Consider the following 57671-nt stretch of genomic DNA (forward strand, 5'->3'; position numbering starts at 1 on the left):
GGACGGGTGGATGGCCGCCTACTCGACCGTCCGTCTAAAGGCCTTCCGGGAGGGCGGCAGGACCGTCTACGATACGATAGACAACCGCAGGAGGCGGTTGGGGCTGGCGGCGTAGGCCGCTGTCCAAGTAACTGTCCGCACCCCCTATGAGCACGTTGGTCCAAGAGCTAAGAAAGGGGATATGCAATATTTCATAAGAGAATAAATGAAATAGTATATATCAAATTTCCAATGATCTGAATGTGGCCTTAGCGTGCAGGAACAGAGACACTTCCGATGCTAACAAACGCAATTTTTGCCAAATTATCGGTAGAGAAATCGTCTGGCGAATGGCATGGGGAGGGCTCCACCATGGAGCCCTCCTTGTTCTGATGCAATTATGGAATGCGGCAGACCGTCCGCCGTTCGGTCGCTTACGCCGCGGCAGCAGCTTCGGCGAGCAGGCGCTGGCTCTCGGCGATGAGGCGCCCGGCCAGAAGTTCCTTGCCCATGGACTCATCCTGGGACGCGTCCAGCAGCATCTGAAGCGTGATGCTGTCGAAGTAGGCGTCGTAGCCGGTGAGAATCAGATCGTACGCTTGCTTGATGCCTTGCACCATGGACGCATCGGCGCGATCCTTGCGACGGGTGCGCGTCGTGTCCTTGGCGTCGTCGTCCAGCGCGTTCACCACTTGCAGTAGGGTGATCTTCGAGGGGTCGTTGGCCAACGATAGCCGCCGTGCTTGCCGGGCCTCGCCTCGATGATGCCGGCATTGCGCAAAAGCTGCGCGAGCTGAATGAGGTAGTCGCGGGGGATCGACATGTCCTGGGCGATATTCTTCGACGAGCAGGTGTGCCCCTGCGCGGCCAGGTACAAGACGGCGCGCAGTCCATAATCTGTTGATGCTTTGAATTGCACTGCAGCCTCCTAACGTGTAAACGCCTACGGGTCTGCAGCTTGCGCTCCATCGACGCGAACGAACGGCCCGTGCCGACGTTGCGTCACCCGCAGGTGTGTCGGGAGCGGTCCTTTTTTGTTCCCGGCACTTAGCAGTATGCGAGCCGCAAAACGCAAATACAAGGGATGTACCAAACGATGAGCGCACCGATTCGCTTACGTAAACACCCTGTTGAATTCAGTAATCGATGAGCGTTTAAGTGGGGAAGGGGAGCGCAAGGAAGCCGGCAAGAGAGGCGCGGCGGGCGGATGGAGCGGACGGAGCGGACGGCTATGCGAGCCCCAGCACCTGCATCACGAGCAGCGCCACGGTGAGCGCCGCCACCACACCGACGGTGGCCCACAGAAGCACCTTCGACACGCGTCCGCTTCGGTAGTCGCCCATGATGTACTTGTCCGCCGAGATGATGGCCATGAGCGCCAGCAGAATGGGCAAAATGACGCCGTTGACGAACTGGGCCGTCAGCATCATGCCCAACAGGTTCACATCGGGAATGAGCACCACGATGGCCGAGAACGCGATCACGAAGGTGAAGATGGATTTGAACGTGGGGGCCTCGCGCCACTTGAAGGAGACGCCCGCCTCCCAGCCGAAGGCCTCGCAGATGACAAACGCGGTCGTCAGCGGCAGCACGCAGGCAGCTAAAAACGACGCCGCGATGAGCCCCACGGCGAAGAGCGCCTCGGCATAGGGGCCGGCGAAGGGGGCGAGAGCCGCGGCGGCATCGGCCGCCGAGTCAATGGTGATGCCGGCGGGGAAGAGCACCGCACCTGTGGTCACGATGATGAACCAGGCCACCACGCAGGCGGCGATGGTGCCGGAGACGGCGTCGGCTTTCTGCGAGAAGAGGTCTTTAGGGGTGAGGCCCTTCTCTACCACGTTGCTCTGTGAGAAGAACATCATCCAAGGCGCGATGGTGGTGCCGATCATGGCGATGACGAGCGAGATGAAGCTCACGTCGCCGACAAAGGTGGGCACCACGGTGTCATGCAGCGCCTCGCCCCAGTTCGGTTGCGCGAGGAACGCCGCCACCACATAGGTGAGAAACACCAGCGACAGCCCGAGGAACACCCGCTGCACGCGCTTGTAGGAGCCGCCCACCACGAGCAGCCACACGCCCAAGGCCGCCACGGGTACCGAGATGTACTTCGACACGCCGAACATCTCCATGCCCGAGGCGATGCCGGCGAATTCGGAGAACGTCGTGGCCACGTTGCCCACCAGAAGCGCCAGCATGGCGAAGGCGGCGATGCGGATGCCGAAGCGCTCGCGGATGAGCGCGGCGAAGCCCTTGCCCGTGACGGCGCCCATGCGGCCGGCCGTGGTCTCCACGACGGCGAGCAGCACGCACATGATGGGGATGACCCACAGGGTGCCGAAGCCGAAGTTCGCGCCGGCCGTGGAATAGGTGGAGATGCCGCCGGCGTCGTTGCCGGCCATGGCGGTCACGACGCCGGGGCCCATGGCCGCCAGCACCAGCAGTAGCTTCGACGGCTTTTTCGTCGCGGCGGGGCCGATCTGCTCGCCGGCGGGAATGCCCGTATCGGCGATCTCCTCGGCTGCCTGGTGCCGCGCGCTCTCTTCGGCGCCCAGGCGCCCGGCGGCCGTTGTGCGCATGTCCTTCGCGTTCATGGCAGCCTCCTAGTAGTGCAGGCCGCCGAGATGCAGCGAGCCCGCCAGTTGCAGCAAAATCAGCGAGTAAAGGAACAGGCCCATGAGAGACGCGACGGTAATGCCGGCAATCGACAGCACATTCATCTTCGTCTTGTCGCCCGCCACATCGTCCTCGATGGCGTCCCAGGCGTCGTCGGTGGTGACGATGCCGAGCAGGGTGCCGTGCTCGTCCACCACGGGCATGGCCGGGATGTCGTACTTGAAGATGTCGGCGGCCACGTCCTCCTCTTCCTCGGAGGGAAGGCAGCTGATGATGTCGTCGTACATGATGTCGCCCATGAGGCGGTCGGCGTTGTACAGAACGAGCGTGCGCAGGGAGTTCACGCCGAGCAGCTTGCCGTACTCGTCGGTGATGTACACGTAGTGCACCGTCGGATGATCCTCGGGCAGCGCGCGCAGCACTTCGATGGTGTCAGCCACGGTGGCCGTCTTCGGCACGGAGACGAACTGGGTGGTCATCATGCCGCCGGCGGTGCCGTCCTTGTAACCGAGCAGGCGGCGGATTTCCGCGGCGTCTTCCACGCCCATGAGGCGCAAAAGGGTCTCGGCCTTCTCGTAGGGAAGGTCGCGCACGATGTCGGCGGCGTCGTCCGGATCCATGTTGCCGATGAGCTCGGCGGCCCGCGCGTCGGGCAAGTCGTCGATGAACTCGGCCTGGTACTCGTCTTCCATCTCGGAGATGGCCTCGGTGGCGCGGCTGTCGTCCAAATGGGCGAACACACTGGCGCGCTGCTGGGGGTCCAGCTGCTCCAGGATGTCGGCTACGTCGGCGGGGTGCAGCTCGTCCAAGCGGCGGTGGGTCACCGACAGCTGCACTTCGGACAGGTCGCGGTCGAGCAGATCCATGTAGTTCCAGGCGATGAGCTGCTCGTCCACCTTCTTGTGGAAGAGCTTCGCCACGTTCACGACGGCCTTTTCCAGCAGCGGATGCAGCCCGCGCAGGATGCCACGCACGCCCACCTCGGCACCGAGCAGGCGCAACTGCGTGCCGGATTGCGAGAGCTTAAGGTCGTTCACGCGCACGACCTTAAGGCCCTGGGTGTCGACGATCTGGCGGTCCATAAGGTCGCGGGCCAGCAGCACCTCGTCTGGCTGCAGGTAGCTGAAGCGGATGTCGTGGGCGTCCACCGACAGCGTGATGCCGTCGTCGTCGAAGGTGTCGACGTACTTGCGCCACGAGATCATGAACGGCACGCGCCCGGGCCCCTGGAAGGCCAGGCTCGTGATGCGCGGAAAGACCTCGCCCGTGGAAATGGCCAGGTCGGATATGGTGCCGAGTCGCTCGCCTTGGGCGTCGACCACGGGCTCGCCGATCATTTGAGAAAGATAGAGCATGTGCGTTCCTCCGTGCGGTGGGCATCAGTGCATCGGGGCGGGGCAGCGTGCGCGGGTCGCTGACGGTGCGAACGTAAGCGCAGTGGCGCCCAAGGCGATGGTTGATGCTCGGCAGTCGTCCCTTCCGACGACCGCGCGGAGGCGAGAAGCCGGAAGTCTACATACTGTGAGGTTTCGATTTTCGAACCTTCAAGTACGTTCCTTTCCTTGGCCTGACAAAAAAAGAACCGCTCGAGGCGGCTTCTATTCTGTTCTGAACGATCTAAAATGGTGCGCCGTGAGGGATTCGAACCCCCGACGTACTGATTCGTAGTCAGTCCCTCTATCCAGCTGAGGTAACGGCGCACTTCCGAACAGCAACGACTATTTAACCATGGCCCCAAAGCCTTGTCAACGAGAATTTTCAACTTTTTTGAAAATGCGCCGTTCGCCGCGCGGGGCGGCGGCGGAGCGTACCCCCGCCTGTAGGGGGCGCGGCAGGCGTTAGAATAGTCCGATACCCGTGTAGCGACCATTTTCCGGGAGGGTGCCCCATGGCCATGGAAATAGATGAAGCCATCATCCGCGTGGACAACCATGCCGAAATCGACGAGGTCGAGCCCATCGAGATCAGCGACGACGAGGCTCGCCGCGTGCGCCTGTACGAGAACTTCTACCAGGTGAACGCCATCGATCCGGCGTTGTATGCCGCCCACGATGTGAAGCGCGGCCTGCGCAACGCCGACGGCACGGGCGTGCTCGCGGGCATGACCAACATCTCCAACGTTCACGGCTATGTGATGTCCGACGGCGAGAAGATGCCGGCCGAGGGCTCCCTGCGCCTGCGCGGCTACGACCTGTACGACCTTCTGGGCGATTTGGATCCGACGCGCCGCTTCGCTTTCGAAGAGGTGGCCTATCTGCTGCTCATGGGAGAGCTGCCGACGCAGGAGCGTCTCAACCGGTTCGTGGAAGTGATCGATTCCCAGCGCGAGCTGCCCGACGGATTCACGGCCAGCACGCTTATGGTGGATACCTCGCCCGATCTCATGAACATGATGGCTCGTTCCATCCTGCGCCTGTACGCGGCCGACGAGTCCGCCGAGGACCGCTCTCCCGAGCACGAGATTCACACGGCGCTCTCGCTCATCAGCCGCCTGCCGCGCATCATGGTGCTGGCCTACTACGCCAAGCAGGCCGCCTTCAACCACGAATCCATGATCATGCACCGCTTCGTGCCCGGACAGTCCACGGCCGAGACCATCCTTTCCATGCTGCGCCCCGACCGCTCGTTCACACCGGAAGAGGCCCGCATGCTCGACATCATGCTGTGCCTGCACGCCGAGCACGGCGGCGGCAACAACTCGTCGTTCACGACCCATGTGCTGTCCTCGGCGGACACTGACCCCTATTCCACCTACGCGGCGGCTTTCGGTTCGCTGAAGGGACATCGCCACGGCGGCGCGAACCATCAGGTGCGCGCCATGCAGGCGGAAATCAAGGAGAACGTGAAGAATTGGGAAGATGACGACGAGGTGGCCGCCTACCTGGCGAAGATCGTGAACAAGCAGGCCTATGACGGCACGGGGCTCGTCTACGGCATGGGACACGCGGTGTACACTTTGAGTGACCCGCGCGCCGTCATCGGCAAGCGCTTCGCCGAGCAGCTGGCCGCCGGCACGGAATACGAGGCTGAGCTGAACCTGCTGAAATCCATCGAGCGTTTGACGCCCGAGGTCTTCGCCCGCGAGAAGGGCTCCACCAAGGAGCTGTGCGCGAACGTGGACATGTACTCGGGCTTCATCTACTCCATGATGGGCATCCCCGAGGATCTGTTCACGCCGCTGTTCGCCTGCGCTCGCATGGCCGGCTGGGCAGCGCACCGCTTCGAGGAAATCGCCGCCGGCAAGCGCATCATCCGCCCCGCCTACAAAAACACCATCCGCGGCACCAAGCCCTACGTCCCGATCGAGCGGCGGTAGGGATCGGAGCCGGCAAGGCTGGTATGCCCGGTGACAGAACGCCCGGTTTTGCGCCGGTCGAGCGGTGATGGGGGTCGGACACGGCAGCACTGCTAGCCTGGTGACAAAACATCCCTGTTTCGTGCGCGTTTTTGGATTTATATAGGCATCGGTCTTCCGTTTCGTAGCGCGCGCCAACTCGTCACGCAAAGCATGATGGGTCTGACCAGGCAAAATGCAAATGTGGCATTCCCGCATCTCCTGACTAGGATCTTAGCAGGCTTTCTGAATGTCTATATAAGTCCATAAATGTGCACAGGAGGGTCTTGTTTTGTCACCGACAAGGGTCGAGATTTGAAAAAGGCCCGAGCGAGTCGGGCCTTGGAGGTTCTGGCGGAGGCGGTAGGATTTGAACCCACGGTACCTTTCGGCACGACAGTTTTCAAGACTGCTTCCTTAAGCCACTCGGACACGCCTCCGCATCATCGGGCTGTCGCCGCTGTGCGGCGAACGCGACGCACAGGATACCACATTCCGCTGCGATTATGGGGAATCGCCTGCTTTGCCGCGTTGCGCGGCGGTTGTTTGCGCGGCACCGCTTATAATTCCCTCCATGAACGAACATCGCACACCCGAAGAGCAACAGGCGCTGGACGCGCAGTATATGGCGCTGGCCTTGGAAGAGGCGCGGGCTGCGGGCGCGGCGGGGGAGGTGCCCATCGGGGCTGTCGTGGTGTACGAGCCCATCGACCGCGGCACGCGACGACCGTTGGCCGAACCGCGCGTCATCGCTCGGGGCCGCAATCGCCGCGAGGCCGACCGCGACCCGGCGGGGCATGCGGAGTTCCTCGCCATGAAGGAGGCGGCCCGCGTGCTGGACGCCTGGCGTCTAACCGATTGCACCGTCTACGTCACGCTGGAACCCTGCATCATGTGCGCCGGTCTCATGCACCAGGCGCGCATTGCCCGCTGCGTGTACGGTGCGCCCGACCAGAAGGCGGGTGCGGTGGGCACGCTGTACGACATTCACGCCGATGGGCGCCTGAACCACCAGTTCGAAGTGACCGGTGGCGTGCGGGAGGAAGAGTGCGTGGCCCTGCTGCGCGGCTTCTTCCGCGCCCGGCGCAAGAAGCCGATGTCAAATCTTGGATGAGGTGTGGCCGGTCTTTCTCGCCTACGAGTCAACCCATTTATCTCTCCGTCGCAAATGTATCTAAAATTTGAGCGCAAATCTCTCCAACAGAATATCGCAAATCAGTGTAAAATACGATGTAGATAATGAAATCGGATAAGCTCTGAGAAGGGAGTAAGCGACAGTGCAGTATCGCAATCGCATTGCCGATCGAGAGCTTGAGTTTCGTCTGGAATCTTTCGGTGCAACGCTTATTGTGGGCCCTAAGGGCTGCGGTAAAACTACCACAGCGAAGCAGAAAGCCGCCAGTGTCGTGGAGCTGCAAGATGAGGATAAGCGCGACAATTACCTTGCTGTAGCGGCAACGCAGCCTTCGCGGCTGCTGGAGGGCCCGAAGCCGAGGCTCTTCGACGAGTGGCAAGATGCGCCGAAACTATGGGGCGCTGTTCGCAAGTCGGTGGATGATGAGCAAAAGAACGGGCTCTATATTCTTACTGGATCGACGTCGCAAGAGGTGGACACCCCGCATACGGGTACTTTACGCATCTCAACGTTGAAGATGCAGCCGATGAGCCTTTTCGAGAGCGGCGAGTCAGAGGGCTCCGTATCTCTTAAAGCGCTCTTTGATGATTCGACGAGTTATGACGGCTGCACCTCGAAGCTTTCCATCGATGAGTTGATCGTGGCGATATGCCGAGGAGGATGGCCGCACGCCATCAACAACACCTCCTTGCGTTCGCAGCTAGCAGTGGCCAAGGATCTCTTTCGCCAAACATGCTTTGTTGATATGTCTGACATAGATGGACAAAAGAGAAATCCGCGCTGGGCTGAAGCGATTCTGCGCTCCTACGCACGCAATCTATGCACTTTAGCAGAGACGAAGACGATCTACCGCGACGTGCGAGCAACGACGGAGCTGTCTGAGTCGACGTTCTACGATTATCTTGAAGCGCTCGAAAAACTCTACATTGTTGAGGACGTTCTTGCCTGGTGCCCGGCCATTAGATCCAAAACGGCAATACGGGCTTCGAGAAAGCGAAACATGGTAGACCCGTCAGTTGCCGTCGCCGCGCTTGGACTGAGTCCAGCGTATTTCAACGAGGATTTCAAAACGTTAGGCTTCCTCTTTGAGTCGCTCTGCATGAGGGATCTGAAGGCATATTCCTCGGCGCTCGGGGGCGAGTTGTCGTACTATCGCGACCGGTACGGATTGGAGGCCGATGCGGTGCTCCATCTTGACGATGGGCGGTATGCGCTTGTTGAATTCAAGCTGGGCGAAAGTGAAATTGATGAAGGCGCAAAGCATCTTCTTGAAATTGAGCGGCTTGTTTCCGAGCGCAACAAAAAGGAGGAGCAAGTTCCATTACGTCTTCCCGACGTGAAGCTCGTTATCACCGCCACCGAGTACGGCTATCGTCGTGAAGATGGTGTCTGCGTGGTGCCCATTGGATGCTTGAGACCATAGGTTTCCAGTTTTGGTCAACTGGATTTCTGACCTGTCTCTATTCCTGGCGGAGATTTGAAAGAGCGCTGGTGACTCTCTCAGGCGTCGCTTTCCCATTCGCTATAATTTTTCCCACGAACGAATGACGAACGCCTAGGGAGCGGCAAGCGGCCGACTACGGAAAGGAACGCGAATGACCGAGAACGCCCAGCGCAATCGCGAGGCGGAAGTGAACCTGCTGGCGGCGGCCCGGGAGGCCCAGTGGTCGGCGGCTGCTTTCATGGGGCCGAACACGATGAAGCTGGTGTCGCCGGCGAAGGTGAATCTGCTTTTGGCCATTGGGGCGCGCCGCGAGGACGGCTACCACGATGCCGACACCATCATGCACGCGCTCGCGCTGCATGATACGTTGTACCTGTGCGCAGAAGATATCTCGGCCGATGAGCTGGCGAAGCGCACCGCCGAAGGGGCGTCCCGCGAGGACGTTGCCGTGGGCGGCCCGGCGGACAACCTTGTCATGACCATCGACTTGGCCGACCGCACGGGCCAAGACCTCGCTGTGCCGGCGGCCGACAACCTCGCCTTCAAAGCTGCTGATCGCCTGTCCCGGGCGGTGGGCCGCGATCTTCCCGAGGCCATCCAGCTGCGCATCGAAAAGCACATCCCGGCCCAGGGCGGCTTGGGCGGCGGCTCGTCGAACGCGGCGGCGGTGCTCGTGGGCCTCGCGAAGGCGTGGGGCCTTGCGGCCGATGACGAGCGCGTGGCCGACGTTGCCCGGTCGCTTGGGGCTGACGTGGCGTTTTTCCTCCACGGGGGTTGTGCCTTGCTCGGCGGTGTGGGCGAGGTTTTGCAACGCCGTCTGGAAACGTCGCGGCGCTCCGTGGTGCTGGTGAAACCAGCAGAGGGCGTCTGCACCGCCGAGGCCTATAAGCGCTTTGACGCTGCGCCGCGCCCCGTGCCCCAAGACGTGCTCGTTTGCGACCTCGCCGCTACTCGCGCCGACGACGTGGTTCTCGCCAACAACCTCGCGCCGGCGGCCGAGGCCCTGTTGCCCGAGCTGCCCTCCATTCGCGAATGGCTCGCGGAACAGGCGGGCAGCGAAAGCGTGCTCCTCTCGGGCAGCGGTTCGGCCACTTTCGCGCTGGTGGACACGTTTGCCGGGGCCAGCCGCATCGCCACGGCTGCCACGGCTCACGGCTGGTGGGCGCGCCCGACGAGCCTCTCCGGCTTGCGCGCCGCCGTCGTTCCAGGGCGGTAATCATGGGTTTTCTCGCTCGCCTGTCCCGCGTCGTCCCTTTGCTCATCGTCATGGCGGTGGCGGCGGGGCTCATCTACGTGGTGGTCACGTACCGCCATTCTCCGGCTCGCGCCAAAGAGGTGCTCATCAAAATCTTCACCTGGTTCAACGGCGTCGTCGTCGGCTTTTTCGCCCTGGTGTCGGTGTACGCCTTTTTCGACGATGCTCCGGCGGTGCTCGACCTCTCGCTCAGCTTCATGATCGTGGGTCTTGTCGGCCTCCTCATCACCCGCATCGCCAACTGGCGCTTTCTCAAGCACAACCCCAACTACCGCAAAAAGCGCCTCGCCGCCACCACCCGCCGTCGCTGGCCATGGGGGAAATAAAAAACTCCCTGTAGGGAGTTCGAGAAAAGGCAAAGTGGCGGAGGAGTAGGGATTCGAACCCTAGATGCCCTTGTGGGGCATACTCACTTAGCAGGCGAGCACCTTCGGCCTCTCGGTCACTCCTCCGCGTAACAATGCATCTTACCCGAGCGCTCCGGTTTCTGCAATGAAAATATTCCTCGTTGCTCAAAGAATCCTGCTGATTTGCGCAGGTTCGCGCAGGTTTGCGCACATTGGCGCGTCCTTTTGCGGCTTTTCGAAAGGGCCTCAAAAGAGTCGATGCTGTGAAAGCGCTCAAGGCTCATCGAGCTTACTCTGTGTTGTTGCCAGTATAATGGGGCGAGACGTTTCCGCTGAAGGCGGTCTGGTCAGCCAAAATGCCGACTATGCGCCAGTATCTGCAGTGTCGAACCGTGGAAAGAGTATCGTGCACGGCAAAGAGGGAGCAAATGAGGGATCGCATCAAAACGTACGTGGGGGTTCTTCGAGATAACACTGCCATTGTCGCCTCGGTCGCACTGTTCTTTCTCTGGCTGGGGATTACCTTTCAGGTGCCTGACTTCGCTGTCGACGGGACTTTTGAACCCGGCCTCGTGGCCCCTTGGATCGTTGTCGCTTTCTGCTACGCCCTGGGGTACCTCGTTGCCGTTCTGTGGTACCGCAAAATCGCGTCTCTTTTTCTGCGGAGAAGATTCCTCGTTCTTGTGTGCCTTGTTATGGCAGCAGGTGTAACGATAGATATCGCATCTTCGTGGAACACCGATTTCTTTGGATCTGTTTCCAGGGTCGCCTACGTCGGGTCGATTCTGATGTGTCTCGGCACAACCCTGATTGTGGTCATGACGGCTTCGATTGTCGCTCAAATCGGTGCGCGAAACACTTTGCTTGTTTCTGTTGCCGGAATGCTTGTCGCGGCAACGCTTATGGTTGCCTTGGGCTTTATGGGAGTATGGGGCAAAGACATTGCTCGCCTTTTTGTTCCGCTGGCGATGATCCCCGTTAACTTGCTGGTTTTCAAAGGGATGCCTCTGAGGCAGGTCTTTATGCGCGGGCTTAATAAAAATACCGCATGGCCGCACAAGCTTTTAGCAACATCAGCGCTGCATGGGGCTGTTTTCGGGTTTTATATCGTTGCTTATTCGGCGCTTGGCGTCGAAGGCTCGCACATTGCCTTTAACGGGGTGTGCTACGGAATAGCGGCGGTCGTCCTAGGCGTCATGATGGTGGCTGCGCAAACGGACTTCAACCACCTCATTTACCACCGGGCATTTCCTGCCATGGCTTTCGGGATGCTTCTCATTTGCGTTTGCGCCGAAGCGTCCGTTTTGGGCGTAGGTATTGTTGCGGCTGGCTATGCGTTCCTCCATCTTATTATGTGCGGAGTCTGCTCGTATCTCTCGAAGCAGTTCGATTTGCCGGCGCCGTGGGTCATTTCGCTGACGACGTTGTTTTTCGTAGGGGGCCAGGTGATAGGTGCTGGGGCAACGACGCTATCCCTTTGGCTGGAGGCGCCGATCGGCGATGTTGCCGCCTGTGCCATCTTTGTGCTTCTCATTGGATCTCTCGGTCTTTCGGGGATCAGAAACGTACGGTTTGGCTGGGGCGTCGTTCGTCCCAGCACCGATACGAGTACGGCCACGCCCCAGGAATTTGCCGTGCAATATCTGGCATTGGACGCGGGCCTCACATCGCGGGAGATGGAGATAGCGCTTTGCCTTGCTGAAGGCAAAAAGCGGAAGCAAATCGCTGACGAGCTTTGCGTATCCGACCAAACGGTGAAAACTCATGTGAGTCACATCTATACGAAGCTCGGTATTCACTCAAAGGAAGAGCTGATCGAACTCGTTCGCGAAAGGGCCTCTTCTTTCGAAGAGTAAAGGCCCGCGACCAGGCCGTGGGAGGGAAGGGCTCGGTCGCGGGCGAGAGGGGAGGGCGATTTGCCGTCGGGTGCTTATCGGGCGGCTAGCTGTTGATGTACTTGGCCGCTTGCTGCGCCGCAACGCGTCCGGAGTTCACTTGATGGCCGAAGGCGGTACCCGGAATGTTGATGGTGTACACGCTCGCGTAGTGGTTGTTGCCCTCGTTGCCAATAGCGTACAGGCCGGGGATGGGCTGCTTGTCGATGTCCCAAACGCGCTGGAACTTATCCACTTTCAAACCGCCCGTGGCGAAGTAGAACACATAACTCATGCGGCCGATGTAGAACGGGGGCTGCTCTACGGGAATCAGGAGGGAGGGATCTTTGAGGAAGTCCTTATCGGCTCCCGCCTTGCAGCTTTCGTTATAGCGGGCCACGGCGTTTTTGAAGTTCTCCGGATCCATGTCGAAATGCTGGGCGAGGTCGGCCAGATCGTTGGAAGAGTAGAGGCTGTATCCGTTGTCGGATGTTATGGACTCTTCGAACATGGCCTGCGCCTCGGGCGTCGTGCCGAAGAACGTGTCGTAAATGTTCTGGTCGAAGACGCAGTAGGTCGCCGCATTGCGCTTTGTGGCGATACTGGCCGAGGAGGGAGCCATTACCGAAGTGGTGTCCTCACGCACGAATCGATCACCGGTCTCGTTGACCCACATAATGGGGCCGCCCGTTGCGATACCGCCCAACCCGTTGATAGGGTTGTACGGATCGGCCTTGTAATCAGTGACGGGGAAGGCGGGGATAGTGGGGCAAATACTCTGCGAAGCGTTGGCAAGGTCGTCGATTGCCCCAACCGCAGTAGCCATATTGAATCCATCGCCCGTTCCATTCAGGCCCAGGCAAACCATGTCGTCGGTGTTCCACCCTTGGCGCTTGATGATGTCGGGGTTGCCGCAAAAACCACCCGTAGCCAAGATGACGGCTTTCGCATTGATGAGAATTTCACCATCTTGACCAATGGCGTACAAGCCGCAAACCGCGCCGCTATCATCTAGTATGAGTTCATTCGCTGTCGTATTGTAGCGAACCTCTACCCCCAGTTCCTCGGCCCGCTTAGTCATCTGGGGCACGTAGCCCTTGGAGCAGCTGCCTTCCTTGAACCAATGGAAGGTATGCAGAAGGCCCGTGTAATAGTTATCCACCGTTCCGTTGTACTCCACCCCCTGCTCCAGGCACCAGTCGATGTTGGCCGCCGAGCTTTCGCAGAATTCGACCCACTCGGCGCCGTTGGGCCGGTACTGCAGCATCTCCATCTGAGCGGCAATGACTTCAGCGGGAGTGATCTCTTCGATCCCTGCGGCTTTCTGCATGGAAGAATTGATGGCGAACATGCCCTCGACGCCCAGGGCGTTTCCGCCTGATTCGGCGTTCTTCTCGATGACCAGGCAGTTGGTGTCGTCGAGTGCCGCTTGAACAGCGCAAGCAAGCCCCGAGCCGCCGAGGCCGACGATGAGGAGGTCGGTGTCGATGGTCTCGACGACTTCCTTCGGCGCAGTTCCTGTTTCGGCGACCTCCTTTGCGGGTTCTGCCTGGGGCGCGCATCCGCTCAGGGCCATGACCCCCAGCGCGCTTGCTGCGGCAGCTCCCGAGAGAAACGATCGGCGAGAAAGATTGATGGAACGCATGCTGAACCCTCCTAAAGTTAGCGTGGTAGGCAGCCGTTGTCGTGCGCTGCCTCGAACGATGCAAGATGGTAGGAGGCGCCACGGCCTCGCGAATCGCCCACCGAGATTGAATTCCCCGAAATTTGGCGACTCACCCACAACTCACCCACGGATTAACTGGGGATGTCGGGGGTTCGCGCGGGCGGTTTTTGGTAATCTACGCAATAAGGAAAACGCGCAGGCCGCTGGGGCGTCCGCGCACATTGCCAGGGAAAGGAAACGCGCATGATCGGTCGCTATACTCGTCCGGAAATGGGTCGCATCTGGGAACTCGAGAACAAGTTCGCCATTTGGAAGGAGATCGAGGTTCTGGCCTGCGAGGCCCAGGCAGAGCTCGGCCAGGCGGGCATCACGCGCGAGGAGGCCCAGTGGATCCGCGACCACGCCGACTTCACCGTTGAGGAGATCGACGAGATCGAGAAAGTGACGAACCACGACGTCATCGCGTTCACCACCTGTATGGCGGGCTACATCGACGCCGACATCCCCGAGGGCGAAGACAAGCCTTCCCGCTGGGTGCACTACGGCATGACCTCCTCCGACCTGGGCGACACGGCCCTGTCCTACCAGGTCACCCAGGCTTGCGACATCATCATCGACGACATCAAGCGCCTCGGTGAAACCTGCAAGCGCCGCGCCTTCGAGTTCCAGAACACGCTGTGCGTCGGCCGCACCCATGGCATTCACGCCGAGCCCATGACCTTCGGCATGAAGTTCGGCAGCTGGGCCTGGGCCTTGAAGCGCGCCCTCACGCGCATGGAGGAGGCCCGCGCCGTGGCCGCCACCGGCGCTATTTCCGGCGCGGTGGGCACCTACTCTTCCATCGATCCCTTTGTGGAAACCTACGTCTGCGAGAAGCTGGGCCTTACTCCCGATCCGCTGTCCACCCAGGTGCTTGCTCGCGACCGCCACGCCCAGGTGATGGCCGCGCTGGCCGTGACCGCCTCCACGCTTGAGTCCATCGCCATGCAGGTGCGCCTGCTGCAACAGTCCGACGTCATCGAGGCGGAAGAGCCGTTCACCAAGGGGCAGAAGGGCTCCTCGGCCATGCCCCACAAGCGCAACCCCATCACGGCCGAGCGCGTTTGCGGCCTCGCCCGCGTGGTGAAGGCGAACGCCCAGGTGGCCTTCGACAATGTGGCCTTGTGGTTCGAGCGCGACATCTCGCACTCCGGCGCCGAGCGCGTGGTGCTGGCCGACAGTTTCACGGCGCTCGATTACATGTTCGGGAAGATGCAGTGGATGCTCGACGGCCTGCAGACCTACCCGGCCAAGATGGAGCACAACCTGTGGCGCACGAAGGGCCTCATCTTCTCCAGCAAGGTGCTGCTGGCGCTCGTGGACGCGGGCATCTCCCGCGAGGACGCCTACGTTATCGTGCAGCGCAACGCCATGAAGGTGTGGGAGGACATCCAGAACGCCGTGGACGGCCCCACCTACCGCGAGCGCTTGGAAGCTGACGACGAGGCCATGGCCCTGCTTAGCCAGGAGAAGCTGGACGAGATCTTCGACCCCTGGGACTTCCTCACCCGCAAAGACGTGGTGTTCGACCGCCTGCAGGAGCTGGAGTTCTAGTCGGGTATCGGCATACCTATATGGAAGGCCCCTGGCGCTGATTGTGCTAGGGGCCTTCTTTGTACGAACAAATGCTGAAAGAGGCGTCTACTGCGCAGCGGGGGCAGCGGTGTTGCCGGTGAGCATGTCGATGCCCTGGGCGATTACTGAGGCATCCATGGCGCCCATGTAGGCGCCGATGATGTTGCCCTCGGCGTTGATCAGGTAGGTCTGCGGGATAGAGCTCACTCCGAAGGCCGTGGCCGCCGAGTTGTTGGCGTCGAAGTAGCACGGGAACGTGTAGTTGTTCTCGGCGAGGAAGGCCTTGGCGGACTGCTCGGTCTCGCCGTTCATGTCGGTCATGTTCACGATGACGAACTCGACGTCGTTGCCGTGTTCTTCCCAGGCAGACTGGATGTCGGGCATCTCGCTGGCGCAGGGGCCGCACCAGCTAACCCAGAAGTTCAGCAGCACCGGCTTGCCCTTGAAGTCGGCCAGGGTGAGGGTCGCTCCATCCGCGTCGGTCATGGTGAAGTCCGGGGCCGGGGTGGTGGCTGCGTTGGCGCCGTTGCCGTCACCGGTATCGTCGGAAACGTCGGCGTCGGCGGTGGCATCTACCTCGGTTTCTTGGACGGCATCGGTGCCGGTAACTTCTATCTGCTTGTCATCGACCGTCGGCGCCAGGACGCTGTAGGCCACGCCCGCGCCGATGAGCAGCACGGCAAAGACGACGGCGGCCACAATGACGCCGACGTGTTTCTTGCGGTCGGCCTTCTCTCCTTCGGGGGTGGCAGCGTTGGCTTTCTCCTCTGCTTCCAAAGCCGCCAAGCGCTCGCCGATGACCTCGCCTCGCTGCTCGGCTGCCGAAGATTCAGTTGCCGCGGGGGTCGCGCTTGCCGTTGCCGGAGCGCCCTTCGTCGTTGCTTGTCCGCCAGCATCGGGAGTCTGCTCGTCGGCCGCGATCTCCGTCTCAACCGGAGTTCCGGCGTCGGTCGGCGTCTTCTCGTTCTCGCTCATGTTCGAACCTTTCTCCTTCGGGCCCGGTTCCACCGGCTAGCTCAGCAGGCGCAAGAAGCCGCCGAGCAGCCCCGTCGCCATGAGCACGCCCACGGCGACCAGAAACCAGCCGCATACCTTGTTAATGATATCGTAATGTTGCTTGATGACGGCAAAAGCGCCCTTCAGCTTGTCGATGAGCACGGCAGCCGCCACGAACGGAATACCGAGGCCGGCCGAGTAGCACAGAAGCAGGATAACGCCCTGCGCCACCGATGCCTGCTGCGAGGCCAGCATGAGCGCCGAGCCGAGGAACGCCCCCACGCACGGCGTCCATCCGATGGAGAAGATGACGCCGAACAGCACCGAGGAGAAGAATCCCAGCTGTCGTCCCGCCAGCGGGTTCTTCGCGCCGTGGAAGAGGTTGATCTTGATGATGCCGAGAAAGTACAGTCCGAAGGCGATGACCACCAGGCCGCACACCACGTTGACGGCACTTTGATACTCGATGAAGAACGCGCCCACCGACGAAGCCAAAGCTCCCATAGCGATGAACACGCACGTGAAGCCGAGCACAAAGCCGAGGGCGTTGCGCAGCACCACTGAAGTGCGCACCTCCTCGCCGGCGGCGAAGTAGGTGACGTAGATGGGAATCATGGGAAGCAGGCACGGCGACACGAAGGTGATGATGCCCTCCAGAAAGGTGATGAGATAGGTCACAAATCCTCCTCCTGCTTCGATCGCCGTTTTGCGATATCTCGCATTATTCCCTATTTGCGAGCGGCGTGCCTCCGTCTTCACAGAAAGTGAAGTGACCGTTACGTGCTTCGGCATCGTGCGGTGGCCCGTTGCCGCAAGGCGTTCCTGGCGCTATGCTGGTGGGCGTAAGTGAAATTGCGAGTGCGTGCGCGGTTGGCTCGAAGGGACTGCGTCGTTCGAGGGGATCGCGTTGTTCGAAGGGAAGTAGTGTGACTGTTCTGGTTGATTCCATCACCCGCCGCCGTTTTGTCTGGCTGGCGGCTTTGGCCGGCGGAAGCCTAGCGTTGAGCGGCTGCGCGGGCGACGGATCGAACGGGACGGGCGGACCGACCGGGGTGGACGGTTCGGGCGGCGAAGGCGCTGGTGACGGTCAGAACCCCGAAGCCGCCGCAGTCGCCGCGCGTGCTGCTGTGGACGAGCGCATCGGCGCCATGACGCTCGAGCAGAAGGTGGCCCAGCTGTTTATCGTGACGCCGGAAGCGCTGGTGGAAGGCGTGTCGCAAGTCACTCAGGCCGGCGACATGACTCGCGAGGGAGTAACGGCCCATCCCGTGGGCGGCATCGTCTACTTCGCTCAGAACTTGCTCGACCCCGAGCAGACGACGACCATGCTCGCGAACGTCAAGCAGTTCTACGCCGACGCCGGAAACGTGGCACCCTTCATTGCTGTCGATGAAGAGGGCGGCACCGTCGTGCGCGTCGCCGACAATGAGGCCTTCGGGGCTCAAGATGTGGGCGACGCCTCGGCCCTCGGCAGCGCCGGCGACACCGAGGCGGCCAAGCGCGCCGCCGAGCAGATCGCCGACTACCTGATGCCCCTTGGATTCAACCTGGATTTCGCTCCCGTGGCCGATGTGGTGGATCCCCTGCGCAGTGACACCATGGGCCTGCGTTCGTTCTCGAGCGACGCCGCCGTGGCCGCCGACATGGTGCGGGCCGAGGTGGAGGGCTTCCGCGACAAGAAGATGCTCTGCTGTGCCAAGCACTTCCCGGGCATTGGCGCGGCGGCCGGTGATTCCCACGAGGGCGCTATCACCATCGAGGCGACCAACGAGGAGTTGGAAACGGTGGACCTCGTGCCCTTCCGCGCGGCCATCGAAGCGGGGGTGCCCATGATCATGGTGGGACACGTGAGTCTGCCGAACATCGTCGGCGACAGCACGCCGGCCCCGCTCAGCTCGGCCGTCGTTCAGGGCATGCTGCGCGATTCTCTCGGGTACACGGGCATCATCGTCACCGACTCGCTTTCCATGGGCGCCATCACCGACTACTACACCCCGGCGGAAGCGGCGGTCGCGGCACTTAAGGCCGGCTGCGACATCCCGCTCATGCCTGAGCGCCTCGACGAGGCCTACCAGGGGGTGTTGAGCGCGGTGCAAGTGGGCGAGCTGACTGAAGAGCGCCTCGACGAGTCCCTCACCCGCATCCTTACCGCCAAACAGGAGTACTTCGGGTTGTAACAGCGATCGGGACGGGAGGGCCCCCGTGAAGCCCGCTGCGCGCTTTGTCCTCCTGCGAACGCGGCAAAAGAAACAGCGGAAGGAACGCACATAGGCCGGTACTATCCCGGCATCGTTGCTGCTGAAGTGGAAGCTGTTTCTTAACGGCCGCGTTCTTCGGAGGGCGCGCAGAGGTCTTCACGGGAGCCCTCCCGTCCCGATCGCGGACAAGCTAGAGCGCCCTTACGCCGCCGGTTCCCAAATGCGGACGAGGCAGTGCTTCTGCTGCTCGCCGCCGATGGGGGTGTAGTCCACGTTGCAATAAGTGACGGCCCGCGTGCCTACGTGCGTCGAGGCGAGGAAATCGTTGTAGTCGCCCGACCCCTCCTCGAGGGGCAGTTGCGCATAGCGCCGTCCCGCCAAATCGACGGCCACCACGAAGCTGCCGCCGCGCACCATGAGCCAGTCGCCGCACCAGCACGGTGCGGAAAGCGGGTTCGCCGCGAAATGGAACCAAGGTACCGCGCTGTAGGCCTCGGTGCCGGGATTGGCGCAGGCGACGGGAAGGTACGGTGCGGCATCGTCCGCCTCATCCGTCTCCGCAGCCGTCTCTTCCGCGTTGGCCGCCGTGAGCGAGACCGCCTCGGGAGCTTCCATAGGCAGGTAGGTGCCCAAATTCGCGATGCCCTCTCCGTAGTTGTAGATGCCGTCGAAGGCGAAGCTGAAGCCGGTCTTACCCCAGCTGCACTCCATGGGTCGCATGGATGAGGGCAAAACGCAGGCGTCGGTGACCTCGCCGGTGGCGGCGTCCAAGTGCGTGAGCTGGTAGTAGGTGCCGCTCGTGCGGGCACGGGGGGCCAAGGTGAGGCTGTCGCCGCAGGAGGTGGGCGCGCAGGCCATGCGCCCTTGGGAGGCATATACCATCTGGACGTTGGCCGTGCCGAAGGCAGCACGCTTAAGGAGGGAGTCCTCTACGCGCGCGTTGCCGTCCAGTTGCGGAAGACGCTGCCAGAAGGCGAAAGCGCCGGCCACGGCCAAGGTGGGCATCTCCCAGTTCACGTCGCCCTCGTCGAGCAGCTGCGGCTCGCCCAACGTCGTGCCGGAAAGCGGCGCCGCGTACACGCGCCAAAGGCTGTCCAAAATGTCGGCCTCGGTCCAGATGACGCCGGCGGCATTGGCGCGCACGTCGTAAATCTCGAAGCCTTCGGCCTCGCCCACGGCGTGCTCGAGGATAGTGGTGCACTCGGCGGAGACCAGATCGAGCAGCCCCACCTCGGCCAGGGGCTTGGCGGTTTCCGTGGGAAGCAAGCAGGCGGCGACGGCGTCGTCGCTGCACCAGACGAGCGTGCCGAAGGGCAGCTTCGCCGAGCCGGCAAGCGTGACGGCGTCCTCGTAGCTTTCCATCTTTTCCAGGGAGCTCTGGGCCGTAACGGCGCCTTCGGGCACCTTCAAGGTTTTCAGGGCATCGTCATCGTTGGAGCGACCGGCAGCCCAAGCGGCCCCGCCGCCCACGGCGGCCAATGCAGCCACGCCGGCCACGCCGTAAAGAAAGTGACGGCGCGTCAGCAGAAGCTCATGGCCCCCGGGCAGGGAGAGGGATGTGGGTTGTTTTGTAGCAACGCGCCGCGTGGGCGCGGATCTTCTCTGTGGCATGGGGCTATTGTGTCATTTCGCATACACCTCGGCGACCGTATGGAGCCAAACGCTACAATAAACGCAAACACGACTACCGGGCTGATATATGTGCCAGCTGCAGATAAAATAGCAGGTCAACACAGATTTAAGCTTGGGCATCCTAGAAACTGCAAGCGAGTATGCAAGGAGCACATTCCATGAGCAACGAAACGCGACGCATTCTTCTGGTTGAAGATGAGAAGGCCATCCGCGATGCGGTGACCGCCTACCTCGAGCGCGAGAACTACTGGGTGACCGCCGTCGGTGACGGCCAGGACGCCCTGGAGGAGTTCCAGAAGCACCATTTCGATCTGGTCATTTTGGACCTCATGCTGCCCCGCGTGCCGGGCGAGCGCGTCTGCCGCGTCATCCGCGACACGTCGGATGTGCCCATCATCATGCTCACGGCCAAGGGCGAGGTGGAGGACCGCATCATCGGTCTGGAGCTGGGCGCCGACGACTACCTCGTGAAGCCCTTCAGTCCCCGCGAGCTGGTGGCCCGCGCCCGCGCCCTGCTGCGCCGCGTGCACGCCGATTCCGAGCCCCAGCGCGAGGTGCTGGAGTTCGGCGAGCTGACCATCGACGTCTCCGGTCACAAGGTGCTCGTCTCCGGCGAGGAGATCGACCTGACAGCCAGCGAGTTCAAGCTGCTCACCACGCTGTCCCGCTACCCCGGTCGCGTGTACAGCCGCATGGAGCTCGTGGAGAAGGTGCTCGGCTACGACTTCGAGGGCTACGAGCGCACCATCGACTCCCATGTGAAGAACCTGCGCGCCAAGATCGGCGACAACCCGCGCAACCCGAAGTGGCTCCACACCGTGCACGGCGTGGGCTACCGCTTCGAGGATCCCACCAAGAACGGCCAGTAATCGCCCGTTCATTTCGCGTACTTGCCGCCGGAGCCGCTCGGCTTTGGTGTCCGCCGTCTGCTTCGAAGGAGTTCCATGACCGAGACGGAAGCAAAACCGCGCATTCTGGAAACCGCTGAAGAGGTCGCCCCACCGGCGGCCTCTTCGCCTTCTCCGGAACGCAAGAAGGAAAAGAAGCACCTGCGTTGGTCGAACCTGTCCTATACGACCCGCGTGACCTTGGCCTTCGCCCTCATCGCCGCCATGACCGCCCTTGTGGCCATCGGCGTGGTCTCCTTTGTGTGGGAGCAGCATTTCCGCACCTACACGGCCGACAACATGCAGACGCTCTGCGAGACCACGGCGAACCGCATCGCGGCCATTTACGAGGAGACCGGCGATTTGTGGAATCCCGAGACCACCCGCCCGGCCGCCCAGGCCACCGAGCTCACGAGCGGTGTGGGCGTGCGGGTGATCGACTTGAAGGGGAGCACCGTTTTCGACTCCTCCGTCATCATCGACGAGCAGCAGGGCGACGTGTTCACGTCCTTCGCACCTCAGGACCGCTCGCAGGCGGCCACGGCTTCCATCGTGCTTCCCGATGGCGAGAAAGTGGGCACCGTGCGCCTGTGGGTCTACGGCTCTGAGGCCCTTATGCGCCAGCCCGACCAGGAGTTCCGCGATAACTCCTACCAGGCTATGTTCATCGCCGGCGGTGTGGCCATCGTGCTTGCTTCCTGCATCGGCTTCCTCTTCGCGCGCAACCTGGTGTCACCGATCAACCGCATCATGAAGACGGCCCGGGCCATCGGCGACGGCGATCTGTCGGCTCGCACCAAGCTGACCGGCGAGGACGAGGTGGCGCGCCTCGGCGAGACCTTCGACGTCATGGCCGAGTCGGTGGAGAAGGACCGCGATTTGGAGCGGCGCCTCACCACCGATGTTGCCCACGAGCTGCGCACCCCGCTCATGGCCATCCAGGCCACGGTGGAGGCCATGATCGATGGCGTCTACGAGGCCGATGAGGAGCGCCTGGTCACCGTGAATTCCGAGATCCAGCGCCTGTCGCGGCTGGTGAATGCGCTGTTGAAGCTGTCTCGTCTGGAAAACCGCGGCGAGCCCATGAAGGAGGAGGTCGTCAACGTCGGCGAGCTCATCTCTGGCATCGTCGCCACCCACGAGATGTTCGTGTCCGATTCCGGCCTCACCTTGGAGTACGACGCCGAGCCCGACGTTATGGTAGTGGGCGACGCTGATATGATCCGCCAGGCCACGGCCAACCTCATCTCCAATGCCGTGCGCTACACGCCGGAGGGCGGCCACATCACGGTGTCGGTGCAGAAGGGCGACATCATGGCCTCCATCGCCGTGCGCGACACCGGCATCGGCCTTACTAAGGAAGAGGCCCGCATGGTGTTCTCGCGCTTCTGGCGCGCCGACGCCGGTCGCAACCGCGAGAGCGGCGGCCTTGGCGTGGGCCTGGCCGTGGTGAAGGAGATCGTCGACCGCCACGGCGGCTGGGTGCAGGTGGAAGGTGAGAAGGGCAAGGGCGCCTGCTTCACCATCCATATCCCGTTGTACGACGAAGACGCCTCCAAGCACCGCCGCAACTCCAAGAAGCGTACCGGCCACAAAAAGCCCGCGAAAGCAAGCCGATAGGAGAAGGTGCCCTTCGGCGTTCTGCAAGTTTTGCGGCCTCGAAGCAACGTCGCGGCGATCCGGATGGCGCGATTTACGGCATTGCTGGGCGCCTGACGATCGAGATGGACAAAAACGGGTAGCTAGCTGCGAGCTAGCCCCTGGGATGGTAACGTTTTGGCCGAAAAGGGGTCGTTAACTGCGAGCTAGCCCTGCGGTGGACACGTATTGGACAAAAACGGGTAGCTAGCTGCGAGTTGCCCCCTGTGCTGGCCCCGTTTTGGCCAAAAAAGGACCGCTAGCTGCATTTGGTGCGCGCGCGTCCATGTTCTCGTCGATTGCCGCGTCTTCTGACCAGGCGAAACGCGAAACGGATGGAGGGCTTTTTGCTGGCCGGACAATCAATGGCCAGAAATGGTGCGCCGACTGACAGTTAATGGGTACTTTTTGGCCATTTCGAACAGAAGGGGTATCGTGCCGTTCTCTGTGAAGCGACGGTGCGAGGGCCGTATTTGTGCCATAATGTCCGATACGCGAAAAGCGCTTGGGTACCTGCGCTCGAACGGCGTCCGTTGGGCGGTGTTCGAGCGGAGCGGCAGCCGGGCCATCAAGGAGAAAGGGCACTCATGGCGGGAATCGACATTACTCCCGACGCGCAGGGCAAGGTGCGCGATCTGTACGATTTGGGCGACAGGCTGCTGCTCGTGGCCACCGACCGCATCTCGGCCTTCGACTACATTCTGGAAGACGAGATCCCCTACAAGGGCCAGGTGCTCACCCAGCTCTCCAAGTTCTGGTTCGATCTGCTCGACGGCGTCGTGGAGAACCACCTCATCTCCACCGACGTGGCCGACCTGCCCGAGGAGTTCCAGCCCTACGCCGACTATCTGCGCGGTCGCTTCATGCTAGTGAAGAAGGCCGACATGTTCCCCGCCGAGTGCATCGTGCGCGGGTATCTGGCTGGCAGCGGCCTGAAGGAGTACAACCGCGAGGGCACCGTCTGCGGCATAGAGCTGCCCCAAGGCCTCGTGAACTCCTCGAAGCTGCCCGAGCCCATCTTCACCCCCTCCACCAAGGCCGAGATTGGCGACCACGACGAGAACATCTCCTTCGAGCGCCTTACGGAAATCCTCGGGGAAGAGGATGCCACGGCCCTGCGCGACTTGGCGTTGAAGGTGTACACCACCGCCGCCGACCACGCGGCCGAGCGCGGGGTTATCATCGCCGACACGAAGTTCGAGTTCGGCCGTCTCGGTGACACCATCATCTTGGCCGACGAGGTACTCACCCCCGACTCCTCGCGCTTCTGGCCCGGCGATACCTACGAGGAGGGCAAGGACCAGCCCAGCTTCGACAAGCAGTTCGTCCGCGATTGGCTGACGGCCCATTGGGACAAGACCGGGAACCCGCCGCGCCTTCCCCAGGAGATCATCGACGCCACGTCCGCGAAGTACATTCAGGCTTACGAGACCATCACCGGCAAGAAGTTCGACCCCGCGACGTTCTAGCGCCGCCCGCCCGCAAAACCCGCCGTCATTCTGAGCGAGCGGAGCGAGTCGAAAAATCTCGCGAGATCTTTCGACTTCGGCCTTTCGGCCTGCGCTCAAGATGACGTGAACTGAAGGAGAGAGATGTCCCAACGCAACCCCATGAACGAACGCTACACCTCCGAGGAGCGCACCGGCACAACGCGCAAGTCGGCCGCCTCGGCCAAGCCCAAGGCCAAGGCCGCCGCCTCGGTCACCGTGAAATCGGCGAAGAAGACGCCCGAGCAGCGCAAGGCCGAGGAGAAGGCCGCCCGCAAGGCCGCCGCCGCCAAGCAGCGCGAGGTGGAGCGCAAGTACTACAAGCCCGACACGCCGCGCTACAAGCGTCTGCGCCTCATCTGGTGGATCCTGCTCATCGCGGCCATCGGCTGCACGACCTTGAGCTTCGTCGGCCAGCAGTCGCTGCCGCCTCAGGTGGCGGTTGTGACGCTCATCTTGGCCTACGTGTTCATCATCGCCGCTTTCGTGCTCGATTTTTGGAAGATCAAGAAGGAGCGCGTGGCCTACCAGGAGCGCATGCTGGCGCTTGAGGAGAAGAACGCCAAGGCCGAGAAGCAGGCGCGCCGCGTGCAGCAGGCCAAGCAGGTGAAGGCGAAGGGGTCGGGGAAGAACCAGAACCGCCATGCGGCCCAGAAGAAGGCTGGCGAGGCCGATGGGGATGCCGATGCCGCCGATGCCGGCGAGTCCGACGAGCCTCCGGTGAAGCCGGCCCGCCGCGGCCTGTTCGGCAGCGGCTTCCGTCTGTCGAACCGTGAGAAGATGCAAGCCGAGAAGAAGGCCGCCAAAGAGGCCGAAAAAGCTCAAAAAACCGAGTAGCACCTACCGTAGGGGGCGACCTCGGTCGCCCCTTCTCAAGTGAGGTGACTCCACTTGGTGAGGAGCGACCGAGGTCGCCCCGTACGGGGGGGTCAGTTGAACTAAGGTCCACCCCTATGGAAAAGTTCGAGCGCTCATTCCTTGAAGAGAGAGGCACATCCATGGTATCTCGCGTCTATGTTGAGAAGAAGCCCGGGTTTGATGGCGAGGCTCGCGCCCTGGCAGCCGAGCTGCGCGACATCGTCGGCATTTCGGGGCTGACCGGCGTGCGCCTGGTGAACCGCTACGACGTGGAAGGCGCGAGCGAGGAGCTGTTCGCCGCCTGCGTGCCCACGGTGTTCTCCGAGCCGCAGTCCGACACCGCCACCTACGACCTGCCCGATGCCCCCGGCGCGGCCGTGTTCGCCGTGGAGTACCTGCCCGGCCAGTTCGACCAGCGCGCCGACTCGGCGAGCGAGTGCATCCAGCTCATCAGCCAGGGCGAGCGCCCGGATGTTCGCTCGGCAGTGGTGTATTACCTGGAAGGCAACCTGACCGACGCTGACGTGGAAGCCGTGAAGCGCTACGTTATCAATCCGGTGGAGGCTCGCGAAGCGTCGCTTGAGCCTCGCGACACCCTGGCCATGGCCTTCGAGCGCCCGGCCGACGTGGAGGTCATCGAGGGCTTCACCGCCTTTTCCGATGACGAGCTGGCCCGCTTCATCGACGAGCGCGGCCTGGCCATGGATCTGGCCGACATCCAGTTCTGCCGCGCCTACTTCGCTGAAGAGGGCCGCGATCCTTCCATCACTGAGATCAAGATGATCGACACCTACTGGTCGGACCACTGCCGCCACACCACCTTCGGCACCGTGCTCGATGACGTGGAAATCGCCGACGCCAACGTGCAGGCCGCCTTCGACCGCTATCTGGAGCTGCGCCACGAGCTCGGCCGCGATGAGAAGCCGGTCTGCCTCATGGACATGGGCACCATCGGCGCGAAGTGGCTGAAGAAAGAGGGCATTCTCACCGGGCTCGACGAGTCCGAGGAGATCAACGCTTGCACCATCAAGTGCAAGGTGGATGTCGATGGCGAGGAGCAGGACTGGCTGTACCTCTTTAAGAACGAGACCCACAACCACCCCACCGAGATCGAGCCCTTCGGCGGCGCGGCCACCTGCGTGGGCGGTGCCATCCGCGACCCCCTCTCGGGCCGCTCCTACGTGTACCAGGCCATGCGCGTCACGGGCGCGGCCGACCCCACGGTGCCCGTGGCCGATACCATTCCCGGCAAGCTGCCCCAGCGCAAGCTCGTGACCACGGCGGCGGCCGGTTACTCCTCTTACGGCAACCAGATCGGCCTGGCTACGGGCCAGGTGCATGAGCTGTACCACCCCGGCTACGCCGCCAAGCGCATGGAAATCGGCGCGGTGGTGGGCGCTACGCCGGCCGATCACGTGCGTCGCGAGACGCCGGCGCCGGGGGATGTGGTGGTGCTTCTCGGCGGCCGCACGGGCCGCGACGGCATCGGCGGCGCCACAGGCTCTTCCAAGGCCCATTCCGTGGAATCTTTGGAAAGCTGCGGGGCCGAGGTGCAGAAGGGCAACGCGCCGGTGGAGCGCAAGATCCAGCGCCTGTTCCGCCGCGGGGATGCCTGCCGCATGATCAAGCGCTGCAACGACTTCGGCGCCGGCGGCGTGTCGGTGGCTATTGGCGAGTTGGCCGACGGTCTGGACATCAATCTGGACGCCGTGCCCAAGAAGTACGACGGGCTCGATGGCACGGAGCTTGCCATTTCCGAGTCGCAGGAGCGCATGGCCGTGGCGCTGGCGCCTGAGGACGTGGACGCCTTCATCGCGCTGGCCCACGAGGAAAATCTGGAGGCCACGCCGGTGGCCGTAGTCACGGAAGAACCGCGCGTGCGCATGCATTGGCGCGGCGACACCATCGTGGACGTGAGCCGCGAGTTTCTCGCGAGCAACGGCGCGCCGAAGCATGCGGCGGTGGCCGTGCCCGCGCCGGCCGACGAGAGCTTCGCCGAAAGCGCCTGCGACCGCGCTTTCGAGGCGACAAGCGAGCTGACCGACCCCGTGGTGGACGCCGTGTGCGACGCCGACTCGCTGGAAGTGTCCCTCGCGGCGCTCATGGGCGACATCAACCGCGCCTCGAACAAGGGCCTTGTGGAGCGCTTCGACTCCACCATCGGCGCGGCCACGGTGCTCATGCCCTTCGGCGGCGCGCGCCAGCTCACCCCGGCGCTCGCCATGGTGGCGAAGCTGCCGGTGCTCGGCGGCAAGACCACGACGGTCTCGGGCCTGTCCTGGGGCTTCAACCCGTATCTTTCGTCCTACGACCCCTATGCTGGTGCCTACATGGCCGTGCTCGATTCCGTGGCGAAGCTCGTGGCCACCGGCTTCGAGCGGGCGAACATGTACCTCACCTTCCAAGAGTACTTCGAGAAGCTGCGCCAGGATCCCGAGCGCTGGGGCAAGCCCATGGCGGCGGTGCTCGGCGCGCTCATGGCCCAGATCGATTTCGGGGTGGGCGCCATCGGTGGCAAGGACTCTATGTCCGGCTCCTTCGAGGACTTGGATGTGCCGCCCACGCTTGTGTCCTTCGCGACGGCCATCGGTGACATCGACCGCGTCACCTCGCCGGAGCTGAAGGAAGCGGGCGACAACCTCATCTGGGTTTCCTTCGAGGACGCGCTGGCGTCGAGCGTCTGCGCCGCCTTCGACGCGGTGGAGTACCTCATCGGTGCGGGTGTCGTGCGGGCCTGCGCGAGCGGCGCCTACGGCGGCTTGGCCGAGACGCTGGTGAAGGCGGCCGTGGGCAATGGCCTGGGTATCACCGTGGACGAGGACATCGACATGGGCCAGCTGTTCGAGCCGGCCTACGGCACGTTCGTGATCGAGCTGGCCGCCGGCGAGGATGCCCAGTCCGTCGTCACGCGTTTGGAAGATGCCGGGCTCGACGCCAACGTGGATGTGGTGTCACTCGGTCAGGTGACCAGCGCTTACGAGCTGGCGTGCGACGGCCAAGTGGCCGATCTCGCCGTGGTTCAGGAGGCGTGGGAACGCGGCAGCGGGATTGAAAGCGTGTTCCCGTACCGCACCTCGCCGGAAGAGCGCGCAGCGGCCGAGACGGTGCCCGCCATCAGCTTCGAAGGGGAGGCGGCCCCGGCCTACCACGGCCCGGCGCTGCTGGGCGACGCCTCCGGTGCTCCGCGCGTGGTCATTCCGGTGTTCCCCGGCAACAACTGCGAGTACGACTCCGCTGCCGCCTTCGAGCGGGCCGGCGCCGTGCCCACCGTGTACGTGGTGAACAACCTGACGCCCAAGGCGGTGGCCGAATCCACCGCCGAGCTGGCGCGTCTTATTCGGGCGTCCCAGATTGTCATGATTCCCGGAGGTTTCTCCGGCGGCGACGAGCCCGACGGCTCCGCGAAGTTCATCACGGCCTTCTTCCGCGCCCCGGAGGTCACCGAGGCGGTGCGCGATTTGCTGCAGGCGCGCGACGGCCTCATGCTCGGCATCTGCAACGGTTTCCAGGCGCTCGTGAAGCTGGGCCTGGTGCCCTTCGGCGACATCCGTCCCATGGACGCCGATTGCGCCACCCTCACCTTCAACAACATCGGCCGTCACCAGAGCACGCTCGTGCGAACGCGCGTGGCCAGCACGATGTCCCCCTGGATGAGCCGCATGGAAGTGGGCGAGATGCACACGGTGGCCATCAGCCACGGCGAGGGGCGCTTCGTGGCGCCGCAGCCTCTGCTGGATTCCATGATTGCGAACGGACAAGTTGCCACTCAGTACGTGGACGCCGCGGGGCAGCCTTCCATGGATTTGGCGGTGAACCCCAACGGGTCGGTGCTCGCCATCGAGGGCATCACGAGCCCCGACGGCCACGTGCTCGGCAAGATGGGTCACACGGAACGCGCCGGCGCGGGCCTGTACAAGAACACCTTCGGCAACACCTACCAGCCCCTCTTCGAAGGCGGTGTCGACTACTTCCGCACGAAGTAGTTACTGCCACGCGAGGTAGTTGCCGCTGCATGAGGTGGCTGCTCGGGAGGGTGGCGTGCGACCGCCCGTCGGTGGGACCGGGGGTTTGATGCCCGAAAACAACAAGGGCGACGTCAGGAACGGAAGTTTGGTACCTGGTGTCGCCCTTTTTGCGGCCAACTTGCGGAGTTTGGCATCGAATGGTGCCAAGTTTGGCAGTTTGGTACCCTGCCTTGGTCAAATTGCGAAGTTTGGTACCTGAAAACTTGCACGTACGAATTTCTGACCTGGTGTTTCTTCGGAGTCGAGGTACCAAACTGCGGTTTTTGGCCGAATTCGGGGTACCAAACTTCCGATCCTGGAAGAGGGCAGGTGCCATATCGCGGATCTTGTCCGAGAAAGATGGATACCGGTTCATCGGGCGGTAGGGCTGTGGTTGTGGTCTCCTTGTCGACGGCGCCAGATGGATCGTCGAGGTCGTCGCGCGGCACTGCCCCGGGGTCGAGTGCGCTGTGGATCCGCTCTATGTGGTGCAGTGGGTGACCGACGTGCTCGACGAGACCCGCAGGGAGGCGTGGCGCGGCTGCGAAGGCTGAGGGTTCTCGCCTGGGCCTACCTTCTGCACCGCCGCTGCCGCAAAGCCGCCGCCGAAGACCGCAGCCAGACCTTCGAAAATGTCAACGAGTGACGACGCCCCTGGCAAAAAGTCGCCCCGGGCTACGGTGTTGTATGCAGCAAACTTTGTAGTATAGAGCAAAAAAGCAGGTCATTGCTTAGCATCTATTTGTCAACATGAGCTAACACCGTAGCCCGACCCGCAAAAATGACGAAGGCGCGCAGTTGCCCTGACAAAAAAAGCGCCTCGGGCTGCGAGTTGTACTCGGGTGTGTGGCGAAAAGGCACCTCGGGCTACGGGCTGTGCTTGAAAAACGGCAAAAGAGCGCGTTGTTCTGTGGATACTCTCGGGCCCCCTGCGAATTGCTGCCAGGCTACTGCCACAGCCTCACTTCGGGCTCCAGTTCCACGCCGGTGGTCTGGCGAACGCGGCGCTGCACTTCGGCGATGAGTGCTAGCACGTCGGCGGCGGTGGCGTCGCCGGTGTTCACGACGAAGCCGGCGTGCTTCTCGGACACCTGCGCGCCGCCCACGCGCAGGCCTTGGCAGCCGGCCTCTTGGATGAGCGCCCCCGCGAAGTGGCCCTCGGGGCGCTTGAAGGTGCTGCCGGCGCTCGGCATCTCCAGCGGTTGCTTGCTCTCGCGGCGCTCGCGCAGCTCTTCCATGCGCGCGGCGATGGCGGCAGGGGAGTCGGCGCGCAACTGCAGCGTGGCCCCGAGCACCACCCAGCCCTCGCGCATCATGCGGCTGGTGCGATAGCCCCAGTTGGCTTCCGCTGCCGGCACGCTCACGATGCTCCACGAATTCCCGTCGGGCACCAGGCAGCGTACTTCCACGGCTACGTCCGAGAACTGGCCCTCGTAGGCGCCGGCGTTCATGATGGCCGCGCCTCCGACGGTGCCGGGAATGCCGCTGGCGAACTCGTAGCCTGCAAGCCCGGTATCCCGCGCCACGGCGGCCACGGCGGCGTTCGTGGCCCCGGCCGCTGCCCGCACGAGGCCGCCGGGCAGCACCTCGACGTCCGCGAAATTATCCGCCAGCAGAAGCGTCACGCCGTCAAGTCCCTCGTCGGGCGCGAGCACGTTGGAGCCGAGTCCCAGCACACGCCAGGGAACCCCGCCCGCCTCGCAAGTCGACACGACGGCCGCCACCTCGTCTTCGGAGCGCGGCGTCACGAGCCATTGCGCCGGCCCCCCAATGCGAAATGTCGTATGCTCGGCCAGGGGCTCGTCAGGACGCACATTCTGCGAACCGACGATATCCCGAAGGCTCTTCTCGAAGTCCTGGGCGTTCACGGCTTGCTCCTCCTCAGCTGGATTACGGATGCAGAGGAGGTGCGGGATGCCCTGACCGAGCAAGTTCCGCAGCGAACAGAACAGGACTGAATGTCCTGTTCTGCAGAGCGAGGACTGTCTGAGCGAATCAGGGCGTCCCGCACCTCCGGTCGGCAAAGAGTTTCAAGCCCGTGTGTTCTGGGCCGGTATCCTCCGTTTATCATGCCGTGCGGGTTACCGTTGGTGACCCGCATGGCTCATTGTACTAGAATACGCCCATGACGAAATCGCTGACATATCCGCGCGATCGCCAAAGCGCTTCCGCCCATCGTTGCTCGCGCTTCGCACCCGCTTGCGGGCTCGCATCCGCATCCGCTTTTGGGCTCGCATCCGCACCCGCCCCAGTGGCCGCCCTTGCGGATGCTTCCGCACGCACGAAAGTGGGGCGCTAGGCCATGGCGCGCAGGGTTCCCGAGGTCAAGCCCACCTCGCCGGCGGCGGCCATCGTGCTCGTGCTGCTGTTCATTGTCTGCTTCATTATCGGCCTGTGGGTGCTTATGGCGCTCACGCGCATCGTGCTCGGTTAGGGGCAAGGACTATGTGGCAGCGATTCACCCCCTACGACTTGCGCGTTATCGGGCACTACCTGGGAACGCTCCTGTTGTTCTTCGCCGCGCTCATGGCCCTTCCCTTGGCGACGGCGCTGGTCTTTCAGGAATGGGAGCCGGCGGCGCGCTACCTCGCGGCAATCGGCATCACCATGGTCGCGGGCTGCAGTCTGCGTTTTCTGCGCATCGAACCCGGACGCCTCGATCGCCGTCAGGCGCTGGCGGTGACCGGTTTCGCCTGGGTTGTTCTCGCGCTGTTCGCCTCGTTCCCTCTGTACTTCTCGGGGCATTACATGACCTACCTCGATGCCGTCTTCGATGGCGTCTCCGGCCTGACCACCACGGGCGCCTCGCTCATCGTCGATTTGGATCACCTCTCCTACGCCGACAACATGTTCCGCTTCGCTATGCATGCCCTGGGCGGTCTCGGCCTTATCGTGGTGGCGTTGTCCTTCGGGCTTTTCGGCCGCGGCGGCGGCGCGTCGCTGTTTTCGTCGGAAGGCCGCAGCGAGCACGTGGTGCCCAACGTGGTGCAGACCACCCAGTTCATTGCTCGTATTACCCTGGTCATCGTTTCTGTCGCCACGGTGATCATCACGGCGTTATGCCTGTTCATGGGCATGGAGCCCACTCGCGCCTTCCTGAACGCGCTGTGGGTGTCTACCTCCGGGTTCGTGACCGGCGGTTTCACGCCCATGCAGCTTTCCATCATGTACTACCATTCCTTCCCCCTTGAGGCGATTCTCATGGTGCTCATGATTTTGGGCTCCATCAGCTTCGTCATTCACGCCGAGGTGTGGAAGGGGCGTCCGCTCCCGTTTTTCCGAGACATCGAGACGAAGACGATGGTGCTTTGGATCGGGGTCATGGCCTTCGTCTTCACGGCCACCCTTGCCCTGTCGCCCTTCGATGACATGCTCGCCCTCTTGCGCCGCGGCCTGTTCATGATCATCTCGGCGTTCACCACGACGGGCTTTCAGGTGGTCACCACCAACCAGATCACCACCGCTTTCAGCAATGGCGCTTTCCTCACCCTGGCGTTCATCATGGCCGTTGGCGGTGCTTCCGGCTCCACGGCCGGCGGCATCAAGTTCTCGCGCATGGGCATCATCTTCAAGTCCATCGTGTCGAACGTGAAGGAGACGCTGGCACCGGATTCGGCTCGCGTCGTCGTTTCCTACAATCACGTGGGCAGGCGCACCTTGACGCCGGAAATTGTGAAAGAGGCCATGACGGTGTTCATCCTGTACGTGATCACCTACGTTATCGGCGCGCTGGTGGGCATTGCACACGGGTTCGAGGCCATTCCCGCAATCTTCGAGTCGGTGGCCATGACGTCCAACGGCGGCATCATCACGTCGGTGGCGGGGCCCGGCATGGCGGGAACTCTCGAGCTGTTCTATATCTTCCAGATGTGGGCCGGACGCTTGGAGTTCATGACGCTGTTCGCCCTTATTGTGGAAGTGGTGGCCTCCCTGGTGCCGCGGCCTCGACCGAAGGAGCGCTCATGAGGCGGCGGGGTATCGCGCTTCTGGCGATCGCGCTCGCGGCGGTTCTGGCCGCGCCGGGCCCTGTGGCTTGGGCGACGGGGGCTGCCAACGGCGCCACGACGGCTTCCTCTGATGCCGGTGTGACCAACAAGGATGTGCCGACGGACGACACGGGCGTCGTAGAGGCCGGCGAAGGCGCTGGGAACGAAGGCGCTGGAAGCGAAGGCGCGGACGGCGGCGCGGTGCAAGGCGGAGGCGCCGAGGGCGAAGGCGCGAGCGGCGGCGCGACCGAGGGCGAAAACGGGGCCGATGGCGAGGACGGCCAGGCCGTCGTCCAGCCCGCGCGTCCGAAGCTTCCCGACCCAGTCTTCGGCGAGGACGTGAGCGAGGATAACCTCGTGAACCCCCAGCAAAAGCCCGACAGCTCTTTCATCTACGATACCTCCATCTCCGCTTTGCAGGAGGCCGATTCCTACCTGAACAACCAGACGGTGCAGGTGACGGGCGAGGTCATTGGAGACCGCATTCGCGCCGAGTTCGATCCCGGGTACAGCTGGATCGTCCTGCAGGGCTCCGATAGGGCTCACTCCGAAATCCCCGTGTTCATGGACACGGAGTCCACCGAGGTCATCGATACCTACGGAGCCTACGGCCGCAAGGGCACGACGCTGCAGGTGCGCGGCACCTTCCATCTGATCTGCCCGGAGCACGAGGGGCTAACCGACCTGCACGCCGACGCGGTCACCTTCGTGGAAAAGGGGTCGGTCACCGAGCAGCCTTTTGACATCGGCGCGTTTCTGCCGGGGCTTATGCTGGTCGCCATCGGTTTCATCATGCTCATCGTGTTCCACCAGATGAGGGAGGGGCAGCGCTGATGGCCGAGGCGCGCTATCGCGGCGAAGTGGTGAAGCTGGACCGGGGGTACCCGCTCGTGCGTTTGGAAGACGGCGAGCTTCTGCGCTGCGAGCACGCGACGGCCCTGGTGAAGGGGGAGCGCCGACGGGCCGTTATCGGGGACGTCGTGGAAGTGGCGGTGCCCCCGGCGCACGATAAGGGCGTCATCGAGGCCATAGCGCCGCGCACCCGCGAGTTCGTGCGCAAGGATCCCACCGAGCGCGCCGTGCCCCAGGTGCTCGCCGCCAACTTCGAGCGGGTCATCGTGGCCCAGCCCGTGGGCGAGGTGAACCTGCGGCGCCTCGAGCGCGAGCTGGTACTGGCCTTCGAGACGGGGGCCGAGGTGACCGTCGTGCTCACCAAGGCCGATCTGGCCGACGACGCGGCCACCCGGGCCACCGTGGAGGCCGTGCAGGCTCTGGCTGCTCCCGCGGCCGATGTGCTCGTCGTGTCCGAGGACGACCCGGCATCGGTGGAGGCCGTGCGCGCGCTTCTGGCGCCGGGCACCACCACGGTGCTCATCGGGCGCTCGGGGGTGGGGAAGTCCAGCCTGGTGAACATGCTGGTGGGCGCCGAGGTCTTAAGCGTCGGCGCAGTTCGCGAGGGGGATGGCAAGGGCCGCCACACCACGGTGAGCCGCGAGATTGTGGAGGTGCCCGGCGCCGGCCGCATCGTGGATATGCCGGGCGTGCGGGGCTTGGGACTGTGGGACGCCGAAGAGGGCATCGGCGCGGCTTTTCCCGATGTGGAGGCGCTGGCCGCGCAGTGCCGCTTCCGCGACTGCACCCACCACGAGGAGCCGGGCTGCGCCGTGCGCGCGGCTGTGGAATCCAGTGAGCTGACACCGGAGCGCTACGCGTCCTACCAGGCCCTTCAACAGGAGATGGCCGCCATGCGCGATCGTCGCGAGGAGGCGCGCCGCATGAACAAGGAGAAAGTGAGCGATACCAAGCGCCGCCGCGCCGGTGCGCCCAAGGGCGGACGACGCCGGCGATAACAGGGCGCGACTGCGACAATACCCCGTGTATGGGCGGGGTGGTCTTCGCCGTGCCGGCTCGTTCCGTTCATGACATTTTGCCTACCGAGATTGCCGCTGGATGCGAACGCGCTAAAATGATGTAACACTCTTCGACTGAACTCGAAAGGACCTCCATGAACCCCGTCGTCGTCATTCCCACGTTCATCTACCCCCGCCGCCACCGCGGAGGGGCCGATGTGGTGAGCACCTACGACCACCCCACCGCCCCCAACCAAGAAGGGGAGCTCGGCCGCTGCCTGGAGTCGCTGGCGAAGGTGGAGGGCCTGGGACTCGTGGTCATCCTCGTGTCCGCCGACGTGTCTTTGGAAGTGCAGGCGGCCGAGAAGGTGCAGGCCATCGCCAACCGCCATCCGGATGTGACCACGCTCGTCATCGGCGCGGCAGAGCTGGCGCTTATCGAGCAGCGCATGGCCCAGCAGAACATCGAGCGCCTCTCCAAAGAGATCGGCCTTCAAGGCTACGGCGCCATCCGCAATTTGGGCCTGCTCGTGGCCAACGTGCTCGGCTTCGACGCCGTGGTGTTCTTGGACGACGACGAGGTGGTCGACGACCCGAAATTCCTGGAAAAGGCCATGTACGGCCTCGGGAAGCTCACGCGCCAGGGCGTGCCCATCGTGGCGAAGACGGGGTACTATTTGAACGACCAAGACTCCTACCTCTCGAAATGGGAGGACAAGTGGTACAACCGCTTCTGGCAGCAGGGCCGCGCCTTCAACGAGTGGATCACCAAGGCCATGCGCGGCCCGCGTTTGTCGCGCTCGAACCATGTGTGCGGCGGCTGCTTGGCCGTCCACAAGGAGGCGTTCCGGCGCCTCGCCTTTGACCCGTGGATCACCCGCGGCGAGGATTTGGACTACATGCTCGACCTGCGCATGTACGGCTCGGATATCTGGTTCGACAACCAGTGGGTGCTGCGTCACCTGCCCCCGCGCACCGCAAGCGAGGGCACGCGTTTCCGCCAGGACATCTTCCGGTGGCTCTACGAGTACCGCAAGCTGGAATACTCCCGGGCGCTCATCGACCTTCAGCAGGTGAAGCCGGCCTCGCTCGAGCCCTACCCGGGGCCGTTTTTGGAGCCGGGCCTTCTGCGCCGCATTCGGCTTACGGCATGGATGCGCAGCTTCGGACGCCCCGACAAGAAGGCCTACCGCCTGGCCGCCAAGGCCGCCACGGGTGCGGCTTCGGCCTACGCCGAGGCCAACTGCGCGAAGTACTTCGAGTTCCAGTACGTCTGGCCCGAGGCCATGAATCGTCTGGAAAGCGACCAGCTGCTCTCCGAGGCCCTGGTGCGCTCGGCCATGCTGCGCGCCCAGGATGTGGCGGCCGCGGCCCCGGTCCCGGCTCCGGCGGCCGCGAACGTCTCGACGGGCGCCCCGGCTGCCGCGGACGTCGCGGCGGAGGTCGTCGCAGGCGAGGCTGCTGGTGTGACTCCTGCGGCAGCCGCGGCCCGCGCGAGCGCCCCGGCCCCCGCGAGCGTTCCGGCGCCCCGGCCCGTGCCGCGCACGAACATCGACGCCGGCATGACCACCCAGATCCGTCTGGATATGGAGGACTAGCGTCGTGGAAGCGATGGTTCCGCTGTTCCTCGTGTCACTGGTCGTCGGTCTTGCGGTTGGCGTTTTGGCAGGACTGCTTGGCATCGGCGGCGGCATGCTGCTCGTGCCGGCGTTCAAGCTCGGCTATGCCATGGACTCGCTCATGTGCACGGCCACCTCGCTGTTCACGATTATCCCGACGTCGGTTTCGGGCGCGATTTCCCATATTCGCAACAAGACGTGCCTGCCGAAGCTCGGCGTGGCCGCGGGCCTCGGGGGCGCCTGCCTGTCGCCTTTAGGGGTGTGGCTCGCCACTCTCTCGCCGGACTGGGCCGTCATGGGAGCGGCGGCGCTCATCATCGCCTACTCTTCCGTTACGATGTTCCGCAAAGCGCTGAAGGCTCCGAAGGTACCTCGGGGCGCTGGGGCCGGTGCCGCGGATGCGGCGGCAAAGGAAGCTGCTGCCGAGGATCGTGCCGCCGCCATCGAACGGGCGCATGCGGAGGCCCCGACGATCGGTTGGCGCGAGGCGGCCATCGGGGCTGCTATCGGACTTTTCGCCGGTCTCGCCTCGGGTTACGTGGGCGTGGGCGGCGGTTTTATCATGGTGCCGCTTATGATGTCCATCCTGCATGTTCCCATGAAGCTCACTTCGGGCACGTCGCTTATCGCCGTCATGATCCTCGCCGTGCCGGGCACGGTGACCCAAGCGCTGCTCGGCAACATCAACTGGATCGCCGGCATCGCCGTGGCCTGCGGCTCCATCCCCGGAGCAACCCTGGGCGCGAAGCTCATCCCGAAGGTGCCCGAGCGCCAGCTGCGCTTCCTGTTCGCCGGCTTCCTCGTGGTGGCCGCCGTCCTGCTCGTCGTGAACCAGCTAGGGGTTTGGGGCTAGGTCGTTTCCCTGGCGTTCCTAAGTTTGTTATACTGGCGTCAATTATGGCGGCGATCAGGGGGTACGATTATGGCGAAGCGCGAATCGGGTACGGTGTCCACGCGGGGCATCGGGGTGCCCAAGTTCAACCAGGAAATGCTCGCGGCCACCATTGCCGCCCTGGCGGGCATCACGCTCGTGTGGACGTTCTCGCAGCCGGAGTTCCCCGTGCCCGTGCTCATAGCGGCAGGCGCCGTGTTCACCGTTTCCATCGTCATGGTCATCCGGCTCATGATGGATCCGGATTCCGTGCGCGCCCTGCAATCCGATGCCATGCTGCAACTGGCCTCGTCCATGATCGACGCTATGGGCGACGGGCTCACCGAGGAGGCCTCCCAAGAGGTGTGCGAGCTCCTGCTTCCGAACACCTCGGCCATCGCGGTCGCTCTCACCAACTGCGAGAGCGTGCTCGGCTATGCCGGCTACCAGGAGGCCCACAACCCGGCGGGCATCGCCATCCGCACGAGCGCCACCCACGAGTGCATTCGCCGGGGGAAGACGCTCGTGCTGCTGACACCCGAGGAGATTGGGCTGCCGGCGCCTATCGAGCAGAACCGTATCAAGGCCGCCATCGTGGAGCCCCTGTTCGTCGGCGGTCGGGTGGAGGGGACGCTCAAGTTCTACTACCGCGATCCGCGCAAAATCACCGAGACCCAGCGCTCCATCGCCCACGGCTTCGCCCAGCTGCTCGCCACCCAAATGGCCGCCGTGGAAATGGAGACCCAGCGCAAGTTGGCCGCCTCCATGGAGCTGAAGATGCTGCAGACGCAGATCAACCCCCACTTCCTGTTCAACACTATCAACACCATCGCCTCGTTTATTCGCACCGATCCCATGAAGGCCCGCACGCTTCTGCGGGAGTTCGCCGTGTTCTACCGGCGCACCCTGGAGGACTCCACCGAGCGCATCTCGCTGGCTCGCGAGCTTGACCAGGTGCAGCGCTACTTCAACTTCGAACTGGCCCGCTTCGGCGATGCGCGCCTTGCCTTCGAGGTGAACGCGAGCCCCGCGCTGCTGGACATGATGGTGCCGCCGTTTTTGGTGCAGCCGCTCGTGGAGAACGCCATCAAGCACGCCATGCCCTCGGAGGGCAAGCTCACCATTACGGTGAAGGCCGACGCCGATGGCGACGACGTGGTCATCGTGGTGAGCGATGACGGCGTGGGCATGACTGAGGAGACTTGCGCGAACATCACGCAGGTGGAGTCGTCCACCGGTCTCGGCATTGCCGTGAAGAACGTGCACGACCGCATGATCGGTTTCTTCGGCCCCGATGCGCAGATGGTGTACACGAGCGTGCTGGGGGAGGGCACCCAGGTAACCCTGCGCTGCCCCGGCTGCGCCAAGGCGCCGACGTCCGCGGCGGCATCGGCGTCGGCGGGGGCGCCCGCGGCGGCCGAGGGGGCGGCGCAAAGCGCGGAGAAGACGGCGCGCAACAACGCCACGGTGGCCGAGCTGGCCGAGCTTGTGGCCCAGGTGTCGGAATAAAGGCCGATCCCAGCAGGTAAATCGCCTATTTTCGTATCGACAATAGGGGCGCAGTCGTATATCATCCCATTCATTGGTTGTTATCTTTTATGGGGAAGGGCGCGCCCGTGTTTGAGTTTCTATCTTCGCCGTTTGGCCTGGTGGCTGTAGGCCTCGGTGTGTTGGCGGTGGCCGTGCTCGCCCTGTGTCTGTGGATCACGACCCTCGACCGCCGCATGCGCGGCATGGCCGATGGCTTGGAAACTGAGCGCCGCAAGGTGGCCGAGCTGCAAATGGTCATCGGGCGCCGCGCCAACGCGGCCCGCAGCTACGGTAACCGGGGGAGGGCGGCAGCGCCAGCGCCAGCTCCTGCTCCGGCGTCGGCCGTCGCTGCCGCTTCGGCTGGTGCGCCCATGCCGCCGCGAGGGGCGGCGGCTCCGATGCCAATGGGCACCCCCGCTGGCGCTTCCGTGCCTCCGCGAAACGTCGTTCCGGCCTCCGCGGCCGTTCCTTCGGGCGCAGCGCCTCGAGGCCGTGCGCCCCGGCCCGCTCCGGCCGGCAGCGGCTGGACGCCCAGCAGCATCCCGATGCCGGCGCAGTCGGAGGTGGATGCCTGGGTGCAGGGCGGCCCGGCCGTGCAGCAACCCATTGTGGTGCCCGATCGCAAGATGTCACGCAAGGCTCGCCGCGAGGCGGAGCGCGCCTTCGCGGCCCGCGCGGCTGCCGAACTGGAGGCTCGCCAGGCCCGTCGCGCCCAGGAGGCCGCCGCGGCCCAGCGCTCTTTCGGGTCGACCCCGGCCCGCGCGGTAGCAGCTTCTGCGCACCCCGCCGCAGCCGGCCGTCCTGCTGCGGGCGTTCCCGCCCAGGCCCAGGGCTTCGCGCCGGTGCAGCCGGCTTACGGTGCGCCTTCCGGCGCTCGCGCCCGCCACACGCGCTAGCGGTCTTCCCGCTGCGCCACTTTCCCAAACTCAAAAGGCCAGCGCCGAGGATGCTTTCGGCGCTGGCCTTTTCGTGATGCAACTGACGTGCTGGGCTTCTACCCCTTGTAGGCCTCCTGGAATCGAGCGACGTCGCGCTCGTAGATGACGAGCGTTGAATCGGGCTCTTCCAGATAGAACGGCACGCCGGCCAGCTTGGGATGGTTCACGAGGGCCGCTAGGGCGTCGAAGCCGATCTTGCCTTCGCCGATGCGCGCGTGGCGATCGACGTGGCTGCCGCGCTCATGGGTGGCGTCGTTCAGGTGCACGGCCTTCAGCTTGTTCAGGCCGATGGTACGGTCGAACTCTTCCAGCACGCCATCGAGGTCGCCTACGATGTCGTAGCCTTCGGCCCACACGCCGGCGCAATCGAAGCACACGCCCACGTGCTCTGGGTGCTCCACCTTGGCAATGATCGCGGCCAGCTGCTCGAAGCTCGTACCCACTTGGGTGCCCTCGCCGGCCATGGTGTCCAGCAGCACGCAAGTCTTCATGGATGGCGTGATGATCTTGTTCAGGGCGTCGGCCACGTCGGCCAGCCCCTCTTCCACGCTGATGTTCAGACGGCTGCCCGGGCGGATGAGGTACAGCGAGCCGTCCACCTCAGCCAGGCGCGCCAGATCCTCTGAGTACACCATGAGGGCGAAGTCACGCTCGTTCATCTTGTCCGTGGCCGGGTCGGCATCGTAGGGGGCGTAGGCCAGCGCGTCGTGGATGCCATGCTCCTTCGCGAAGGCAAGATAGGCGGCGACGTCCTTCTCGTCGAGGGCCGCCTGCTCGCTGCCGCGCGGGCTGCGCGTGAAGTACTGGAACGTGTTTGCGTTGATGGACGCCGCCTCTTTGGCCATCTCCAGATAGCCGCGGCGCTTCGAGAGATGGCAGCCAATGGTCAGCATGATGGGTCCTTTCGACAAAGATTTCTAAAAACTTGGTCAAAAAATCGAGTTATGAGTCTTGTCCTGGCCAAAAATCATAGTTCAGATGCCCTTGAGTCGGTGCAGTGCGGGCATTTGTTCAAGATTCCGTTGAATTAAGAGCGATTTGGAGCGCTTCAAAAACTCACAACTCGACTTTTTGACCAAAAATGGAAAAAAGTTTGTCGTGCTTGGGGCTCCTGGCGGTGACAAGGCTTCCCAGTTGCCAGGTTGGAGCTCTGGCGCGCCCGTCCCCTGCGGTGCGCTTCCCGCGAAACCGCCATCGCATGGGCGATGTCTCAATGGTAGAATGGCCACACCTCGAAAACACTCCTGAAACGTACCCAAGAGAGGTTTTGCCCCTATGGCACGATCCCCCCTCATACTCGATCGCTATCGCGTCATCGACCAGGCCGGCTCCGGCGGTTACGGCACGGTGGTGCACGCTTTCGACACGCATCTCAAGCGCGATGTGGCTATCAAGTGCATCGAGCTTTCCGAAGACGAGCTGGCCGCTGCTCGCCTCGAGGCTCTCGAGGCGCGCATGGCGGCGGATTTGGAAGAGGTAGAAGCAGGGGCATCGGGCGCCGAGACGGGGGTCGCTGGTCGGAATGCGGGCCCGGGTGCAGTCTCGGCCGCCGGTGCAGGCATGGGTGCCACCGCGGGCGATCCTGCTGGCAGCTCGTCGGCGGCCGCCTTCCCCGCCGACCCCGATTTCCTGGCGGCCCGCGACGAGCGCCGTCGGCGCCGGTCCGCGACCGCGGTGTCCCGGTGCGCCGCCGAGGGGGTGCCGCCCTGGGAGGACTGGGACGACTTCGGTGATCCTGACGATGACTCTGTCGATGTCGCTGGTGCAGATGATTTTGATGCTGAGGCAGCCGAAGACGAATGGGGGGACTCCCTCATTCCCTGGAACGCCTCCACGACCGACTTCGCCGGTCGGCGGCGCGGGCCGGCGCGCCTCACGGGTCGGGTGAGCCGCAAGACGCGCCACGCCCCCGAGGTGCTCTATGAGCCGCAGACTGTGGTGGAAGAGGCGCCCGATGCTACCGGGGCCACCCCCGATGCCGAATCGGTGGACGTGCGCCATCTGCGCGGCGTGCGCGCCTCGCGGGTCATCGCCGAAGAGCCCGAACCCGACGCCGAAGACGAGCTGGATCTGTTCGAGCACATCCCCGGCTTGGAGGAGGCTCGCTCCGTCGCGAAGCTGTCCGATACGAATATCGTCACCGTGTACGACTGCGCCGTGGAGGGCAGCAGTGCCTACGTGATCATGGAATACGTCGAGGGCAAGACGCTTGCGCAAATCATCGACGAGGTGGACGACGATATCACGCTGGATATGGTGGCCGCCGTATTCTCGGCCGTCTCCCATGCCCTGGAGGTGGCCCACGGCGAGCACACCCTGCATCTGGATATCAAGCCGGAAAACGTCATCGTGAACGGCAAGGGCCAGGCCAAGGTGGCCGATTTCGGCCTAGCCGCCCTCATGGACGCCACGGGATCGGGCACCACCGGCGGCGGCACCATCGGCTACATGCCCTTGGAGCAGATGCGCCAGGAGCCGCTCGATGTGCGCACCGACGAGTGGGCGCTGGCGAGCCTCACCTACGAGATGCTCACGGGCTCGAACCCGTTTTTCGCCGACGACTTGGATGCGGCAGAAGAGGCTATCGAAGAGGCGGAGCTCGTGCTGCCGTCGTTGTGCTGGGACGAGCTGGACGCCGAGGCCGACGAGGTCATGTTCTGCGCCCTCGACCCCGACATGGACGAGCGCTACGAAGACGTGGCCGCCTTCTCGGCCGCGCTCATGCCGTATCTGGGCAATGCCAAGAAGGGCAAGCGGGTGCTCGCCGACATCGTGAATGGGAAGATGGAAGAGCCGGCTGCCGAGGAGCCGGAGCGTGCTTGGGAGCCCCTGCCCCCGCTCGTCGACCGCCTGGGGCTGCGCGGCGCCGCCATTGCGGGCCGTATCGTGGCCGCTGCGGCCGTGGCGTTGCTGGCGGCGGCGGGCATGGCGAACCTGCACCTCACTCCGGGTTCTGCCATGGGGCTCGCCACCGATGCCCCCATTGCCTACGGGGTGGTGATCGCCGTATGTGCTTTAGTGGCTGCCATCAGGCCTTCCATCGGCGTCCTGTTCGGCTACGGAGCCTTTGTAGTGGGGCTTGCCGGCGCGGGCGCCTGGGTGCCGGCGGTGCTGCTCACCGCGGCTACGGGCGCGTGGTGGTATTTCGTGGGCCGCCGCGGCACCGCCCAGGCGGTCTCGGCGCTCATGCAGCCGCTGCTCGGCTCCGTGGGTTTCGCGGCGGCCTCGCCGGTGACGTGCGGCGTGCTGCTGCCGGTGCTGCAATCGGTCATTACGGCGGCCTTCGCCTTCGCGAGTGCCCTCATCATGGCCGGCTGCGGCTCGGTCGACATCATGAACTGGGACGCGGTCATGCACCTCGGCTTCTCGAGCAACCCGGCGGCAGGGTGCCTGGCGGTGGCGTCGCAGCCGGCCACCTGGGTCGTGGGCGCAAGCTGGATCGCCTCTGCGGGCCTTTACAGCCTCTTGTGCGTGCGCGGCACCCGTGCCTTCGACATCGCCGGTTCGGTGGTGGCTGCCGTGGTGCTCATGTTCGGTGCGTGCGCGGCGGCCCATCTCGCTTCCTTCGGCGGCTCGTGGCTACCCGCTCCGGCGGCACTGCTCGGAGCGCTGGTGCCCGGCGTTCTCGGCATCCTGGCCGCGGTCATGAGCATCCCCGATCGCGCCCGCTGGGCCGAAGAAGAATGGTATGTGGAAGAAGAGAAGTAGGCCACTTCCCTGCAGGTCATAGTATACTGACAGCACCAATGACGAACCCACCTGCCGCGGCGCGAGCGGCGTAGGCGAAGAAGGCGAGATAGCGACCTATGAACATCGAAGAGCTGTACCATTTTCTGTTCGAGACCATGCCCGGCATCGGCATTCTGGTCGGTGGCGGTCTTGTGATCAGCATCATCGTGTGTTTCATTCTGGAGCGCAAGACGCGCAAGCAGTTCAAGAACCACGAGAAGACCGAGGACGACTGGTCGCTGTTCGATGACGACGAGGACGAAAGCGAATAGCTTCGCCCCGGCCGCGCGAAAACCCTCAGCCTGACTTCTGCCCGCCTGCGCCCGCCGCACCCGAAGACTTCCCGCCCGCGTCAGCGGGCGGTGCTATACTGGGCCGCATTGAAAACCGCCGGACTGTCGGCGCCCAGGCAACCGATCATTGTGAAAGAGAGCCGCCCCATGCTGGACATCAAGTACGTACGCGAGCACCTCGACGAGGTCGCCGAAACGATGAAGAACCGCCACGCCTCCTTCTCGCCGGAGCAGTTCACCGCCCTTGATGTGCAGCGCCGCGAGGTCATCGCCGAGGAAGAGGCCCTGCAGGCCGAGCGCAACAAGCTTTCGAAGGAGATCGGCGCGCTCATGGGCCAGGGCAAGACCGACGAAGCCAACGCCACCAAGGAGACGGTGCGCCAGATCAACGAGAAGCTTACCGCCCTGGGCGATGCCCGCGCCGAGGCCGAGGCCGCCATGGACGCGCTCATGCTCTCCATTCCGAACATGGTGGACGCCACCACGCCGGTGGGCGAGGACGAGAACGACAACCCCGAGGTGCGCCGCTGGGGCACGCCCCGCGATTTCGCCGCCGAGGGCTTCGAGCCGCAGGCCCACTGGGATTTGGGCCCGGCCCTGAACATCATCGATTTCGAGCGTGGCGTGAAGCTGGCTGAGAGCCGCTTCTACGTGCTCGGTGGTGCCGGCGCCCGCCTCGAGCGCGCGCTCATCGCCTTCATGCTGGATCAGCACACCTCCCGCGGCTACAAGGAGTGGTGGGTGCCGGCGCTTGCCAACGCCGCCACGCTCACGGGCACGGGCCAGCTGCCGAAGTTCGAGGAGGACCTCTTCCATACCACCGAGGGCCTCTACCTCATTCCCACGGCCGAGGTGCAGCTGACGAACCTGCATGCCGGGGAAGTGCTCGACGCCGATTCGTTGCCGCTGCACTACTGCGCCTTCACCCCGTGCTTCCGCGAGGAGGCGGGCAGTGCCGGTCGCGACACTCGCGGCATCATTCGCGTGCACCAGTTCTCCAAGGTGGAGATGGTGAAGTTCGCCACGCCCGAGACCGGTTTCGACGAGCTGGAATCCATGGTGGAAGACGCCGAGAACATCCTGCAGCAGCTGAAGCTGCCCTATCGCGTCATCAGCCTGTGCACCGGTGACATCGGGTTCTCCTCCGCGAAGACCTACGACGTGGAAGTGTGGCTGCCCAGCTACGGCGCCTACAAGGAGATCTCCTCCTGCAGCTGCTGCACCGACTTCCAGGCCCGTCGCGCCAACATCAAGTACCGCGACCCGGCCAACTTCAAGGGCAGCCGCTTCGTGTACACCCTGAACGGGTCGGGTCTGGCTGTGGGCCGCACCATGGCCGCCGTCATCGAGAACTACCAGAATCCCGACGGCACCATCACGGTGCCCGAGGTGCTCGTTCCCTATATGGGCGGCAAGACGGTGATCGGGCCGGAAGAGGTCTAAAGAGCCATGGAAGAGCAGTCGCCGGCGGCGGGCGCGCCGACCGGTTCCGGCGGCCGGCCGCTTGCCGAGGGTCGTTTCCGCTCCGCTGCGACGACAGCCGCCACGGCGCAGAAGCCGTCGTCTCGTCGCGCGGTGCCGTCCGGCGAAGGCGATGCCGGTCGCGAGGTGCGGAAGGGGAGAGAAGGCCGCTCCAGCGCTCCTTCTCGCAAGCGCCGCCATCCGGTGCGGGTGGCGGTGGTGTCCGTAGTTATCGTTGTCGTGCTGCTTGTCGGTGCGGCGGCGGGCGGATTCGCGTGGCTCCGCTGGTTCTCCGAGGACGATGCGGCCGATTTCGCGGGCACCTGGTATTTGGCCGGCACGGCTACGCCCATCACCATCACCGAGGATCGCATCCAGCTGACTGATGATGTGTCCTACCGTTATGCGCTGAACGACCAGGATAAAACCTTCGAGCTATCCTTCGGCAACTTGAAGGGCGGCGGCCGCTACCGATTTTCGCTCGATCGCAACCAGCTGGCTCTGGTGGATGGCGACTTCTCGGCGGCCGACACCTTGGGCGACGATATCGCCTGGACGCTGCGCGCGCTGACCGAGTCCGCTCAGGGGCGCGTGCTGGCTCCGGAGGAGGAGGCCAAGGGCGTCACGCTGCTGAGCCGCACGCCCACGGGAACGCCGTCGCTTCCCGAGGCGACTGACACGCCCGAGGCCACGGCTGGCGAAGATGCCAAGGCCGACACCGGTGATGGCTCGAAATCCGGCAACGACGACGGCGGCGCAGAGCCCGACAAGGCCGATGCCACGCCGGCCCCCGACACCTCGGACAAAGCTGACGACCGTGCCTAGGCTCGCCGTCGAGCGCATTGCCTTCGAGCGCGATCGCATGGCCCTGCTCGTGCGCGTGCCCGAGGGCGCGGATGCCTCTTTGGGCACGTGCGGCGCCGATCGGCTGCTTGCCGCGCGCCCCTCCCTCGCCTTCCACACCTGCTTGAATGACGAGGACGCCCCCTTTGCCGAGGTGCTCGCCCGCACGTCGCTGCCTCACGCGCTGGAGCATCTGGTCATCGATTTGCAGGCTGCGAACCCCGCTTGCGCCTCCGATGCCACGTTTGTAGGTACGACGGAATGGCTCTCGAAGCGGGACGGTTTGGCCCGTGTTACAGTAAACTTTACCGATGACCTCATCGCATTGGGCGCCCTGAAGGACGCCTTGGCGCTTCTGGAAGGGACGGTTGAATAAGATGTCGTCAGCTCACATCACCTTCGACACCACCGGCGACAAGATCGCCCGACGCGTGCGCAAGATGCGCCCGTCGGCCGTGCGCAACCTGTTCGCCGCCGCTACGCGCGACGATGTAATCTCGCTGTCGGGCGGCATGCCCGCTGTGTCGCTTCTGCCCGAGGAGGACATTCGCCGCGCCACGCTGGCCGCCATTGAGAGCCCCGAGGCCCGCGCAGTATCGCTGCAGTACGGCCCCACCGACGGGCTCGCCGGGCTGCGCGCGGTGCTCGCCGACATGATGCGCGATCTGGGCATCCGCGTGAAGGCCGACCAGGTGCTCGTCACCACGGGCGCCCAGCAGGCCCTAACGCTCATCGCCGAGGCTTTCATCGACCCCGACGACATCATCATTACCGAGGGCCCCACCTATCTGGGGGCGCTGCAGGCCTTCTCCGCCTTCGAGCCCGATGTGCGCGCGATCCCCTTCGACGAGGACGGCATGCGCATGGATCTCCTGGAAGAGGAACTCAAGCGCATCGGCAAGGACAACCCGCGCCTGAAGTTCTGCTACACCATCCCGAATTTCCAGAACCCCGGCGGCGTCACCATGACGGCCGAGCGCCGGCGCCGCCTGCTCGAGCTGGCCCATGAGTACAACTTCATGGTGGTGGAAGACGATCCTTACGGCCGTCTCCGCTACGACGGCGGCCACCAGGTGCCCCTGAAGGCCATGGACGATTCGGTCATTTACCTGGGCACGATTTCGAAGATGCTGGGGCCGGGGCTGCGCACGGGCTGGATTGCCGCGCCTGAGGCCGTGCTCGCCCGCATCAACCTGGTGAAGCAGGGTGCCGATTTGTGCGGCAGCGCCTTCGACCAGCTGGTCGTGCAGCACTACTTTGCCGATGTCGCCTGGCAGCGCACGCTGCAGAAGTTCATCGCGCTGTACAAGGAGCGCCGCGACGCCATGCTGGCGGCCCTCGACGAGTTCTTCCCGCCCGAGGCCACCTGGACGCATCCGGCCGGCGGCATGTTTCTCTGGATTACGCTGCCGGACTATATGGATACCGATTCGATGCTTGCCGAAGCGCTGGAGTCGGGCGTAACCTATGTGCCGGGGAATTCGTTCTTCCCCGATGGCAAAACCGGGCGCAACTCCATGCGCGTGAACTTCAGCTTCGAGACGCCCGAATCCATCACCGAGGCCATCCGACGCCTGGCGAAGGTGATCGAGGAGCGCCTCGAACTCTACCGCGTGTTCATTGAGGCCGGCGCGCTGCCCGGCTACGACAGAAAGGATGCAGCCATGGACGAGAATGCCACTTCTTGGAAGGACGTCATCGTCGATTCCGAGCAGAACGAGGAAGCGGTCATGCAGGCCCGCGAAGGCGATGCCGAGCAGATCGAGATCGCCGAGGAGAAGGTGACCGAGGCGCAGGAAGCCGCGGCAGAATAAAGGCCGCCCCCGAGGAGTTTCAACAACAAAGGAGACGTGTATGAAAGTTGCAGTGCTCATGGGAGGCAAGTCCTTCGAGCGCGAGGTGTCGCTGGCCTCCGGCAAGGTGGTGTGCGAGGCGCTGGAAGAGGCCGGCCACAAGGTGGTGCCCCTGGACACCAACGCCGATCTGGTTCCCACGCTGCGCAGCGAGCGGCCCGATGTGGTGTACAACGCCCTGCACGGCAAGCACGGCGAGGACGGCACCATCCAAAGCCTGCTGGAGTTCCTCGGCATCCCGTTCGTGGGCTCGCCGGCGAGCGTCTGCCATCGCGCTTGGAACAAGGACGCCCTGCACTCGTCGCTGGCGAAGTACCGCGACCTGACTGGCGAGGAGGGCTGCGCGTCCTGGCCCCAGGGTGTCTACCTGGCGCGCGATGCTTTCAAGGGCATGGGTGCGGCCACGGCGCTCGATATGGTGGCCGACCGCGTCATCGGCGGGTATCCAGTCTGCGTGAAGCCGGCCCACGGCGGCAGCGCCCTGGGCGTGCACAAGGTGAAAAGCCAGGAGGAGCTGGGCGAGGCGGTGCTCGATGCGCTGTCCTACGACGAGGCCGTGAACATCGAGCAGTGGGTCGATGGCGTGGAGCTTTCCGTGTCCATCCTCGGCACCGGCTGGGACGCCCACGCGCTGCCGCCGGTAGAGATTGTGGCTCGCGAGGGCTTTTACGACGCGGCGGCCCGCATGGCCGACGACGCTGTGGAGTTCTTCTGCCCCGTGCGCGACGAGTCGCTTTCCCCCAACGCGGCCGATGCCCAGGCAATCCGCGCGGAAATCGAGCGGGCGGCGCTGGAAGTCTACCGCGCCTACAGCGTGCGCGATCTCGGGCGCGTCGACCTCATCTGGGACGGCGGCGCGGCCCGCTGCTTCGAGGTGGACGTGTCCCCGGGCATGACCGAGCGCTCCCTGTTCCCCATGGCCTGCGCGGCGGCGGGGCTGTCGCTGCCCGCGGTGCTCGACACGCTCGTGAACGAGGCCTACGCCCGCGGTGCCTGTTTCTAGGTTCGCACGGACTGAGGTTTTCTCTGAGAGATTTCCTCATCTATGACGAATTACAACTTGTTTACCGTAAGGTGAGCAATGAGCAGCGAGAGCCCCCGCGCGGGGCTCTCCGCCTATAATGGGCGAACCTGATACTCTGTCGATAAAGGAGGCAGTTATGGCCAACAAATTCGGAATGTTCCTCATCGGTGGCGTCGTTGGCGCCGTTGCAGCTCTGCTGGCCGCGCCCCGTTCTGGCGCCGAGACGCGCGCCATGGTGGCTGACAAAGCCGGCGAGTTCGCGGGCAACGCCCAGCAGTGGGGCGATTCCGCCGCCGCCGGGGCCCAGCACATCTACCAGGAAGCGGCCACCAAGGGTGCCGAGGTCGTGAACAACGTGACGGCCCGTGGCCAGGAGATCGCCTCCGAGGCCGCCGCTCGCGGGGCCGATGTGGCCGCCACCATCCAGGAGGCCGCCAGCAACATCTCCCCGACGATCAACGAGAAGGGCGACGAGCTGCGCGACAAGATCGAAGCCGCCCGTCAGCGCATTGCCGATCAGGTGGCCAAGAACGCCGATGCCGACGCCGACGCCGCCGAGATCGTCAAGGACGTCGCCGAGACGGCCAAGGAAGCCGCCAAGGATGCCGCCGCCACGGCCGAGGAAGGCGCCAAGGAGACGGCCGCCGAGGTGAAGGAAGCCGCCGGCGAGGTGGCGAAGGCCGCCGAGGGCAAGAAGGACGAGAAGTAAATCATGGCCAAGCGATACGGCACCACGGGCGAGATCGTTGGAAAGCGCGTGCTTCTCGACAAGAGCACGCCGAAGAAACCTGAGGCGGTAAAGCGGCTCGGGAAGGTGCGCCACTGCGTGTTCCACCCCACCCAGCGCCGCTTTGTCGGCTTCATCGTGAAACGCCCCGACTTGCTGTGGATGTTCCGCCGCAAGGACGTGTTCGTGGCCTATAACGGCTACGACGTGGTGGACGGCCGTATCGTGGTGTCCCAGGCCCCCGAAGCCACGGGCAAAGGCGCCTGCAAGGCCATGGGCGTGAACTACGATGACTGCGTGCTGTGGGCGGGGCTGCCCGTCATAGGCGAGGACGGCACCGTGTACGGCACGGTGGGCGACGTGTCCTTCGATCCGAAGACCGGCGAGGTGCGCTCGCTCACGGTGACCCAGGGGGCCACGGCCAACGCGCTGCTCGGCGTTCGCGAGATCCCCGGGCACCTCATCCGCGGCTTCAAGCGCGGCATCGGCACGGCGCTTTCCGTGAACGGGCAGGACGAGGGGGAAGAGCCGATTTTGGGCGCCATCCTCGTGTCCGACGAGGTGGCCGAGCTTGCCGTCGAGGGTGGCCTGGCCGCGAAGGCCGGCGAGGCCACGGCCGTGGTGGCCGACCGCGCCCGCGAGACCGTAGAGGCCGTGAAGCCGGCCGTGTCCACTGCCACCAAGGCTGCGGGCAAAGCTGTGAACAAGGGGGCCTACGCCACGGGCCGCCAGATCAAGCGCGCCAGCGGCATGTTCTCCGCCTTCAAGGAGGAGTACGACAAGGCTCGCAAGGAAGACGACTAGGCCGCGCGCTGTGGGCGGGCGCTGGGCGCCGACGTTTTGGGCGCCGAGGCGCCGACCTGCGCGCCGCGGGCCTGCGGCTTACGATTTCGTCACTAAGGTAAAGAGTTCCTGAAAGCCGCCCCCGTCGTGGGGCGGCTGCATTAGACTGGAAGCCATGGAAAAGCACCCGAACAACCACCACCATTCCGAACGGCTCGAGAAGCTCGAGGCGAAGGCCCACGAGGAGAAGTCGGTCGCCGGGCATCCGATGCCTGCGGCGGACATCTTCAAGTTCGTGGGGCTCATCGCGTTCTTCGTCATCATGATCGTGGTGGTCGTGCTCGTCTGGCCCATGATCCACGAGCTGTTCGAGCCCGGCGGTGTCGACCGCGTCACCTCCGACATCCGCAACGCCGGCCCCTGGGGCTTCCTCATTCTGCTGGCAATCCAGTTCCTTCAGATCGTCGTGGCCTTCATCCCTGGCGAGGTAGTCCAGGTGGCCGCCGGTATGATTTACGGGCCTTGGGTGGGCGCGCTCATCATCTGGCTCGGCTGCATTATCTCGAGCTCGTTCATCTTCGTGCTGGTGCACAAGTTGGGCGCCCCGTTCGTCCAGGCCATGGTGCCCGAGAAGTACATGGGCAAGTTCCGCGATTGGGAGACCTCCGACAAGTTCAACGTCATCGTGTTCATCCTGTTCCTCATTCCGGGGCTGCCCAAGGACGTGTTCACCTACATCACGCCGCTCACGCACATGTCCATGAAGAACTTCGTGCTCATCTCGAACTTCGCCCGCATTCCCGGCATCGTGCTTTCCACCTACGCGGCAGCGGGGCTTGTGTCGGGCAATATCGTGGAATCGGTCATCATCTTCGCCGTGACCGCCATCGTGGCCGTGGTGGCGCTGCTCGTCTACAGCCGCATGACCAAGAAATAGCCCCCTACTTTCTTTGTGAAAGAAGGCGCGGTCAGGCTTTGTTTCTGTACAATAAGCGCGTTATTGCAACGACTCTAACGACTCTCTAGGAGGAAACCCATGCCGAAGATCACCCGGGAAGAGGTGCGCGTTCCCGCCGACGTCATGCCCGAGGCCCGTGACGAGTACATCACCAACTACCTGAAGGCCACGCGCGAGACCGGCCGTCTCATGCTGTTCGCCTGCGATCAGAAGATCGAGCACCTGAACAAGGACTTCTACGGCGAGGGCATCGACATCGCCGATCTCGATCCGGAGCATCTGTTCAAGATCGGCTCCGAGGGCGTGTGCGGCGTGCTCGCCGGCCAGCGCGGGCTGGTGGCCCAGTACGCGGCCGACTACCCGGAGATCAACTACCTCATCAAGATGAACTCCAAGACCAACCTCGTCGGCACCAAGCAGGAGGATCCCTACTCCCCGCAGCTGTACGATTTGGACGCCGTGCTGGCCATGAAGGAGGCCGGCGTGAACATCGTGGGCCTCGGCTACACGATCTACCTCGGCTCCGAGTACGAGGCCACCATGATGGCCGAGGCGGGCGAGCTCATCGCCCAGGCCCATGCCAACGGCCTCATCGTCGTGCTGTGGATCTACCCTCGCGGCAAGGCCGTGACCGCCGAGAAGGATCCCGACCTCATCGCCGGTGCCGCCGGCGTGGCTCTCTGCCTTGGCGCCGACTTCGTGAAGGTGAACCCGCCGAAGCCCGAGGACGGCCGCACTCCGGCCGAGGCCCTGAAGGTGGCCTCCACCGCCGCCGGCCGCACGGGCCTCGTGTGCGCGGGTGGCTCCACCGTGGATGCCGAGACCTTCCTCACCCAGCTGTATGACCAGATTCACGTGGGCGGTGCCGACGGTAACGCCACGGGTCGCAACATTCACCAGCGCTCGCTGGATGAGGCGGTGCGCCTGACCAAGGCCATCTCCGCCATCACCCTGGCCGACTGGGCCGTGGCCGACGCCCTGGCCGTGTTCAATGGCGAGAAGGACTTCACCTTGGCCGACATCTAGTCTGGCCTCGGAGCTTGTTGGCGGCTTCGCGCCCAGAGCGTCCGCCAACCTTGCGTTCGATCCCGTAGGGGGCGACCTCGGTCGCCCCTTTTTGTCGCGCGGCATTGTGCCGCTTGCGGAGGGCTGACCAAGGTCAGCCCCTACAGAAATTGCCCCCTGCGAATATCGATTCTTCTGAATATCATGGAAAGAAAGCCACTATGAGCACACTGGACACATTCGCCTTGAAGGTCACTCGTCCCTACCGGGAGGAAGACTTGCCGGCGATGGCGGAGATCTGGAACGAGGTCGTGGAGGCGGGCAACGCCTTTCCACAGACCAAGTCGCTGACGCTGGAGGAGGCGCGAGCCTTCTTCGCCGAGCAGTCCCATGCGGCGGTGGCTACTGTGGGTGGGCGCATCTGCGGGTTGTACATCCTGCATCCCAACAACATCGGGCGGTGCGGCCACGTTGCCAACGCGAGCTTCGCCGTGGCGGGGGCCAGCCGCGGCGAGGGCATCGGGCGCTTGCTTGTGGAAGACTGTCTGCGCCAGGCAGCCGCCTGTGGGTTTCGCGGTCTGCAGTTCAACGCCGTAGTGGCGAGCAACGAGCGGGCCCGGTCGCTTTACGAGAGCCTCGGCTTCACCCGTATCGGCATGATTCCCGGAGGCTTCTTCAACAAAGACGACGTCTACGAGGATATGTACATCTACTATCACCCGACGGTTTAGCCTCCTCCTTGAACTTCGTTCTTGATCCAAGCTCTCCGCCGCAGCCTCCTTTTTTGGCGGTTAGCTAGAAGATACGCAAGGCGGCATAAGCCTCTCTTCGTAAACAAAGGGCCCTATGGGGGCATTGCAGGTTGGAGTACGGCTATTGAGGCGTTGGGATCGCATTCGCAAGAGCGCCCAGCCATGGGTATCGTATTAGCCCTGTAGTCCTGCTGCGTTTCCGGGCGGTTTCATCTCGAGGCGGCCTAGGGTGACCGGCGATATGTCCCGGTTTCCAAGCAGACTGTTTTTTTGCACCAAACTCCGTTAGGTAGATTGCCGGTTTCGAAAGCTCGCGCTAAAGCAGCCCAAACAACTCGAACGTAAGGCTAGGTTTGTCAGAAAAAGGCTTCCGAAACCGGCTCCTGTCTTTCCGGCAGGACTCATGAATCTGCATAACGGAGTTTGATGCAGAATTTTTGGCTTGCGAGAAGCTCGGAGAGTCGCTATTGGCGGCATAGCGCCTTTTGCCCAAGGGTTTTGGTGGCACTGAGGATCGCTTTCCTGGGGATGCCCTTGAAATCGCGATGTCTGCGCGTAAAAGGCAAGCGATAACGCGCGACAGTATGAGTCGAATTATGTGCGATGGCCTCAGGAATGGAGGCTAGATCGATTCTTCGATATTGCTCGTACGTACAATCTGCGGATCGGTTATGCTAGCGGAATGAATATCTATCCTAGTCATACACTCGCTTTGGGTCTTTGGCGTGCGTGGTCGTTGGCGCATCCTGTATCGCTGTCGGCTTTTCATGCATCGAGCAAGCGGAACGGCCTGCCCCTTCCCGTCCATGCGCTGCCGTCCTCATCAGTTGTAAAAGCCGCTGCCTCGAAGTGGGCCGATGTGGTTGCGGCCTTGTCCGCGTTGCCGTCAGCGCTGCTCGCGGAAACTATCGAAGATGCGCAGAATGAGAGAAGGCCTCTTGAGATTCTTGTTGGGACAAAACGCGGCGCGCGCAGCACGAACTGCATTCAACGCCACCAGTGTCAGTTGCGCTTTCCCCGTAATGCGTTTCTTGAGATGGTGCGCGAAGTGTGGGTGTCTGCGCCAGAGCTTGTCTTCGTGCAGATGGCCTCGCGACTTGAATACGGGGCTTTGCTTGCATTGGGCTATGAGCTGTGCGGCTGCTATCCTCTTGGAGAGGGTTCAGGGTTTCAGGTGCGCGGTCCTCTGACGACCCCTGAGCGTCTCGTGGCGTTCTCCGGGCAGCTGGGCGGTGCGCGGTCGGCGAAGCTGGCGCGTTCTGCGGCGCTGCAAGTACGAAGGAAGTCCGCTTCAATTATGGAGACCGAAGTGGCTATAGCTGCTCTGACGTCTCGGAGGCGCGGCGGCTTGGGCTTGCCTCCCGCGCGGCTTAACGAGCCTTTCGCTTTGGGAGAGAAGGGCCAGCGCATCGCCCATCAGAAGAGCGTGGTGGGCGACATTTGCTGGTGGGACAAAGGTGCTGTGGTGGAGTACGACGGACGTGAGAGCCACGGGAGCCGTGAGGCTCAAATCAGAGATTCGCGTCGGCGCGACGCCCTCTTGGCCGAGGGGATCGATGTCACGACGATAACCTCCTCGCAATTCGCGAATGTCTGTGAGTTCTCAACGCTTATGGGTGAGGTGTCGCAAAAAGCAGGGAAGGTGTTTCGGGGATGGCGGCCAGGCCAGATTGAAAAGCATATGAAGCTGCGGCAGGACGTTCGCTCTTTTCATCGGGATTATCCTTCGCGACGTTGATGAAGCGACTTCGGTGTGCTTCTTCGCTGCTTGTCGATTCAGGGGGGCGATACCCATCATGGCGAGGGTGGCAGATCGGCTTCACGCTGAAGAGCATGTCGAAAGGTGGCGTAGCGGGGAGGGCGAAGAAAGGTGGTTTATGGGCGAGGGACGGCGCGGGCGTGACGCGTGAACGTGACGCGCGAGGGCAAGCGCGCGAGAGGGCGCTGCGAGGGCTCATAAGGTGAAAGAGCGGTGCGGGTATGTCGTGTGCGAGAGCTATGACGGAAAATGCTGGTTTATAGAAAATCGTTGTCTGCGGAATGCCGGAAAATGGAACGAGCGCTTGAAAGCTCGGGTATGGTTTCTGAAAGAGGCTATTTGATGCACCAAACTCCGTTTTGCAGACACTGCAGCGCGGGAAAACCGCTGCTCGTCTGACTGAGCGATTTTGACTGGATCAGCGACCTGCGAAAATGCACTGCATTAGCGTGTAGGGCGTCAGATTAGTTTAGATGAGTGTTCTGCGAAATCTACAAAATGGAGTTTAGTGCGGTGGCGTTGGTTGTAGAGGAGCGCGAAACAGTTTCGGACGGATCGCGCAGCTGGTCATAGGAAGCGCGGACGATTTCGCGCGAGCAGGACTATCGGCCACAGGGGAGCGCAAAACGGCCCCGAGGGGACGGGGCCGTTGATTTTCGATGGTGCCCGAGGCGGGATTTGAACCCGCACACCTTTCGGCAACGGTTTTTGAGACCGTCGTGTCTGCCGTTCCACCACTCGGGCTCAGGGGCACCAGTGCAGTATAGCGGAAGGGTTCGCCAACGTCGAGGTGAAATCGGCGATGCTTAGGGAATTCCCCGAACTACGCCAAACCGCTGCGCCAAACCACTACGCCAAGCTGCTATGCCAAACCCGCCCACATCATGATCTTCGGCACGTAGCCCATGACGAAGATGAGGATAATGAGTGCGGGCAGCCCGAACGTGAGCCAGCCGCGACTCCAGCGCGGGAATTTCACGCCGTTGCCGGCGTCGGCCTCGGCGAGGAAGTTGTCCCAGCCCCAGCCCCTGCGCGACACGCAGAACACCACGTACAGGAGGCTACCCAGCGGCAGGAGGTTGTTCGACACGATGAAGTCCTCGATGGATTGAATGTCGCCGATGCCCGGAATGGTGATGCCGGCAAGCACGTTGAAGCCCAGGGCGCAGGGCAGGCTCAGCACGGTGACGAGCACGGTGGTGCGCGCGAGGGCGCGCTTGCGGTCGAGACCCCATTTCTCCATGGTGAAGGTGATGAGGTTCTCGAAGACGGCGATGATGGTGGAGAGCGCCGCGAAGCTCATGAACACGAAAAACAGCGTGCCCCACAGCTGCCCCAAAGGCATCTGGTTGAACACGTTGGGCAGGGTGACGAACACGAGCGAGGGGCCCTGGTCGGGGGCGACGGCGAAAGCGAAGCAGGCGGGGAAGATGATGAGGCCCGCGAGGATGGCCACGGCGGTGTCCAGGCCGCAGATGCGCAGGGCCTCGCCCGTGAGCGAGTTCTGCTTGCCGATACGGCTGCCGAAGACCTCCATGGCCGAGATGCCGAGCGACAGCGTGAAGAACGCCTGGCCCATGGCCGCATACACCGCGTCCCCGAAACCGGCCAGGCCGCCGGCGAACATCTTGCCGAAGTCGGGTACCAGGTAGAACTCCAGGCCCGCGTCGGCGCCGGGCAGCGTGACGGAGCGCACCACGAGCAGCGCCATGACGCCGAGCAAGGCGATCATCATCACTTTCGTGATACGCTCGACGCCCTTCTGCAGGCCCAGGCTGCAGACGAAAAAGCCGATGACCACCACGGCGAGCATCCAGCCCACCATCTCGGAGGGGTTGGCGAGCATGGTGCCGAAGACGCCAGCGACGCCATCGGGATCGAGTCCGACGAAGGTGCCCGTGGCCATTTTCGCCATGTAAGCGAGCATCCAGCCGCAGACGGTGGTGTAGAACATCATGAGTAGCATGCAGCCGATGTAAGCCCACCAGGAGAACCAGTGCCAGCGCCGCGAGGGCTGCAGGATGTCGAAGGCCTGGGCGGCCGAACGCTGGGAGGCGCGGCCGACGGCGAACTCCATGACCATGACGGGCAGTCCCAAGATGACGAGGAAGATGAGGTAAAGCACAATGAAGGCCGCCCCGCCGTACTCGCCGGCGATGTAGGGGAAGCGCCACACGTTGCCCAGGCCGATGGCGCAGCCGGCCGAAATGAGGATGAAGCCGAGGCGGCTCGCGAAGTGCTCGCGGGGCGCGGTGGCCGACGCGGGGGCGTTGGCGTTGCTGTCCGAGGCGCAAGCCGGGGAAGTGGAGGTGGTATCGGTGGCCATGGGAACCTTCCTGATGCGGGATTTCCAAGCGTTTTGAACGAAATTGCAGCGTCATTGTAGCGGAAGATAAGCGGGAGGGTCATGGTGATGCGAGGCAGCTTTGGCAACGGCTCTGTGTCTGGTGGGGGAGGCGACCGTGCGGCTTAAAGCGGCGCCCTCATAATGCAGTCATGAACGATGTGCTCACATACTTGCAAACTCAACTTGCCCCTTTCGACGAGGTGCCCTTCAACGCCGTGGACTCGGCGCTGCTCGCGCAGTTCTGTATGGTGCGCGGCGAGGGGATTATGCCGCAGGTGTACAGCGGGGAGGCTTCGGAAACTGCGTCTTCGAAGGCACGTGAGGGCTGCGGGCCTTTAAGCGAGCTGCGCGGTCTGCTCGGGCGGCTGCGCAGGCATGCGAG

Annotated in this window: 46 protein-coding genes and 4 tRNA genes (1 of these 50 running past the window's edge); 35 read left to right on the forward strand and 15 right to left on the reverse strand. The window is 63.6% G+C overall.

Annotated elements, in window-relative coordinates:
• Positions 1-413: 413 nt before the first annotated feature.
• From ACW4LP_RS04125 to ACW4LP_RS04145, 5 genes are all read right to left on the reverse strand, one after another.
• Positions 414-707, reverse strand: a complete 294-nt coding sequence (locus tag ACW4LP_RS04125) for a hypothetical protein (RefSeq protein WP_455803487.1) — start codon at positions 705-707, stop codon at positions 414-416.
• Positions 665-898, reverse strand: a complete 234-nt coding sequence (locus ACW4LP_RS04130; RefSeq protein ID WP_455803488.1) for an RrF2 family transcriptional regulator — start codon at positions 896-898, stop codon at positions 665-667. Before ACW4LP_RS04130 ends, ACW4LP_RS04125 begins: the two co-directional genes overlap by 43 nt.
• A gap of 310 nt (positions 899-1208) precedes the next feature.
• Complete coding sequence (locus ACW4LP_RS04135; protein WP_241520717.1) at positions 1209-2570, reverse strand: NRAMP family divalent metal transporter; 1362 nt, start codon at positions 2568-2570, stop codon at positions 1209-1211.
• A gap of 9 nt (positions 2571-2579) precedes the next feature.
• Positions 2580-3947: a magnesium transporter gene (locus ACW4LP_RS04140; RefSeq protein ID WP_114540102.1), complete on the reverse strand. Its 1368-nt coding sequence runs from the start codon at positions 3945-3947 to the stop codon at positions 2580-2582.
• Between the two features lie 268 nt (positions 3948-4215).
• Positions 4216-4292: transfer RNA gene (locus ACW4LP_RS04145), tRNA-Arg, on the reverse strand.
• A gap of 188 nt (positions 4293-4480) precedes the next feature.
• Here ACW4LP_RS04145 and ACW4LP_RS04150 point away from each other — a divergent pair.
• Positions 4481-5908, forward strand: coding sequence for a citrate synthase (locus ACW4LP_RS04150; protein ID WP_241520719.1), 1428 nt, complete (start codon positions 4481-4483; stop codon positions 5906-5908).
• A gap of 370 nt (positions 5909-6278) precedes the next feature.
• On the opposite strand, the gene ACW4LP_RS04155 is transcribed toward ACW4LP_RS04150, so the two are convergent.
• Positions 6279-6366: transfer RNA gene (locus ACW4LP_RS04155), tRNA-Ser, on the reverse strand.
• A 134-nt stretch (positions 6367-6500) separates the two neighbouring features.
• Between ACW4LP_RS04155 and ACW4LP_RS04160 the strand changes: the two genes are divergently transcribed.
• The 4 genes from ACW4LP_RS04160 to ACW4LP_RS04175 all read left to right on the forward strand — a co-directional run bounded on the left by ACW4LP_RS04160 (position 6501) and on the right by ACW4LP_RS04175 (position 10086).
• Positions 6501-7040, forward strand: a complete 540-nt coding sequence (locus tag ACW4LP_RS04160; protein WP_114540103.1) for a nucleoside deaminase — start codon at positions 6501-6503, stop codon at positions 7038-7040.
• Positions 7041-7203: 163 nt separating this feature from the next.
• Entirely contained in the window at positions 7204-8484 is a 1281-nt protein-coding gene (locus ACW4LP_RS04165) for an ATP-binding protein (protein ID WP_114540104.1), read from the forward strand.
• A 172-nt stretch (positions 8485-8656) separates the two neighbouring features.
• Entirely contained in the window at positions 8657-9721 is a 1065-nt protein-coding gene (locus ACW4LP_RS04170; RefSeq protein WP_114540105.1) for a 4-(cytidine 5'-diphospho)-2-C-methyl-D-erythritol kinase, read from the forward strand.
• Positions 9722-9723: 2 nt separating this feature from the next.
• On the forward strand, positions 9724-10086 hold the full coding sequence (locus ACW4LP_RS04175) for a guanylate cyclase (protein ID WP_114540106.1): 363 nt from the start codon (positions 9724-9726) through the stop codon (positions 10084-10086).
• Positions 10087-10121: 35 nt separating this feature from the next.
• On the opposite strand, the gene ACW4LP_RS04180 is transcribed toward ACW4LP_RS04175, so the two are convergent.
• Positions 10122-10212 (reverse strand) — tRNA-Ser (locus ACW4LP_RS04180).
• 323 nt (positions 10213-10535) lie between these two features.
• Here ACW4LP_RS04180 and ACW4LP_RS04185 point away from each other — a divergent pair.
• Positions 10536-11963 carry a response regulator transcription factor gene (locus ACW4LP_RS04185; protein ID WP_173114679.1) on the forward strand — a complete coding sequence of 476 codons (1428 nt, stop codon included), beginning with the start codon at positions 10536-10538 and terminating at the stop codon, positions 11961-11963.
• Positions 11964-12048: 85 nt separating this feature from the next.
• Here ACW4LP_RS04185 and ACW4LP_RS04190 read toward each other — a convergent pair whose 3' ends face one another.
• Positions 12049-13626, reverse strand: a complete 1578-nt coding sequence (locus ACW4LP_RS04190) for an FAD-dependent oxidoreductase (RefSeq protein WP_114548579.1) — start codon at positions 13624-13626, stop codon at positions 12049-12051.
• A gap of 264 nt (positions 13627-13890) precedes the next feature.
• Here ACW4LP_RS04190 and purB point away from each other — a divergent pair, with 264 nt between their 5' ends.
• Complete coding sequence (gene purB / locus ACW4LP_RS04195; protein ID WP_114540109.1) at positions 13891-15240, forward strand: adenylosuccinate lyase; 1350 nt, start codon at positions 13891-13893, stop codon at positions 15238-15240.
• Positions 15241-15327: 87 nt separating this feature from the next.
• Here purB and ACW4LP_RS04200 read toward each other — a convergent pair whose 3' ends face one another.
• Together ACW4LP_RS04200 and ACW4LP_RS04205 are read right to left on the reverse strand one after the other, a co-directional pair.
• Entirely contained in the window at positions 15328-16236 is a 909-nt protein-coding gene (locus ACW4LP_RS04200) for a TlpA family protein disulfide reductase (protein WP_256156161.1), read from the reverse strand.
• Positions 16237-16272: 36 nt separating this feature from the next.
• Entirely contained in the window at positions 16273-16935 is a 663-nt protein-coding gene (locus ACW4LP_RS04205) for a cytochrome c biogenesis CcdA family protein (protein WP_114540111.1), read from the reverse strand.
• Positions 16936-17183: 248 nt separating this feature from the next.
• Here ACW4LP_RS04205 and ACW4LP_RS04210 point away from each other — a divergent pair, with 248 nt between their 5' ends.
• A complete protein-coding gene (locus tag ACW4LP_RS04210) occupies positions 17184-18434 on the forward strand; it encodes a glycoside hydrolase family 3 N-terminal domain-containing protein (protein WP_181815520.1) in 1251 nt (416 codons plus the stop codon).
• Positions 18435-18656: 222 nt separating this feature from the next.
• Here the strand turns inward: ACW4LP_RS04210 and ACW4LP_RS04215 are convergent, their stop codons facing one another.
• A complete protein-coding gene (locus ACW4LP_RS04215; protein ID WP_114540113.1) occupies positions 18657-20066 on the reverse strand; it encodes a twin-arginine translocation signal domain-containing protein in 1410 nt (469 codons plus the stop codon).
• A 179-nt stretch (positions 20067-20245) separates the two neighbouring features.
• On the opposite strand from ACW4LP_RS04215, the gene ACW4LP_RS04220 reads away from it, so the two are divergent.
• The 5 genes from ACW4LP_RS04220 to ACW4LP_RS04240 all read left to right on the forward strand — a co-directional run bounded on the left by ACW4LP_RS04220 (position 20246) and on the right by ACW4LP_RS04240 (position 28940).
• The gene (locus ACW4LP_RS04220) at positions 20246-20956 is read left to right on the forward strand and encodes a response regulator transcription factor (protein WP_114540114.1); all 711 of its coding nucleotides are present in this window, start codon (positions 20246-20248) and stop codon (positions 20954-20956) included.
• Between the two features lie 75 nt (positions 20957-21031).
• Positions 21032-22594, forward strand: a complete 1563-nt coding sequence (locus ACW4LP_RS04225; RefSeq protein ID WP_114540115.1) for a sensor histidine kinase — start codon at positions 21032-21034, stop codon at positions 22592-22594.
• Between the two features lie 605 nt (positions 22595-23199).
• Positions 23200-24081 carry a phosphoribosylaminoimidazolesuccinocarboxamide synthase gene (locus ACW4LP_RS04230; protein WP_114548581.1) on the forward strand — a complete coding sequence of 294 codons (882 nt, stop codon included), beginning with the start codon at positions 23200-23202 and terminating at the stop codon, positions 24079-24081.
• Positions 24082-24204: 123 nt separating this feature from the next.
• On the forward strand, positions 24205-24936 hold the full coding sequence (locus ACW4LP_RS04235; RefSeq protein ID WP_114548582.1) for a hypothetical protein: 732 nt from the start codon (positions 24205-24207) through the stop codon (positions 24934-24936).
• A 161-nt stretch (positions 24937-25097) separates the two neighbouring features.
• Positions 25098-28940, forward strand: a complete 3843-nt coding sequence (locus ACW4LP_RS04240) for a phosphoribosylformylglycinamidine synthase (RefSeq protein ID WP_455803489.1) — start codon at positions 25098-25100, stop codon at positions 28938-28940.
• A gap of 968 nt (positions 28941-29908) precedes the next feature.
• Here ACW4LP_RS04240 and murB read toward each other — a convergent pair.
• The gene (murB, locus tag ACW4LP_RS04245) at positions 29909-30829 is read right to left on the reverse strand and encodes a UDP-N-acetylmuramate dehydrogenase (RefSeq protein ID WP_114548584.1); all 921 of its coding nucleotides are present in this window, start codon (positions 30827-30829) and stop codon (positions 29909-29911) included.
• A 434-nt stretch (positions 30830-31263) separates the two neighbouring features.
• Between murB and ACW4LP_RS04250 the strand changes: the two genes are divergently transcribed.
• The 8 genes from ACW4LP_RS04250 to ACW4LP_RS04285 all read left to right on the forward strand — a co-directional run bounded on the left by ACW4LP_RS04250 (position 31264) and on the right by ACW4LP_RS04285 (position 39713).
• Positions 31264-31395 carry a hypothetical protein gene (locus ACW4LP_RS04250; protein ID WP_256156164.1) on the forward strand — a complete coding sequence of 44 codons (132 nt, stop codon included), beginning with the start codon at positions 31264-31266 and terminating at the stop codon, positions 31393-31395.
• Positions 31396-31406: 11 nt separating this feature from the next.
• A complete protein-coding gene (locus tag ACW4LP_RS04255; RefSeq protein WP_114548585.1) occupies positions 31407-32927 on the forward strand; it encodes a TrkH family potassium uptake protein in 1521 nt (506 codons plus the stop codon).
• Positions 32924-33781 carry a hypothetical protein gene (locus ACW4LP_RS04260; protein WP_114540122.1) on the forward strand — a complete coding sequence of 286 codons (858 nt, stop codon included), beginning with the start codon at positions 32924-32926 and terminating at the stop codon, positions 33779-33781. Before ACW4LP_RS04255 ends, ACW4LP_RS04260 begins: the two co-directional genes overlap by 4 nt.
• Positions 33781-34797, forward strand: coding sequence for a ribosome small subunit-dependent GTPase A (gene rsgA / locus ACW4LP_RS04265; RefSeq protein WP_114540123.1), 1017 nt, complete (start codon positions 33781-33783; stop codon positions 34795-34797). The genes ACW4LP_RS04260 and rsgA overlap by 1 nt, the downstream gene beginning before the upstream one ends.
• A gap of 155 nt (positions 34798-34952) precedes the next feature.
• Complete coding sequence (locus ACW4LP_RS04270) at positions 34953-36395, forward strand: glycosyltransferase (RefSeq protein WP_114540124.1); 1443 nt, start codon at positions 34953-34955, stop codon at positions 36393-36395.
• A gap of 13 nt (positions 36396-36408) precedes the next feature.
• Positions 36409-37269 carry a sulfite exporter TauE/SafE family protein gene (locus tag ACW4LP_RS04275; RefSeq protein ID WP_114540133.1) on the forward strand — a complete coding sequence of 287 codons (861 nt, stop codon included), beginning with the start codon at positions 36409-36411 and terminating at the stop codon, positions 37267-37269.
• A gap of 69 nt (positions 37270-37338) precedes the next feature.
• Complete coding sequence (locus tag ACW4LP_RS04280) at positions 37339-38796, forward strand: GAF domain-containing sensor histidine kinase (protein ID WP_181815521.1); 1458 nt, start codon at positions 37339-37341, stop codon at positions 38794-38796.
• Between the two features lie 107 nt (positions 38797-38903).
• Positions 38904-39713, forward strand: a complete 810-nt coding sequence (locus ACW4LP_RS04285; RefSeq protein WP_114548586.1) for a hypothetical protein — start codon at positions 38904-38906, stop codon at positions 39711-39713.
• A 98-nt stretch (positions 39714-39811) separates the two neighbouring features.
• On the opposite strand, the gene ACW4LP_RS04290 is transcribed toward ACW4LP_RS04285, so the two are convergent.
• The gene (locus tag ACW4LP_RS04290) at positions 39812-40648 is read right to left on the reverse strand and encodes a deoxyribonuclease IV (RefSeq protein WP_114540126.1); all 837 of its coding nucleotides are present in this window, start codon (positions 40646-40648) and stop codon (positions 39812-39814) included.
• 382 nt (positions 40649-41030) lie between these two features.
• On the opposite strand from ACW4LP_RS04290, the gene ACW4LP_RS04295 reads away from it, so the two are divergent.
• The 13 genes from ACW4LP_RS04295 to ACW4LP_RS04355 all read left to right on the forward strand — a co-directional run bounded on the left by ACW4LP_RS04295 (position 41031) and on the right by ACW4LP_RS04355 (position 54921).
• Complete coding sequence (locus ACW4LP_RS04295; protein ID WP_114549193.1) at positions 41031-43463, forward strand: bifunctional serine/threonine protein kinase/MFS transporter; 2433 nt, start codon at positions 41031-41033, stop codon at positions 43461-43463.
• Positions 43464-43561: 98 nt separating this feature from the next.
• Complete coding sequence (locus ACW4LP_RS04300) at positions 43562-43756, forward strand: DUF6724 family protein (RefSeq protein WP_022741115.1); 195 nt, start codon at positions 43562-43564, stop codon at positions 43754-43756.
• A 168-nt stretch (positions 43757-43924) separates the two neighbouring features.
• Positions 43925-45220: a serine--tRNA ligase gene (gene serS / locus ACW4LP_RS04305; RefSeq protein ID WP_114549192.1), complete on the forward strand. Its 1296-nt coding sequence runs from the start codon at positions 43925-43927 to the stop codon at positions 45218-45220.
• 6 nt (positions 45221-45226) lie between these two features.
• Complete coding sequence (locus ACW4LP_RS04310) at positions 45227-46063, forward strand: hypothetical protein (RefSeq protein ID WP_114549191.1); 837 nt, start codon at positions 45227-45229, stop codon at positions 46061-46063.
• A complete protein-coding gene (locus ACW4LP_RS04315) occupies positions 46056-46457 on the forward strand; it encodes a cyanophycin synthetase family protein (RefSeq protein ID WP_114540407.1) in 402 nt (133 codons plus the stop codon). Before ACW4LP_RS04310 ends, ACW4LP_RS04315 begins: the two co-directional genes overlap by 8 nt.
• A 1-nt stretch (position 46458) precedes the next feature.
• A complete protein-coding gene (locus ACW4LP_RS04320) occupies positions 46459-47895 on the forward strand; it encodes an aminotransferase-like domain-containing protein (RefSeq protein ID WP_022741101.1) in 1437 nt (478 codons plus the stop codon).
• A gap of 40 nt (positions 47896-47935) precedes the next feature.
• Positions 47936-48937, forward strand: a complete 1002-nt coding sequence (locus ACW4LP_RS04325) for a D-alanine--D-alanine ligase family protein (protein WP_114549190.1) — start codon at positions 47936-47938, stop codon at positions 48935-48937.
• Between the two features lie 157 nt (positions 48938-49094).
• Positions 49095-49667 carry a YtxH domain-containing protein gene (locus ACW4LP_RS04330; RefSeq protein ID WP_114549189.1) on the forward strand — a complete coding sequence of 191 codons (573 nt, stop codon included), beginning with the start codon at positions 49095-49097 and terminating at the stop codon, positions 49665-49667.
• Positions 49668-49670: 3 nt separating this feature from the next.
• Complete coding sequence (locus ACW4LP_RS04335; protein ID WP_114549188.1) at positions 49671-50489, forward strand: PRC-barrel domain-containing protein; 819 nt, start codon at positions 49671-49673, stop codon at positions 50487-50489.
• A 154-nt stretch (positions 50490-50643) separates the two neighbouring features.
• Complete coding sequence (locus tag ACW4LP_RS04340) at positions 50644-51405, forward strand: TVP38/TMEM64 family protein (RefSeq protein WP_455803490.1); 762 nt, start codon at positions 50644-50646, stop codon at positions 51403-51405.
• Between the two features lie 99 nt (positions 51406-51504).
• Positions 51505-52452, forward strand: a complete 948-nt coding sequence (locus tag ACW4LP_RS04345; RefSeq protein ID WP_114540411.1) for a beta/alpha barrel domain-containing protein — start codon at positions 51505-51507, stop codon at positions 52450-52452.
• A gap of 200 nt (positions 52453-52652) precedes the next feature.
• Positions 52653-53162: a GNAT family N-acetyltransferase gene (locus ACW4LP_RS04350; protein ID WP_302683449.1), complete on the forward strand. Its 510-nt coding sequence runs from the start codon at positions 52653-52655 to the stop codon at positions 53160-53162.
• A gap of 703 nt (positions 53163-53865) precedes the next feature.
• Complete coding sequence (locus ACW4LP_RS04355; protein WP_173114635.1) at positions 53866-54921, forward strand: hypothetical protein; 1056 nt, start codon at positions 53866-53868, stop codon at positions 54919-54921.
• 681 nt (positions 54922-55602) lie between these two features.
• On the opposite strand, the gene ACW4LP_RS04360 is transcribed toward ACW4LP_RS04355, so the two are convergent.
• Positions 55603-55686 (reverse strand) — tRNA-Leu (locus tag ACW4LP_RS04360).
• Between the two features lie 118 nt (positions 55687-55804).
• Positions 55805-57268, reverse strand: a complete 1464-nt coding sequence (locus ACW4LP_RS04365) for a sodium-dependent transporter (RefSeq protein ID WP_455803491.1) — start codon at positions 57266-57268, stop codon at positions 55805-55807.
• A 191-nt stretch (positions 57269-57459) separates the two neighbouring features.
• Here ACW4LP_RS04365 and ACW4LP_RS04370 point away from each other — a divergent pair, with 191 nt between their 5' ends.
• Positions 57460-57671, forward strand: partial view of an Mbeg1-like protein gene (locus ACW4LP_RS04370; protein ID WP_417757961.1) — the 5' portion only. Its footprint extends 1150 nt past the window's final position; the window shows 212 of its 1362 coding nt (coding positions 1-212); its start codon is at positions 57460-57462; the stop codon falls past the right edge of the window.

The organism is Adlercreutzia sp. CNCM I-6215, from assembly GCF_977072315.1.

Coding starts and splice junctions, on each gene's coding strand:
- ACW4LP_RS04135 (WP_241520717.1), bottom strand. CDS start 2,570: ATGAACGCGAAGGACATGCGCACAACGGCCGCCGGGCGCCTGGGCGCC.
- ACW4LP_RS04140 (WP_114540102.1), bottom strand. CDS start 3,947: ATGCTCTATCTTTCTCAAATGATCGGCGAGCCCGTGGTCGACGCCCAA.
- ACW4LP_RS04150 (WP_241520719.1), top strand. CDS start 4,481: ATGGCCATGGAAATAGATGAAGCCATCATCCGCGTGGACAACCATGCC.
- ACW4LP_RS04160 (WP_114540103.1), top strand. CDS start 6,501: ATGAACGAACATCGCACACCCGAAGAGCAACAGGCGCTGGACGCGCAG.
- ACW4LP_RS04170 (WP_114540105.1), top strand. CDS start 8,657: ATGACCGAGAACGCCCAGCGCAATCGCGAGGCGGAAGTGAACCTGCTG.
- ACW4LP_RS04175 (WP_114540106.1), top strand. CDS start 9,724: ATGGGTTTTCTCGCTCGCCTGTCCCGCGTCGTCCCTTTGCTCATCGTC.
- ACW4LP_RS04185 (WP_173114679.1), top strand. CDS start 10,536: ATGAGGGATCGCATCAAAACGTACGTGGGGGTTCTTCGAGATAACACT.
- ACW4LP_RS04190 (WP_114548579.1), bottom strand. CDS start 13,626: ATGCGTTCCATCAATCTTTCTCGCCGATCGTTTCTCTCGGGAGCTGCC.
- purB (WP_114540109.1), top strand. CDS start 13,891: ATGATCGGTCGCTATACTCGTCCGGAAATGGGTCGCATCTGGGAACTC.
- ACW4LP_RS04200 (WP_256156161.1), bottom strand. CDS start 16,236: ATGAGCGAGAACGAGAAGACGCCGACCGACGCCGGAACTCCGGTTGAG.
- ACW4LP_RS04215 (WP_114540113.1), bottom strand. CDS start 20,066: ATGCCACAGAGAAGATCCGCGCCCACGCGGCGCGTTGCTACAAAACAA.
- ACW4LP_RS04220 (WP_114540114.1), top strand. CDS start 20,246: ATGAGCAACGAAACGCGACGCATTCTTCTGGTTGAAGATGAGAAGGCC.
- ACW4LP_RS04225 (WP_114540115.1), top strand. CDS start 21,032: ATGACCGAGACGGAAGCAAAACCGCGCATTCTGGAAACCGCTGAAGAG.
- ACW4LP_RS04230 (WP_114548581.1), top strand. CDS start 23,200: ATGGCGGGAATCGACATTACTCCCGACGCGCAGGGCAAGGTGCGCGAT.
- ACW4LP_RS04235 (WP_114548582.1), top strand. CDS start 24,205: ATGTCCCAACGCAACCCCATGAACGAACGCTACACCTCCGAGGAGCGC.
- ACW4LP_RS04240 (WP_455803489.1), top strand. CDS start 25,098: ATGGTATCTCGCGTCTATGTTGAGAAGAAGCCCGGGTTTGATGGCGAG.
- ACW4LP_RS04250 (WP_256156164.1), top strand. CDS start 31,264: ATGGCGCGCAGGGTTCCCGAGGTCAAGCCCACCTCGCCGGCGGCGGCC.
- ACW4LP_RS04255 (WP_114548585.1), top strand. CDS start 31,407: ATGTGGCAGCGATTCACCCCCTACGACTTGCGCGTTATCGGGCACTAC.
- ACW4LP_RS04260 (WP_114540122.1), top strand. CDS start 32,924: ATGAGGCGGCGGGGTATCGCGCTTCTGGCGATCGCGCTCGCGGCGGTT.
- rsgA (WP_114540123.1), top strand. CDS start 33,781: ATGGCCGAGGCGCGCTATCGCGGCGAAGTGGTGAAGCTGGACCGGGGG.
- ACW4LP_RS04270 (WP_114540124.1), top strand. CDS start 34,953: ATGAACCCCGTCGTCGTCATTCCCACGTTCATCTACCCCCGCCGCCAC.
- ACW4LP_RS04275 (WP_114540133.1), top strand. CDS start 36,409: ATGGTTCCGCTGTTCCTCGTGTCACTGGTCGTCGGTCTTGCGGTTGGC.
- ACW4LP_RS04280 (WP_181815521.1), top strand. CDS start 37,339: ATGGCGAAGCGCGAATCGGGTACGGTGTCCACGCGGGGCATCGGGGTG.
- ACW4LP_RS04290 (WP_114540126.1), bottom strand. CDS start 40,648: ATGCTGACCATTGGCTGCCATCTCTCGAAGCGCCGCGGCTATCTGGAG.
- ACW4LP_RS04295 (WP_114549193.1), top strand. CDS start 41,031: ATGGCACGATCCCCCCTCATACTCGATCGCTATCGCGTCATCGACCAG.
- ACW4LP_RS04300 (WP_022741115.1), top strand. CDS start 43,562: ATGAACATCGAAGAGCTGTACCATTTTCTGTTCGAGACCATGCCCGGC.
- serS (WP_114549192.1), top strand. CDS start 43,925: ATGCTGGACATCAAGTACGTACGCGAGCACCTCGACGAGGTCGCCGAA.
- ACW4LP_RS04310 (WP_114549191.1), top strand. CDS start 45,227: ATGGAAGAGCAGTCGCCGGCGGCGGGCGCGCCGACCGGTTCCGGCGGC.
- ACW4LP_RS04320 (WP_022741101.1), top strand. CDS start 46,459: ATGTCGTCAGCTCACATCACCTTCGACACCACCGGCGACAAGATCGCC.
- ACW4LP_RS04325 (WP_114549190.1), top strand. CDS start 47,936: ATGAAAGTTGCAGTGCTCATGGGAGGCAAGTCCTTCGAGCGCGAGGTG.
- ACW4LP_RS04330 (WP_114549189.1), top strand. CDS start 49,095: ATGGCCAACAAATTCGGAATGTTCCTCATCGGTGGCGTCGTTGGCGCC.
- ACW4LP_RS04335 (WP_114549188.1), top strand. CDS start 49,671: ATGGCCAAGCGATACGGCACCACGGGCGAGATCGTTGGAAAGCGCGTG.
- ACW4LP_RS04340 (WP_455803490.1), top strand. CDS start 50,644: ATGGAAAAGCACCCGAACAACCACCACCATTCCGAACGGCTCGAGAAG.
- ACW4LP_RS04345 (WP_114540411.1), top strand. CDS start 51,505: ATGCCGAAGATCACCCGGGAAGAGGTGCGCGTTCCCGCCGACGTCATG.
- ACW4LP_RS04350 (WP_302683449.1), top strand. CDS start 52,653: ATGAGCACACTGGACACATTCGCCTTGAAGGTCACTCGTCCCTACCGG.
- ACW4LP_RS04355 (WP_173114635.1), top strand. CDS start 53,866: ATGAATATCTATCCTAGTCATACACTCGCTTTGGGTCTTTGGCGTGCG.
- ACW4LP_RS04365 (WP_455803491.1), bottom strand. CDS start 57,268: ATGGCCACCGATACCACCTCCACTTCCCCGGCTTGCGCCTCGGACAGC.